Source organism: Thiomicrorhabdus heinhorstiae (genome assembly GCF_013391765.2).
In the GTDB taxonomy this organism is placed as follows: domain Bacteria; phylum Pseudomonadota; class Gammaproteobacteria; order Thiomicrospirales; family Thiomicrospiraceae; genus Thiomicrorhabdus; species Thiomicrorhabdus heinhorstiae.
In genome coordinates, this window is record NZ_JACBGI020000003.1 from 115,343 (window position 1) to 173,013 (window position 57,671).

The 57,671-nt window shown below is 48.3% G+C and carries 57 protein-coding genes (1 of these 57 cut by a window edge); 17 read left to right on the forward strand and 40 right to left on the reverse strand.

Translation table 11 applies throughout. The features are described from left to right. The 21 genes from H8792_RS03360 to H8792_RS03460 form a co-directional block, all read right to left on the reverse strand. Window positions 1-32 carry the start of a transglycosylase SLT domain-containing protein gene (locus tag H8792_RS03360; RefSeq protein ID WP_194947641.1) on the reverse strand. The gene continues 511 nt to the left of window position 1, outside the view, so 32 of the gene's 543 nt are visible here — the first part of the coding sequence; its start codon is at window positions 30-32; the stop codon falls past the left edge of the window. 82 nt (window positions 33-114) lie between these two features. Beyond that, window positions 115-903 carry a prepilin peptidase gene (locus H8792_RS03365; RefSeq protein ID WP_185977517.1) on the reverse strand — a complete coding sequence of 263 codons (789 nt, stop codon included), beginning with the start codon at window positions 901-903 and terminating at the stop codon, window positions 115-117. Then, entirely contained in the window at window positions 896-2,092 is a 1,197-nt protein-coding gene (locus H8792_RS03370) for an FTR1 family iron permease (protein WP_185977518.1), read from the reverse strand. Before H8792_RS03370 ends, H8792_RS03365 begins: the two co-directional genes overlap by 8 nt. A 106-nt stretch (window positions 2,093-2,198) precedes the next feature. After that, window positions 2,199-4,325: a transglutaminase family protein gene (locus tag H8792_RS03375; protein ID WP_185977519.1), complete on the reverse strand. Its 2,127-nt coding sequence runs from the start codon at window positions 4,323-4,325 to the stop codon at window positions 2,199-2,201. Further along, entirely contained in the window at window positions 4,322-5,308 is a 987-nt protein-coding gene (locus tag H8792_RS03380; RefSeq protein ID WP_185977520.1) for a DUF58 domain-containing protein, read from the reverse strand. Before H8792_RS03380 ends, H8792_RS03375 begins: the two co-directional genes overlap by 4 nt. Next, a complete protein-coding gene (locus H8792_RS12725) occupies window positions 5,308-6,222 on the reverse strand; it encodes an AAA family ATPase (RefSeq protein ID WP_185977521.1) in 915 nt (304 codons plus the stop codon). Before H8792_RS12725 ends, H8792_RS03380 begins: the two co-directional genes overlap by 1 nt. Window positions 6,223-6,268: 46 nt before the next feature. Beyond that, on the reverse strand, window positions 6,269-7,807 hold the full coding sequence (locus H8792_RS03390; RefSeq protein WP_185977522.1) for a di-heme oxidoreductase family protein: 1,539 nt from the start codon (window positions 7,805-7,807) through the stop codon (window positions 6,269-6,271). A gap of 54 nt (window positions 7,808-7,861) precedes the next feature. Continuing rightward, window positions 7,862-8,392 (reverse strand): hypothetical protein, encoded by a 531-nt coding sequence (locus H8792_RS03395; protein WP_185977523.1) that lies wholly within the window; start codon window positions 8,390-8,392, stop codon window positions 7,862-7,864. Between the two features lie 117 nt (window positions 8,393-8,509). Beyond that, on the reverse strand, window positions 8,510-8,716 hold the full coding sequence (locus tag H8792_RS03400) for a lipoprotein (protein ID WP_185977524.1): 207 nt from the start codon (window positions 8,714-8,716) through the stop codon (window positions 8,510-8,512). Beyond that, window positions 8,713-10,947 (reverse strand): type II secretion system protein GspD, encoded by a 2,235-nt coding sequence (locus tag H8792_RS03405; protein WP_185977525.1) that lies wholly within the window; start codon window positions 10,945-10,947, stop codon window positions 8,713-8,715. The genes H8792_RS03400 and H8792_RS03405 overlap by 4 nt, the downstream gene beginning before the upstream one ends. A gap of 7 nt (window positions 10,948-10,954) precedes the next feature. Continuing rightward, entirely contained in the window at window positions 10,955-11,611 is a 657-nt protein-coding gene (locus tag H8792_RS03410; protein ID WP_185977526.1) for a hypothetical protein, read from the reverse strand. Between the two features lie 119 nt (window positions 11,612-11,730). Next, window positions 11,731-12,957, reverse strand: coding sequence for a type II secretion system F family protein (locus tag H8792_RS03415; protein WP_185977527.1), 1,227 nt, complete (start codon window positions 12,955-12,957; stop codon window positions 11,731-11,733). Continuing rightward, window positions 12,950-14,566 (reverse strand): GspE/PulE family protein, encoded by a 1,617-nt coding sequence (locus tag H8792_RS03420; protein WP_228766915.1) that lies wholly within the window; start codon window positions 14,564-14,566, stop codon window positions 12,950-12,952. Before H8792_RS03420 ends, H8792_RS03415 begins: the two co-directional genes overlap by 8 nt. A 14-nt stretch (window positions 14,567-14,580) precedes the next feature. Beyond that, entirely contained in the window at window positions 14,581-15,663 is a 1,083-nt protein-coding gene (locus H8792_RS03425; protein ID WP_185977528.1) for a type IV pilus twitching motility protein PilT, read from the reverse strand. After that, window positions 15,660-16,307: a hypothetical protein gene (locus H8792_RS03430; RefSeq protein ID WP_185977529.1), complete on the reverse strand. Its 648-nt coding sequence runs from the start codon at window positions 16,305-16,307 to the stop codon at window positions 15,660-15,662. The genes H8792_RS03425 and H8792_RS03430 overlap by 4 nt, the downstream gene beginning before the upstream one ends. Before the next feature lie 14 nt (window positions 16,308-16,321). Continuing rightward, the gene (locus tag H8792_RS03435) at window positions 16,322-18,187 is read right to left on the reverse strand and encodes a hypothetical protein (protein WP_185977530.1); all 1,866 of its coding nucleotides are present in this window, start codon (window positions 18,185-18,187) and stop codon (window positions 16,322-16,324) included. Next, entirely contained in the window at window positions 18,187-19,392 is a 1,206-nt protein-coding gene (locus H8792_RS03440; RefSeq protein ID WP_185977531.1) for a type II secretion system protein, read from the reverse strand. Before H8792_RS03440 ends, H8792_RS03435 begins: the two co-directional genes overlap by 1 nt. A 115-nt stretch (window positions 19,393-19,507) precedes the next feature. Next, window positions 19,508-19,987, reverse strand: coding sequence for a hypothetical protein (locus H8792_RS03445; protein WP_185977532.1), 480 nt, complete (start codon window positions 19,985-19,987; stop codon window positions 19,508-19,510). A gap of 95 nt (window positions 19,988-20,082) precedes the next feature. Next, on the reverse strand, window positions 20,083-20,862 hold the full coding sequence (locus tag H8792_RS03450; RefSeq protein ID WP_185977533.1) for a type II secretion system protein: 780 nt from the start codon (window positions 20,860-20,862) through the stop codon (window positions 20,083-20,085). A 275-nt stretch (window positions 20,863-21,137) separates the two neighbouring features. Then, complete coding sequence (locus tag H8792_RS03455; RefSeq protein WP_194947642.1) at window positions 21,138-22,142, reverse strand: type II secretion system protein; 1,005 nt, start codon at window positions 22,140-22,142, stop codon at window positions 21,138-21,140. A gap of 597 nt (window positions 22,143-22,739) precedes the next feature. Next, the gene (locus tag H8792_RS03460) at window positions 22,740-23,021 is read right to left on the reverse strand and encodes a hypothetical protein (protein WP_185977583.1); all 282 of its coding nucleotides are present in this window, start codon (window positions 23,019-23,021) and stop codon (window positions 22,740-22,742) included. 877 nt (window positions 23,022-23,898) lie between these two features. On the opposite strand from H8792_RS03460, the gene H8792_RS03465 reads away from it, so the two are divergent. Next, window positions 23,899-24,096, forward strand: a complete 198-nt coding sequence (locus tag H8792_RS03465) for a DUF2798 domain-containing protein (RefSeq protein WP_267463305.1) — start codon at window positions 23,899-23,901, stop codon at window positions 24,094-24,096. A 1-nt stretch (window position 24,097) separates the two neighbouring features. Here H8792_RS03465 and H8792_RS03470 read toward each other — a convergent pair whose 3' ends face one another. From H8792_RS03470 to H8792_RS03485, 4 genes are all read right to left on the reverse strand, one after another. Then, on the reverse strand, window positions 24,098-24,451 hold the full coding sequence (locus tag H8792_RS03470; RefSeq protein WP_185977536.1) for a VOC family protein: 354 nt from the start codon (window positions 24,449-24,451) through the stop codon (window positions 24,098-24,100). Window positions 24,452-24,615: 164 nt separating this feature from the next. Further along, on the reverse strand, window positions 24,616-24,783 hold the full coding sequence (locus H8792_RS03475) for a hypothetical protein (protein WP_185977537.1): 168 nt from the start codon (window positions 24,781-24,783) through the stop codon (window positions 24,616-24,618). Between the two features lie 14 nt (window positions 24,784-24,797). Beyond that, window positions 24,798-26,135 carry an ammonium transporter gene (locus tag H8792_RS03480; protein WP_185977538.1) on the reverse strand — a complete coding sequence of 446 codons (1,338 nt, stop codon included), beginning with the start codon at window positions 26,133-26,135 and terminating at the stop codon, window positions 24,798-24,800. Between the two features lie 334 nt (window positions 26,136-26,469). Further along, window positions 26,470-28,740, reverse strand: coding sequence for a DUF1989 domain-containing protein (locus tag H8792_RS03485; protein ID WP_185977539.1), 2,271 nt, complete (start codon window positions 28,738-28,740; stop codon window positions 26,470-26,472). A 300-nt stretch (window positions 28,741-29,040) separates the two neighbouring features. On the opposite strand from H8792_RS03485, the gene H8792_RS12730 reads away from it, so the two are divergent. The 8 genes from H8792_RS12730 (at window position 29,041) to H8792_RS03525 (ending at window position 36,282) form a co-directional block, all read left to right on the forward strand. Beyond that, window positions 29,041-30,222 carry a sensor histidine kinase gene (locus tag H8792_RS12730; RefSeq protein WP_185977540.1) on the forward strand — a complete coding sequence of 394 codons (1,182 nt, stop codon included), beginning with the start codon at window positions 29,041-29,043 and terminating at the stop codon, window positions 30,220-30,222. Further along, entirely contained in the window at window positions 30,219-30,920 is a 702-nt protein-coding gene (locus tag H8792_RS03495) for a response regulator (protein ID WP_185977541.1), read from the forward strand. The genes H8792_RS12730 and H8792_RS03495 overlap by 4 nt, the downstream gene beginning before the upstream one ends. Next, on the forward strand, window positions 30,920-31,711 hold the full coding sequence (locus H8792_RS03500; RefSeq protein ID WP_185977542.1) for a PAS domain-containing protein: 792 nt from the start codon (window positions 30,920-30,922) through the stop codon (window positions 31,709-31,711). The genes H8792_RS03495 and H8792_RS03500 overlap by 1 nt, the downstream gene beginning before the upstream one ends. A gap of 183 nt (window positions 31,712-31,894) precedes the next feature. Next, window positions 31,895-33,271, forward strand: a complete 1,377-nt coding sequence (locus H8792_RS03505) for an NAD(P)-binding domain-containing protein (RefSeq protein ID WP_185977543.1) — start codon at window positions 31,895-31,897, stop codon at window positions 33,269-33,271. 30 nt (window positions 33,272-33,301) lie between these two features. After that, the gene (locus H8792_RS03510; protein WP_185977544.1) at window positions 33,302-33,868 is read left to right on the forward strand and encodes a dimethylamine monooxygenase subunit DmmA family protein; all 567 of its coding nucleotides are present in this window, start codon (window positions 33,302-33,304) and stop codon (window positions 33,866-33,868) included. Continuing rightward, window positions 33,868-34,818, forward strand: coding sequence for a PDR/VanB family oxidoreductase (locus tag H8792_RS03515; RefSeq protein ID WP_185977545.1), 951 nt, complete (start codon window positions 33,868-33,870; stop codon window positions 34,816-34,818). The genes H8792_RS03510 and H8792_RS03515 overlap by 1 nt, the downstream gene beginning before the upstream one ends. A 13-nt stretch (window positions 34,819-34,831) precedes the next feature. Next, the gene (locus H8792_RS03520) at window positions 34,832-35,851 is read left to right on the forward strand and encodes a heme-dependent oxidative N-demethylase family protein (protein ID WP_185977546.1); all 1,020 of its coding nucleotides are present in this window, start codon (window positions 34,832-34,834) and stop codon (window positions 35,849-35,851) included. Window positions 35,852-35,925: 74 nt separating this feature from the next. Further along, complete coding sequence (locus H8792_RS03525) at window positions 35,926-36,282, forward strand: cupin domain-containing protein (RefSeq protein ID WP_185977547.1); 357 nt, start codon at window positions 35,926-35,928, stop codon at window positions 36,280-36,282. A 108-nt stretch (window positions 36,283-36,390) separates the two neighbouring features. On the opposite strand, the gene H8792_RS03530 is transcribed toward H8792_RS03525, so the two are convergent. After that, window positions 36,391-36,858, reverse strand: a complete 468-nt coding sequence (locus tag H8792_RS03530) for a nuclear transport factor 2 family protein (RefSeq protein WP_185977548.1) — start codon at window positions 36,856-36,858, stop codon at window positions 36,391-36,393. A gap of 108 nt (window positions 36,859-36,966) precedes the next feature. On the opposite strand from H8792_RS03530, the gene H8792_RS03535 reads away from it, so the two are divergent. Together H8792_RS03535 and H8792_RS03540 are read left to right on the forward strand one after the other, a co-directional pair. Further along, the gene (locus H8792_RS03535) at window positions 36,967-37,548 is read left to right on the forward strand and encodes a TetR/AcrR family transcriptional regulator (protein ID WP_185977581.1); all 582 of its coding nucleotides are present in this window, start codon (window positions 36,967-36,969) and stop codon (window positions 37,546-37,548) included. 17 nt (window positions 37,549-37,565) lie between these two features. Then, window positions 37,566-38,429, forward strand: coding sequence for an amidohydrolase family protein (locus H8792_RS03540; protein WP_185977549.1), 864 nt, complete (start codon window positions 37,566-37,568; stop codon window positions 38,427-38,429). Window positions 38,430-38,449: 20 nt separating this feature from the next. Here H8792_RS03540 and H8792_RS03545 read toward each other — a convergent pair whose 3' ends face one another. The 3 genes from H8792_RS03545 to H8792_RS03555 form a co-directional block, all read right to left on the reverse strand. Continuing rightward, window positions 38,450-39,247 carry a transglutaminase domain-containing protein gene (locus H8792_RS03545; RefSeq protein ID WP_185977550.1) on the reverse strand — a complete coding sequence of 266 codons (798 nt, stop codon included), beginning with the start codon at window positions 39,245-39,247 and terminating at the stop codon, window positions 38,450-38,452. A gap of 231 nt (window positions 39,248-39,478) precedes the next feature. After that, entirely contained in the window at window positions 39,479-41,650 is a 2,172-nt protein-coding gene (gene katG / locus H8792_RS03550; RefSeq protein ID WP_185977551.1) for a catalase/peroxidase HPI, read from the reverse strand. 314 nt (window positions 41,651-41,964) lie between these two features. Further along, window positions 41,965-42,390, reverse strand: a complete 426-nt coding sequence (locus tag H8792_RS03555) for a gamma-glutamylcyclotransferase family protein (protein ID WP_185977552.1) — start codon at window positions 42,388-42,390, stop codon at window positions 41,965-41,967. A gap of 182 nt (window positions 42,391-42,572) precedes the next feature. Between H8792_RS03555 and H8792_RS03560 the strand changes: the two genes are divergently transcribed. After that, complete coding sequence (locus tag H8792_RS03560) at window positions 42,573-43,040, forward strand: nucleoside deaminase (RefSeq protein WP_185977553.1); 468 nt, start codon at window positions 42,573-42,575, stop codon at window positions 43,038-43,040. Between the two features lie 262 nt (window positions 43,041-43,302). Next, window positions 43,303-44,379 (forward strand): alkene reductase, encoded by a 1,077-nt coding sequence (locus H8792_RS03565; RefSeq protein WP_185977554.1) that lies wholly within the window; start codon window positions 43,303-43,305, stop codon window positions 44,377-44,379. A 120-nt stretch (window positions 44,380-44,499) separates the two neighbouring features. On the opposite strand, the gene H8792_RS03570 is transcribed toward H8792_RS03565, so the two are convergent. Beyond that, window positions 44,500-45,375: an FmdE family protein gene (locus tag H8792_RS03570; RefSeq protein WP_185977555.1), complete on the reverse strand. Its 876-nt coding sequence runs from the start codon at window positions 45,373-45,375 to the stop codon at window positions 44,500-44,502. Between the two features lie 343 nt (window positions 45,376-45,718). Between H8792_RS03570 and H8792_RS03575 the strand changes: the two genes are divergently transcribed. Beyond that, a complete protein-coding gene (locus H8792_RS03575; RefSeq protein ID WP_185977556.1) occupies window positions 45,719-46,789 on the forward strand; it encodes a sialidase family protein in 1,071 nt (356 codons plus the stop codon). A 151-nt stretch (window positions 46,790-46,940) separates the two neighbouring features. Here the strand turns inward: H8792_RS03575 and H8792_RS03580 are convergent, their stop codons facing one another. Then, window positions 46,941-47,150 (reverse strand): cold-shock protein, encoded by a 210-nt coding sequence (locus H8792_RS03580; RefSeq protein WP_185977557.1) that lies wholly within the window; start codon window positions 47,148-47,150, stop codon window positions 46,941-46,943. Between the two features lie 331 nt (window positions 47,151-47,481). On the opposite strand from H8792_RS03580, the gene H8792_RS03585 reads away from it, so the two are divergent. Next, a complete protein-coding gene (locus tag H8792_RS03585; RefSeq protein ID WP_185977558.1) occupies window positions 47,482-48,144 on the forward strand; it encodes a class I SAM-dependent methyltransferase in 663 nt (220 codons plus the stop codon). A gap of 29 nt (window positions 48,145-48,173) precedes the next feature. On the opposite strand, the gene H8792_RS03590 is transcribed toward H8792_RS03585, so the two are convergent. The 3 genes from H8792_RS03590 to H8792_RS03600 all read right to left on the reverse strand — a co-directional run bounded on the left by H8792_RS03590 (window position 48,174) and on the right by H8792_RS03600 (window position 51,417). After that, window positions 48,174-48,920 (reverse strand): DUF4395 family protein, encoded by a 747-nt coding sequence (locus H8792_RS03590; protein WP_185977559.1) that lies wholly within the window; start codon window positions 48,918-48,920, stop codon window positions 48,174-48,176. A 224-nt stretch (window positions 48,921-49,144) separates the two neighbouring features. Continuing rightward, window positions 49,145-50,092 carry an AEC family transporter gene (locus H8792_RS03595; RefSeq protein WP_185977560.1) on the reverse strand — a complete coding sequence of 316 codons (948 nt, stop codon included), beginning with the start codon at window positions 50,090-50,092 and terminating at the stop codon, window positions 49,145-49,147. 155 nt (window positions 50,093-50,247) lie between these two features. Continuing rightward, entirely contained in the window at window positions 50,248-51,417 is a 1,170-nt protein-coding gene (locus H8792_RS03600; RefSeq protein ID WP_185977561.1) for a helix-turn-helix domain-containing protein, read from the reverse strand. Between the two features lie 398 nt (window positions 51,418-51,815). On the opposite strand from H8792_RS03600, the gene exaC reads away from it, so the two are divergent. Then, window positions 51,816-53,336 carry an acetaldehyde dehydrogenase ExaC gene (exaC, locus tag H8792_RS03605; protein WP_185977562.1) on the forward strand — a complete coding sequence of 507 codons (1,521 nt, stop codon included), beginning with the start codon at window positions 51,816-51,818 and terminating at the stop codon, window positions 53,334-53,336. 60 nt (window positions 53,337-53,396) lie between these two features. After that, window positions 53,397-54,428: a protein adenylyltransferase SelO family protein gene (locus tag H8792_RS03610; protein ID WP_194947643.1), complete on the forward strand. Its 1,032-nt coding sequence runs from the start codon at window positions 53,397-53,399 to the stop codon at window positions 54,426-54,428. A gap of 55 nt (window positions 54,429-54,483) precedes the next feature. Here the strand turns inward: H8792_RS03610 and H8792_RS12540 are convergent, their stop codons facing one another. The 6 genes from H8792_RS12540 to H8792_RS03625 form a co-directional block, all read right to left on the reverse strand. Continuing rightward, the gene (locus H8792_RS12540; protein ID WP_228766917.1) at window positions 54,484-54,675 is read right to left on the reverse strand and encodes a hypothetical protein; all 192 of its coding nucleotides are present in this window, start codon (window positions 54,673-54,675) and stop codon (window positions 54,484-54,486) included. A 29-nt stretch (window positions 54,676-54,704) separates the two neighbouring features. Next, a complete protein-coding gene (locus H8792_RS12545; RefSeq protein ID WP_324187589.1) occupies window positions 54,705-55,151 on the reverse strand; it encodes an FAD-binding oxidoreductase in 447 nt (148 codons plus the stop codon). Window positions 55,152-55,158: 7 nt separating this feature from the next. After that, a complete protein-coding gene (locus H8792_RS12550; protein ID WP_228766918.1) occupies window positions 55,159-55,452 on the reverse strand; it encodes a hypothetical protein in 294 nt (97 codons plus the stop codon). Further along, window positions 55,430-55,804, reverse strand: a complete 375-nt coding sequence (locus H8792_RS12555) for a ferric reductase-like transmembrane domain-containing protein (protein WP_228766919.1) — start codon at window positions 55,802-55,804, stop codon at window positions 55,430-55,432. Before H8792_RS12555 ends, H8792_RS12550 begins: the two co-directional genes overlap by 23 nt. A gap of 151 nt (window positions 55,805-55,955) precedes the next feature. Continuing rightward, window positions 55,956-56,816 (reverse strand): DMT family transporter, encoded by an 861-nt coding sequence (locus H8792_RS03620; RefSeq protein WP_185977564.1) that lies wholly within the window; start codon window positions 56,814-56,816, stop codon window positions 55,956-55,958. After that, complete coding sequence (locus tag H8792_RS03625; protein ID WP_185977582.1) at window positions 56,817-57,533, reverse strand: DUF2238 domain-containing protein; 717 nt, start codon at window positions 57,531-57,533, stop codon at window positions 56,817-56,819. Window positions 57,534-57,671 lie beyond the last annotated feature (138 nt).

A 57,671-nucleotide genomic window follows, 5' to 3' on the forward strand; every position in this document is an offset into this window, starting at 1 on the left:
ATTACCGCATACCGATACGTCACCCAATCCATCAATAATCAACCTCTCTCAACACCCGCGTCAAAAAACAACAATAACAAACTATTTCAAACACTTATAAATAATTTAAAAAAGTTAATAATTTTGCAGGACCAATATCGCAAGAGCCCCTAAAATCAAAAAAGGCCCAAAAGCAAACTGCCTGCTCTGTGCGCCCTGTACTGCCATCTGCAAAATGCCCCAAAAAATACCGGTCAAAGCGGCAATCAATAAAATCGGCGATAGCGCCTGCCAGCCGAACCATGCACCCAAGGCGGCAAACAGCTTAAAGTCACCATAGCCCATCCCCTCCTTGCCGGTTGCCAGCTTAAAGCCCCAAAACACCAGCCATAGCGACAGATAACCCGCAGCGGCACCAATCGCAGCTGATTTAATATCCACAAATCCCCAAATAGCATTCACCGTCAGGCCTAACGCCAGCAATGGCAAACTCAGGCTGTCCAGAATCAATTGATGTTCGATATCGATAACAAAAATCAACACCAGAAACCACATCAGTAGTACATACAGCAGAGCCTTTTCGGTAAAACCAAACAACACAAACGGCAATAAGGTCATAAGACCGGTAAACAGCTCAATCCAAAAATAGCGGCTTGGTACGCGAGTGCCGCAATTGGCACAACGCCCACGATAAAACAGCCAACTAAATAGCGGGATTAACTGTTTTGGGGTCAAGTCGGTTTGGCAACTTGGGCATTGAGAACGCGACCAGCTCATGGCTTTAATCTGAGCCAAAAGTCCCATGCCGACCATACGCGGCATACGCCAGGTCACCATAGTGAAAAAGCTGCCGAACAGTAAACCGATAACTGCAATAAAGCTATAGAGTAACCAGTCAGGATAGATAGCTAACAGATTAGACACTTACCGCTTTCCTTCTACTCATTACGAAAAATACCAACACCGTCATCAGCAGTAACAGCTGTGCGATAAGCGTTTCCAGATTGGCATTAAGCCCAATCCAGCTAAGGCTGTAATCTACAGGCAGCAGCGTCTTGTCCAGTACCCCGCCCATCTGCAACTCCATAATGCCCTTGCCGATAAAGCTAAAACTCATGAACAACAGGAAGACCGCCGTAAACACAAAGAAGCCTTTCATCGGGAAATGGTAGCTAAGGTTTTTCATCACCCAGTAGATCACCAGCAAAGACAGCATAGCTGCCGCGATACCAGCTAAAACCGGTTCATAAGCACTGGCGGCATCCGCCAAAAGTGCTTGATAGAAAAAGATCGTCTCGACCCCTTCACGGAACACCGCCAGAAAACTCACTCCCGCCATTGCCAGCACCCCACCTGTTCCGAGTGCCTGTTCCGACTGTGAAAACAAAGACTGCTTCCAATCCATGTTGCGTTTTTGGTACAACCAGCCGGAAACATACAGCATCATTAAGGCGGCGAAGATCATGACACTGCCCTCAAAATTTTCACGATAGGCTCCTGAAACCGAAATCAGTTTCATCATGCCCCACGCCAGCAGCACACTTGCCACAACCGCTAAAACTGCTCCCAACCAAATCGACGGTACGCGGTCAGCATTGCCGGAACGTTTCAAATACATGACCAGAGCCGTAATCACCAATAGCGCCTCAACGCCTTCGCGCAACAAAATGACAAACGATTGCAAAAACTGACTGGTCCAGGTAAAACTACGGTTTTCATAAAGTTTCTCGGCCGTCGCCAGATTCTGTTTTAAGGATGCTAAGGGCGCTTGCAACTTGACTTTTGGCTCGCCCTTCATTGCCAAGCCGATTAAGTCTCCAAAATCCGATTCGATTTTGACCACCAGATTCTGATCCAACAGTCCAATATCCAACTCCATGCCGGAAGCTTCAAAAACATCAAAATACAGACGTGAATAGGCATTACCAGTTTGCACACCGTTTTGCGGGTCATAGGCGGCATATAACTTATCCGCCTCTACGGTAAGCAACTGCGTCACTTCATCCACAGAACCAAAATCCGCCGCCTGCGCAGGCGTAGCCATCAACAGCACACTGCTAAACAACACACCACTGACAATCTTCATCCAGTGCAACCAAAAACCCTGTTTCATTTAATTAAACCTCTTAAAATCTATCCTTGGACCTCTGTGCCAAATTCGCTATGGCATAACAAACTGTTTTGCAGCACGCCAGAGCAGACTTTGGTGGCATAAAGCCTTAACTGAGCATGCCCAATACTCTTGTAAACTGTTTTTTTAATGCCTGTTTTGCCGCCAAGTGTTCATTTGCGTCCTGCTGCGCGCCGTAGCGATAGTTCAGATACTGTTCAATCAGAGGCTCTACCAGTAGCGCCAGACTCTCATCCTTTTGTGCCAACCGTTGCAAGTAGTGCGACGGGCATTCACCGGCACGCGCCTGCACTTGCGTTTGCAGACGGCTCTGTAGCTTGTAATAGAGTTGCTGAATCGGATCTTGCGGCTTACGGCTACGCAGCATACTGATAAATAACCACGCCGGAATCAGCAGTAGCGGCACGAGCAAAAACAGCAGTCCCCAACGTAATATCGATGCACTATCCTTATCGCCGTCATTTGCAAACAGCGCCTGTTGTTTTTCGGCATCATAATCAACCAGCCAATCATCCAACCACTGCCACCAGCTCTCTTGCGAATGCCCCTGCACCTCGGAAGAGCCACGCTCACTTGGCGGCCTTTGAGCATAATTACCTTCTTTGCCTATGGCTGTTTTGCTCGAATCAACAGTTTTTTGTTTGTCAGTCTGTTGCCGCGGTGCTGACTTGAGTTCCGAAGCCAAGGCGCTCTTAACCTGTTTTTTAGCAGTGTTAATAAAATCCTGCACCTCAACACGAGTCCAGCCTTGCCCGGTAACCCAAGTCTCAACCCAGATATGTGCATGCGACTGCTTGACCATTACATAGTCGGTCAGCGCCACCAGATTACCGCCTCGAAAACCGGTCACCAAACGACTCGGCATACCGGATGCGCGCAAAATCAGAACCATTGCCGAAGCCATGTCCAGCACACTGCCGCCACGATCGTCAAACCACACTTTGTCGAGATAGTTATCCTGCAAAGCTTCACTGCGCTCACGCTTATAAAACGACTGTTTTAACTCACGATAGAGCGCCAGAATACGCTCACTTTCATCACCGTAATCCTGCGCCAGCTCTATGCCATACTGCTGTAAACGCGGGTGTTGCCCTTGCGGATAGTCCAGTGCATCAAACCAATCCTGGTCTTTAACCTGCGGTTTAAGCTGGAAATCCTGTATCCAGTAAGAGTCATAACCGAACTCCTGATGAAGATTACGAATACTCATCAACTGGAAATCACGACTTAAAAAGGTTTCCGGAGAACCCGGAGTAGAAGTGTCCAGCGCATACAGCCAACGCTGACCATGTGGCATCACCTTTACATGATATTTTTGCGGCGTCCCCTTGTAGCTGATGACCTTCTGCCACTGCTTTTTGGTGCGGTACCGATCGCGCATCAAACCATTACGGCTCATATCTTCGTCATCGATATACCACTCCTTGCCGTCAAAATGGCTAAACACCGGCCCGCGCCAGTACATATCACTTTTATAAGGCACCTTGCCCTTAAATTCGGCAATTAGAACCGTATTCGATTGACTCAGAAAATCGCTAAAACGGTCACTGCGCAGGCGATTACCCTCCAACATCGGCTCCGGTGGTGCAGATTGTGTCAGATTAATCGGCACCCCAAAAGCGATGCCTAAATCCCATAGCGGCCCTTCATAACGCGGCATTAAAAAGAACATCAAGACTGCCAGCGGCATTGCCAAAACAAATAATTTAAAGGAGACAAACAGGTCACGTTGCCACTGCAAACACCCGCTTTGGAAGAGCAATACCAGCGAAAACAGCATGCCAAAAAGCAATAACATCAGGAACGCAAATCCCTGAATAGAATTCCAATACAGAGTACCTATTCCCACCAGCACCAGCATGGCGGCAATAATCCACAAGACTTCGGACTTTTTCTGAATCTCAATCAGTTTCAGCAGTACCACCAGCACCAGAAAACCACTAATGACCTGTGCCGAAAGCCAGTTAAGCTGCGTTAGAAAAACAGCGGCAATATAACCGCTGACCGTCACCAGCATCACCAGAGGATTCCAGCGTCGCAGCGATTTCCAGCGACGTACCGCCACAAACCACAGTAGCAACGCTGTCAATCCCAACCATAACCAATCGGCAAGCAATGGTGATACCGAAACCAGACTTAGCATGAACAGCGCAAACACCAGCCACAGCAGGCGGCCTTCAAAACGCTCAACAAAAAATGCTAAATGCGCCTTCATGCCGACTTGCCTCGCCCCATATCGCGCGCCAGCAGGGTTTTAACACGGCTCATAAAATTCGCAGCTGGTGCTTGTTGCGTCTCTGGTACCGTTTGTTCGCTCTTTTCCATCTGATAGGCTGCCAGCATTTGTAAACACTGATGCTTATGAGCATGGCCTTTAGTAGCACTAAGCACCGAAGTATCCAGTTTCAAACCATACTCCAGCCCTAATCTTTCCGCTTCCAGCACCCATTTGGCCAATTGCGATAAACGAAGCTCCAGCGGTAAATGCTTAAGGCTATTGCCGTCAATCATTAACGAACTGGCATTCAAGCCACCGCTAAAATCACTACTCATCAGCTCTTCGCTGCGGGCATAAGCTTTCCAGTTAATATGGCTTGGATTATCGGAAGGTTGATAGTGACGCAGCGACTGCATTTCATCCGCTTCAATGCCGCTGTGATTCTGCTGTTGGTCTAACAGCTCTTTAAGACGCAATGCCCCTCTTGGCGCCGGATAAGCCCATTCACTCAACTCGGTTTGCACCTTGCGGTAGAACACAAACAGCCCGACCGGATAGATACTGGCGAGATTCAGTGGTGTCAATGCAAGCTGTCCACGACGCTCGGCATTCAGTTCTAACTCAACGCTTTGCGTACTTTTGCCGGTAATATTCTCCCAACCGCCGTTCTGCTGTCGACAATCAACAAACACCGCTTCCGCCAGCGTTCGCCCCGAATTACGGATAAACAGCTGTAACTGCAACTTTTCGCCAACAAAGCCCGGTGCGGTTTTAACGCCGACCAGTTGCAAATTCGCAAAACTGAGCCAACCAAGCAGTAGCGATATTAAAAGTAACGCTATCAGTACAAACACCAGCATAAACAGCAGGTTATTGTTGTAATTTACCGCCATTACCCAGCCAATCACCGCCATAAGCGCGAAAACCCATCCCAGAGAAGTCGGTTTAAAACGTAAAGCGCCCAGCTTCGCCTGCTGCATTAAGCAACTCCTACCTGATCAAGAATCGCCTGTAGTTTAGCGATTACCGCATGGCGCTCACCCGATAGACGATGCGCCGCCACCGGAATAAACACCTCCTGAATATCTGCCGGCAAAACTTTGTTATCACCGCGAATCAGGGCCCACGCCTGAGCGGCACGCAGTAAACTCTGGGCAGCACGGGTCGAAAGTCCACTTTCAAAACCGTCTGTAAAACGAGTCTGCTGTAGCAGGTCCAGCACATACTCAACCAGGTTTTCCGAGAGATTGACTTGCGCAACGGCTGAACGCAGTGCCATAAGTTCATCTACACTCATTACCGGTGCAATTTTATGCAGTAAATCGCGTTTGTTTTCACCTAACAGAATTGCCGCTTCCGACTGACGATCCGGGTAACCGAGCGATAGACTCATTAGGAAACGATCCAACTGCGCTTCCGGCAGCTCAAAGGTTCCCAACTGTCCATAAGGGTTTTGTGTTGCCACTACCCAAAAAGGCACCGGCAAACGTCTATGCTCGCCACCAACGGTCACACGGCGCTCTTCCATCGCTTCCAAAAGCGCACTTTGCGACTTTGGCGGCATACGATTAATCTCATCCATTAACAGCAGAGAGGTAAACACCGGCCCTTCAATAAAACGGAAAGTCTCATCCTGCTTGGAAAACACCTGAGTTCCGATTAAATCGCTCGGCAACAAATCATTCGTCCCCTGAACACGCTTCATCTCCAGTCCGGTAACATGCGACAGTGCCTGCGCCAACAGGGTTTTTCCTGTACCCGGCAGGTCTTCCAGCAGTACATGCCCATCCGCTAGAAAACAGCTGAAAATCAGTTTCAACTCATGTGGTTTACCGACAATAATCTGATTTAGGGTGTTTAAAACCGCATCCACTTTGGTTCTGTTATCTGTCACTTTTATTCCTTTAAAAATACGTCGTCATTTGGGTCTGTTGACAGCCCTAGAGTGAATTCAAAAATACCAGAAGCGCTTCGCGGTTAGCCTTTTCCAATTGCATATATCTCTGCTTGGCGGCTTCCGCTTCGCCGCCGTGCCAGAGAATCGCTTCCTGAAGCCCGCGAGCCCGACCGTCATGCAGGAAATAGTCATGTCCGTTTACGGTTTTCGTTAAACCAATGCCCCATAGCGGCGCAGTTCGCCATTCACGTTTTTCCGCCCTGAAATCAGGGCGCCCTGACAAGCCCTCCCCCATATCGTGCAAGAGCAGATCCGTATAAGGATGGATTGTCTGATTGTTTAGGCGCGACCATTTGTGTCCAGCGGTTTTCACCTCGGTTTTATGGCAGTTCGCACACCCGATCTGATGAAAAACAGCCTCGCCTTTTAAGGCCAGTGGATTCGTCACATCACGACGATAAGGCACCCCCAGAAATTGCAGATAGGTCGTCACATCGTTCATTTGCGCCTCAGACATTTCCAACTTGCCGCTATCGTAGGCCTGCAGACATTCTTTCTGCTCCGGGCGGCAATTCTGGTAAGCGAGGAAATCCGGATGGTATTCGCTGGTTAACTCTCTAAACATCAGGTTAGTCAAGCCAATATCGTTAAAGGCTGCATCCGCAGTCTGCATCCGCAAGGTGGAGTTATTCGCTTTCCAACCGAACCGCCCCAGCTCGTTTTCACCCTTCTCCGGGTTCCAGACATAATTCGGTTTGCCGGAAATACCATCGCCGTCGGCATCGCTTTCATCTGCCCAGTTTAAAATCGTCTCTTCCGGAATCGCTTCCAGCAATCCTAAACCAAATACCGGATTGGCAATCCGCGCTTCAATGATCGAATCCGAACGGATATCGACATTAGCCGACGTTAAAATATGAAATATCGGTTTACGCAGCGAAAACGATTCTCCATCCGCAAAACTTCCAGGCATTTCCAACCATGAAATCCGTGTATCCGCTTCCGCCGGAACGCCCTCAATTCCGCGATCGGCAATCTGATAACCAATCCCAGGATGGGGTGCCATTGGCTGACCGTGCAACCCTTTACCCGGAACGGAAATACGGAAAAACATTCCTGAAAGCGGTTCAAAACGGTTTTTCGGCGGCATCGCGCGACCGTCACTTACATGACACGCTTCGCAGGAAACATTATTAAAATGAGGCCCCAAACCATCCGCATCATATCGCCAGTTTGACGGAACTGACGGGGTCACGGTACGTTCAAACACTCCGTCACCGCGATCAAAGGCGGCTGATAATCCCCAGGAAAGGTTTGGCGCTTCCTGTTCGTACGCCAGTTTTCCAGAATGAAAATGCGTCAAATCGCCTCCACTTAAGCTTCTTGGATCTTCTTTTTCCAGATAATTCATCGACGCTTCGCCATACCCCTCAAACGGCACGACATAGGAACGATACGCTTGAACCAGCAACGCCAGTAGCGCCACCCCAAGGCCGAACAGGCTGATAATCAAAACCCGACTCAGCCCCCCTTTCCCGATCTCTTCAACCGGGGGGGCGTTAGAAACCTCTCCCGAATGCATAGCTCTCTCCTTACTTTCAACTATTTGCCCACGTTTCCCGGTGCCCTTAGGAAATCAAGCTTCATTCAAACGTTGCGCGCGTGTCAGATACAGACGCAAAGCAGATAGAAAAATACCCAACAACAACAGCCACAGCAGGTAACCGGACAGCAAGGTAACATAATTGAAACCGAGTTCGACCCAGCGAATATCAACAAAGACGCTAAAGAAGAAAAATGCATACCATGACCCTCCTGCAATAACCGGACCGATCCACATGCTGATTAAGCGCTTGTGCATTAAAAGCGCATTAATCACAATGACGGTGAACAATGTCAGCCGCATCAGAACCTCGGGGTTCGCCATCCAATAGAGATAATTGTTGATATGGTAGCTGTAAAGAAAAATGGCAAACTCCGACAGCACAATCAACATCATCCCGATACGCAAGACAAAATAGACGATATGCATAAATTTACGCTGTTCCGGTAAAGTCTCTCCCGCCGCAACCACGTAATAATAGAAAACCAGTGCAAAGGTGGACGAGCCGACACTCAATCCCACTGCAAACTGGTGAAACAAATTTACCCAAAATAATTCAGACATGGTTTTTCTCCCCGAACCCGTTCAACTTAAACACCTCAAAGAACGCGATTTCTGCTTGCTTGAGGCATGCCGCAAGAGACATACGGTAATTCCGTTTCGGATACTCCCGCTGTTCACCTAATACGCAAAATCCATTCGCTTGTATTTGCGTTCGGTCGCATCGCTCTTTAGATACAACACCACCATCCCCGACTTGGGAAACACCGCTTTTTCCGCAACCGCTCGACGCTCGCCCTCAAGCTGAAAACGTTTCTGTACGGATTGCGACGAAGCACAGGCACTTAACACGACCGCCCCCAAAGCAATCAAGATGATTTTCTTCATTTTTTGACTCCGATCCCGGCCGCCGGTCCGTTCCCGGCAGCGTTCATGACATAACGCACTGGAACCTTCTGTGCAGCCAGAACCTGTTCCACCGGCTGACCGGAAATCAAGATCGCCGAACGGGTTGCATAACCATCGATCCGAACCTCTTTTTCTCCGTGGGGGAAAACCCACGCCAGCCCACTCCAATAATCTCCAAGACTGTTTTCATCCAACATCAACCTGGATCTCTGCTGATTGGTGACCACAACCCGGGTGAAAAACAAACCGTTTTTCTCAACGGTTCCCAGTGTATTCACCAACAGAGAATCATGGAACCAGTCAAGTCCGGTTCCGCTATCAAACTGTCCCGGATCGTTTAACAGTTCTTGCACCGTCTGCGCAACCGCTTCCATATTCTGCAGGTTCAGATCACCGTATTTACCGCGCTCTCGGGCAGATTTTCGCGCCTCGTCATCTAGAAGATCCTTTTGCTCATCCAGACTGAGTTCCTGCTGAACCCGTTTCAGGCCTTCTCCGGTCAGATCAACCGAGTCATAGATATAGGGTTTGATAAGAATCACCAGTTCACTACGACTGAAAGCTTTTTCCTTACTTGATAAAGCGTCTTTTAAAACCGGGATTTTATTCACACCCGGGATTCCTCTAACATCGTCGCTTTTGCTTTCCTCGATCAAACCGCCGATCGCAATGGTCTGGGCGTGTTTGGCAACGGCCGTCAAGGTCAGCTGAGTCGTAGTGTAGGTATCGATCGAATAATTTTCCAAAGTCGATCCACCGGTTGAAACCGGAATCGTGGCCGCCCCTTCCTTGATTTGGGAAATTTCCTGCTCGATGTCCAACGTTACCGTTGCATCGGAGTTAATCCGCGGCCAGATTTTCAATTTCGTTCCAATATCCTTTTTAGAGATTTCCGTTGTCACCACAATCGGCTGCACGACGCCATCGGATACGGTTCCCCCTGACGAGGAGACATTTTCAACCAGCGGACGTTCCTCGCCGATAAAGATCTCCGCCTCCTTGTTATTCGATGCCATAATCAAAGGGGTGGAAATCAGTTTGGTACGATTCTCCGTTTCCAGAAACGCCAGCTTGGCGAGCCAGTTACTGTTTGCCACCTGAAACAGCAGGCTGCCGGTAGTCAACTGATCCGGCTTCATCCCCAGACCGAACACCTGCTCGGGAATACTGCTGCCTGAACTCAGCGGATTCTGCGTCGACGATGAACTCGGCCCGGAAGTTGTTTTGCTATCGGTATATTGAAAATCAAAAACCGAATCTTCGTCCTCACCCAGAGCAACCCGCATAATTTTCATTTGCAGCAAAACCTGCTTCGCGGGCTGGTCGATCTCTTTGATCAACTGCTCGATGTCCTGCAAAGCCCTTTCGTCGCTGCTTCTTACCAATAACAAGTTATGCAGGCTGTTATAGGTCACGCGAATCGGCGCCGCCTGAATCATTCCGCTCACATCTGATTCCGTCAGCCGGGTTCTCGCCCCGATCTGTTCCAGCTTTGCGGTAGTTAGAGATTCCAGCGTTTCCGCATCACCAGCCAATTCATTAGCTTGTGCATTTGAGCCGAGATTCTGGTAATTGTTATTTCTTGAACGGTTGTTTCTCGAATTTCGGTTGCTGCTCACGCTGCTGCCGGAACTGCTATTCCCCGAATCCATGTCTCCGTCGAATTCGTAACTTTCATCGGTTTCCGGTTCCTGCAGAATCACCCGCGTGCCAAACAAAGCGCGGATGGAATTTGCCGCACTGACGACGTTCTGATGTTTCAAAGTAAAGACTTTGGTCGATTCATTACGGTATACCAGTACATCTTCTTTAAACTGATCACGGGTCATTACCACGAAAACGTTCGAATCCTGACCTTTGCGATACCATAAACCGGTCACTCGGCACATACTGTCAACCGCTTCTTCCAGTGAAGCCTTGCGAATAAACAGAGAAAAACGCACCTTGGAAGCATCTTTGGTTACGATGACATTCTGTCCCGAAAGTTCGGACAAAATTCTCACTGCATCCTGAGTGGTCAATTCTTTAAACTCGATATCGCCAATATAATCTGCCCTTTTTTGTTTGGGCGTTTGCACTTCTTCGGCTGCAAAGAGTGTTTTCGCCGACGTTTCTTCCTGATCCGCATTTTTTGAATCTTCTGCATAGAGCGCTCCCGGCAGGGTTGCCAGAAATAAGGTCAGTAGCGCCGCCTTCATGGACTTTTTCATTTTCAAATTACCTAACAACAATCACTTCACCCAGCTTTCCGACTTCAATCAACAAACTCAGACGATCAATCCGAGTCACCTTGATCACATTGTTAAAACCACCGTCGGGAATACTCACCGTATCACCTTCTCTGACAATATAAGTTCCCAAACTTCCCACTTCGAGAACCGCTGCCTTATCGTTTTCCGATTTGATAATCAAACCTCTTAGAGACAGTTTGGGTAGTTTGATATCAGTTGTCAGACGGGTAAAACTGTATTCCGTCTGGGCGGGTTTTCGCCCCGCTGCACTGCGTTTGCTGCGCATCAATCGTGGCGTCAAGGCAAATGGATCCCGGCTGGCCTCCGGAGAATATGACCATTGCCGATCCTGCAGAGCGGATGACGCTACGTCCGCATCGTCGAGCCCCTCTCTTTCAAGACCGCTCCTCTGCGGCGAGAGGTTCTGTTGTCGGCCAGTCGTTTCCCGTTCTGAAACGGTCTCACTCGATAACCGTGAGTTCTCATTCAAGTTGCCGTAATAATCGAATAGTTGTTGCACCTGCTGATGCGCTTTGCCGCTGACGCCATCCGGCAGCTGCTTTAACATCTGCAGCGCATTTTTTTGCAATTGTTCGACATTGATGTCCTCAGGTTCGGCATAGGCGTGCAGCGAATAACTCATCACCAACCCCAGGCAAAGAAGGCGTAAAACGCTCAAGAACACTTTTTCCTTTTTCGGTACAGAGCCTACGCATTCGATTTTTTTCATCTTGTTAATAAATTGCATAGCAAAGCCCTTCATTACCTTCCACCCGTCGCGACGGCAAAAATCGCCTGGAAAAAAGACACATACACAAACCCAACCATTCCGCCGACGATCAACGTCAAAGCCGGTTCGATCATTGAGGTCATCGCCTTAATCCGCGAATCCAACTCTTTGTGGTAAAAAGCACCCAATTCATCGAACACTTCGCCCAATTCCCCGCTCACTTCACCCGAAGCGACCAGGTGTAAAACCATATCCGGAATTTCTTTCTGTCTTAAAGCGACCGCCAGTTTTTCACCCTGTACAATCCTCTCGGCCGCTTGATTAAAACTGTGTTTTAAAACGCTGTTTGCATTGATCGCCGAAGCAATCCTTACCGAATCCAGCACGGTCAAACCGCTCGCCAGCATCATCGACAGTGTCCAGCTGGTTTTCGCCATCCCGGCGGCAATAATCGAGCTACCGATCAGCGGCAGTTTCAAAATCATCCGGTCAATAAAAAACCGGCTTTTTTCCTGGGTATAGGCCGCTAAAATCAGAAAAACGGCGATTGCGACACCGATGCCCAGCATCGGACCGTAATCCTGCATCCACTCCGACATGTCCATCAACGCCTGGGTCGAAGCGGGCAGTTCAGCATTCCGCGCGCCCAAAAAAGTGGCAAACTTCGGTACAACCCCGATCACCAGAAACAGAATGACCGCAATAGAAGCCAAAACCACGATCAACGGATACGTCAAGCTGGAAATTAATTTGCGCTTGATTTCGATCGCTTTATCCAGATCCTCGGACAAACGCCCCATGATTTTGTCCGTTTCCCCGGTCACTTCTCCGGCAGTGAGCAAACTGACGGCAATATCCGGAAAAACCGACTTTTCCTCAGCCATTGCCGCCGAAAACGTCATGCCTTCCTGAATATTCACCACCATGCGTTTAACCGCTCTTTTCAAACGGTAGCGCTTGATGAGTGGTTCTACCGACTCCAACGCCTGCACAATCGTGTGTCCGGAACGCAACAGCAACGACATCTGCCGGAAAAACATCAGCAGATCCGCAGAAGCGACACGTTTATAACGCCGCGGATTCAAATGCCCCAGATAATCAATCAGTCGCTGTTTATGGCCTTGCAGCTTCTCGATTTCAACGATAAACAATCCCTGCAAACGCAACTCGGAGGCGGCCTCAGTTTCGCTTTCAACATCCAGCGTTCCGCGGACTTCCTTACCTTGTTTATCCAGCGCGACATAACGAAAATCAGCCATCTGTTTCGGCTCCGTAATCAATGTGGTAATGATGAACATCTTCCAGAGACACTTCTCCGTCCAGAATTCTCTGGCGGGCACTGTCCCACAAACTGAAAAAATTCTCCGACTCTCGCAATTGATGTTCGGCCACTTCGCCAACGATGGCATCACTGACACGGTGATCAACCCACAAGGCTTCATACAAACCGACACGCCCCTGACACCCGGTACCGTTACAAACCGGGCATCCCGTCGCTTTATAAAGCGTGACTGGCCCGTCTTCGGCATCCATACCCAGCAAAGCGCGCTCACTTTCATCCGCCTCATAGGGCTGTTTACAGTGATCGCACAAACGACACACCAGACGCTGCGCCATAATGCCGACCACCGTCGTTCCAACCAAATAACGGTCACAACCCAAATTCACCAGTCGCGAAACCGCACTGATGGCATTATTGGTATGTAAGGTGGAAAGTACCAGATGCCCGGTCATAGACGCTTTTAAAGCGGTTTCCGCCGTTTCGAGATCACGCACCTCGCCGACCAAAATAACATCCGGATCGTGACGCAGAAACGAACGCAGAGCGCTGCTGAAATTCACTTTCGACGTCATTTGCACCTGACTGATACCCGGCAGATTCTGTTCAACGGGGTCTTCCACCGTCAAAATATTTTTTTCATTGGCGTTCATGGCCCGGATACAGGCATAAAGTGTGGTCGATTTACCGCTCCCGGTCGGGCCAGTCACCAGTAGCATGCCGTGCGGCAACTGCAGCACCTCTTTCAGACGACCGACAACCTGTTGCGGCATGCCGAGCTGGTCCAGTTGCAAAGCATCTTCAATCGCTCCGAGAATACGCATCGTAATGCGTTCCCCCCAACGGGTCGGAATTGAGGCGACACGAATGTCCATTTCCGGCAAATCCCAGTCCTGAACCCGGTAAGTCAGACCACCGTCCTGAGGCAAACGCTGTTCGGAAATATCCATATCCGACAGCACTTTGATCCGGTTGACCAGTGCCTCGGTTTCCGCCAGGGTCAAACGCATCCCTAACGTTTGCATCATGCCGTCGACGCGCATTCGTACACGGGTAAAATCATGTCCCGGTTCGATATGAATGTCCGAAGCACGGCGGACATAGCTCTGCTTCATCAGGCCGTCCAACGCCAAAACCGCATCGAATTCATCTTCTTCGGCCGTTGCATGCATTGACGCCAACGCATATTTCAAAGCGTCGGGCTCCGCCACCGCCGGTAATACTTTCTCCCCCAGGGCACGTTGCACCAAGTCCAGAACCACCCGATCGTGAGGGTCCTGCATGGCCAGATACAACTGTCCGTCCAGATGCACCGGCAATACCTCTTTTCGCAACAACAGATTCACCGAGAGTCTGGCAAGCGGGGCGGCACTTGCATCCAGTTGATCCGCATGGATATACGGCAGTTCATACTGCTGTGCCAGAGCTTGATAAAAGGCGCTTTCCGGAAAACGGTAATGGCGCATCAATAACTCCAGCACGGAACGTCTTTCGCGGCGTGCCTGCGGACGTAAGTCGTTCAGCGTATCAACATCAATCAACCCCACCTGCAACGCGGCGGTAGTCAAAATAGATTCGTTTTTAATCAAAATTCACCCTTGTGCTACGCAAACAGGCGCAACAACTTATCCACCGCCTGCGGATTACTCGCCATCTCTCTGGCTCGGTACGGACTGATTGCACCACGTTTGACCAGCTCGACAAACGCCTGATCCATTGTCTGCATACCTTCCGCCCGGCTGGTTTCAATCACCGAATACAACTGCTTACTCCGATCCATCGCAATCAGATTGCTGACCGCCTTATTGACATGCATAATTTCCAGTGCCGCCGCACGACCATTTCGGTGATCCAGACGAATCAGTTTTTGTGAAATCACACTACGCAGACACATTGCAAAACGGCTGCGTGCAATTCCCTGCTCCTCGCCGGGGAAAAAGCCAACCACCCGATCCACTGTGCCGACGGCATCATTCGTATGCAAAGTCGAAAACACCAGGTGTCCGGTTTCGGCGGCACTGATCGCTGCCTGAACCGTCTCACGGTCGCGCAACTCTCCAACCAGGATGACGTCAGGATCCTCTCGCAGAGACGCACGCACCGCACTGGCAAAGCTGCTCACATCGGTCACCAACTCACGTTGATGGATAATCGACTTCTGTGCCTGATAGACAAATTCCACCGGGTCTTCAATCGTGATAATGTGGCGATTTTGTGTGCGGTTGATATGATTGATCAGTGCCGCCAGCGTGGTTGATTTTCCGCTTCCGGTCGCACCGGTTACCAAAACCAGGCCGTCTTTCAAATTTGCCAGTCCCTGAACATATTCAGGCAGCCCAAGTTCGGAAAAAGAGAGAAAATCATCACTTAGATAACGCAACGCCAGACATGGCTGATTCATCGACCGGTACAAATTGGCGCGAAAACGGTAGCCGAGTTCCGAGGTATAACCGAAATCCACCTGCCCGTCCTGTTCATACAGTTGCCACTGGCTGTCGGACAAAATATGTCTGGCAATGGCTTGCAGATCGTCTTTCGAAATACACACGCCATCAACGGTTTTCAGTTCACCGCTGATTCGAAACGCCACCGGGCGATCCACGGTCAGATGAAGATCGGAACCCCCATTTTGCACGCAGTCGGTTAATAAACGATCAAACACCTCTCCAACACTTTCACAGCTCATAAAGCCAACACCACCATGACATTCAAATATTGCTGTGCCGAACGATCACCACCAGCGTTTTCGTCAGCCAACTCCGCTTCAATTTGGATATTGACCGGCGACACCTGATAGGTCAGTGAATCCAGCTCTCGCAAAAACGCCATCAGATCGCCGTAACGAGTATTCATTTGATATTTCAGCAACGGTCGCCCCCACTGATTAGAAGTGTCGAAATACACTTTCTCCCGCTCTGCCTGCGCCTGTTTGATCGATGCCTTACCGATTTCACTAACCGATTGAATTCGAACCCGGTTTACCTCCGCCAGATCGGAGATCCCCAACTGCAGATTCTGATAAACCTGAATATCGTTCAACGGCATAAACACCGAACTCAGTTGCTGATACTCGACCTGTAACCCGGCCTTCACCTCTTCCATCTCCTTGTACTTTTTTTCCAGAGACAATGAAGACTCCGGCATTTTTGGCACTTCTTTGGTCTTTAATTGCAAGCGGTTTTCCGCGCGGCTCACCATACTTTCCGTATGGGTCAGCGCCTGATAATTCCCCCAATGCCACAGCAACAGGTACATTCCGACCACGCCAAAGGTCACCAGCATCAAAATCTGGTTTTGCTTCTTTCTTCCCAAGCGATTCCACGACTGCATGCTCTATTTAGTCCTTATATCCGAGCCATCCGGCTATCCACACCCTTTGCCACAGAAGTCTCGGCGCGTTTTTCCACCGCCCTTGCTTCGGCCTTGTTTTTCGGCAATAACCACAAACTCAAACCGTAACCGCGAATGCCGGAGCGACCGATCGAACGATTGATTTTGACTTGCAATACTTCATAACCCAGCTTTGCCACCCGCTTATTCAACTCGCGCGAGAACAGCTGCGCGGCATTATCGTTCAACGCCCAGCCCTGCAGCTCAAACCCCTTTTGCTTCGTGCGTTCGCTTTGATTACTTTCGACAAAGCGGTCAACAACCACAAAATCGTTAATGCTTTCCTGAAGAGATAACAGCAATTCCATCAACAGCGGGTTGCGCTCCGAAAGCGCTTTCATTTGCAACACCTGCTTCCGCATGGCTTCGACCTCTGTAGTGATCTCCTGCAGCTTCTCCTTTTCTTTATTGGTCTCGACCACCATCAGCCCAATCTGTTGCGCCAATCGAACCTGCTCTTCTTTCTTTGCTTCAATTTTGGCAAGACTGGCCGACTCTTCCGCCAGTCGGTACTGCATGTATCCTTCGTTCAGGCCCAGCGCCAGCACCGCCAGCACCGGCATCGAATAGCGCCAGACATTTTTGTTTTTCCACAGTGGCGGACGCGGATCCTGAGCTGCGATAAAGGGCAAATTATTGCGTTTATTCCCCGCCTCCAGCTGCGCCAGAGCGGCATAACGATACAACCAGGTCTGCGGAACCGATGATCCCGAATGCGTGACGCTCACCGCATCGCCGACATACTTCACATCCTTACCCAGCGTCCTTTCCAGAGCTTTACACAGCGCTTTGCCGTCGGCATGCACACTGTTCAACCAGATTTCATCGGTTTCCGGGCGCATCAGCTCGGTAATCGCTGCTGTCACCACATTCAGCTGGTCATCTTTGCAATCCAGCCGTAAATGACTCACCGATACCGTCACCCGGCCGACAAAACGTAAAACAACCACCCGCTCTTTAAAAATTTCAGCAACAATCTGTTCATGGTCTTCAAAAGCACTCTGTTCGATGAACAGGGAACTCAACCCATGCAGCGGCACAATGGATTTCAGCTTCAAACTATTGCGGGCAAAGGCTTCCACCCACAGATGCCGGTTATGTCGATAAATTCCGCTGCCGAACCACAGATCGCTTTCCGTCTGATTCTCCGCATCTTCATCCACTTTCGGTTCCTGCCAGGCGCAATCCAGCTGGCCCTCGATCGACAACAAGCGTTCCTGAACCTTCATCACCTCATTCAGCTGATCGCGGGAAATGTACTCCAGCTGAATGCATATCTCGCCAAAACGAATCATCGAAGCATTTTGGCTACGGCTCAATTCCAGCTCAACGCCGGCGTTTTGACGTTGCTCCGCAGTAATAAAACCAAAGCCCTCCAGAAGCGAACCAATCGACCACAGCTGTGCGATTTCCGCCACATTCGACTCCAATTCCCAGCTGATCAGATTTTGTAACTGCTGTCTGGACGTCCTTGCCGACACCGGCAGATCAAGGCTTGTAGCACCGACTTCCGCCGTTGCCAGAATGGCGCTTTTCGGCCAGCGTTTGATCTTTTGCACACGGAACTGCGCGAGAATTTCTTCAATCGCTTTCTGTTCGCGGGTCTGCACCGACATCGCCACACACAGTAGCTCCGCCTTTCCTCCATGTAAACGAACCAAAGCGCCGCTTACCGCATATCCGTCGTAACAGAACACCAGGTGTTCCCCCAAAGCCTTGGCAGACAAAAGCCCACCCAGTCCTTTTAAAACGGACAAATCAACTCTCTTTAAAAAAGAGGAGCCTGAACCGGTTTGATCCGAAGCGTTTGAATCACTCATTAATTAATTTCCCAGCAAATATCTGCACCACAGCTGCCATCCTTGATTCCAATCCCTGAATAAACGGTGAATTTATGGGTCAGACGATCAGTCGAGCCATTCTGCCGAGGATAATCATCATCAACTCTTCTAAGCCCACCCGAGTCTTTTGCTGCCAAAAATAAAAGGTGTTCACCTATTGCTAAACCTGAAGCAAGAGTTGCTGTCAGAACGATAGAATTTCCACTAACGACGACGGTGTTTGATGACAAGCTCGTATCCGCAGCAAGCTCCGTTTGTCGCCAGAAACCTCGGTCTTCACCATTTACAAACTCCAGCAGAACGAGGGCATATCCTGTTGAAGTATTAGAAACTTCAATATCGGAACCAGAGTTATTTGTGAGATTAACCAGAAAGGTTGCTGAAGAATCTCGTCTCCACTCACTAGGCTCAACAGATATCTCCATATCTTTATCTTGTTGAGGCTCTATCAAATCTTCATCATCAACCCCGTCACTATTCGCATCAGGGCTCACACCATCACCGTCGTAGTCAGCCTCATAATTCGTTAAACCATCTCTTCCTAATCCAATATAGGTGAGACGATTCGAATCTAACTTCCTACACCATCCATAGTTTCTTTCATCATCAAAATTTGAGTTCGCTATCCCCGGACAAGCATGACTGCTTGAAGAATCCAAGTCCCCTGTTCCCCTCCAAGAATCACGAAAATCGTCCGTGATAACACTATTTAGATAAACTGATCGAAACCCCTTCCAAAGCCTTTCATCACTTTCCAAAAATTCAGTTTCATCCCCGGAGTTATTATTAAATCGACTTGTAGCATCAGGTGTTGGATCAAACACTGGCGCTTGAAACCCATATGTCAACATTGACGATGTTCCACCGGTAGAAACATCACAATCAGTCGCGGTTAGCAGGCCAGCCACGCATGGTGGCAAGCGACCGTTATCAACGACATACCCTGTATCAACCGGAGATTGATTGATATAGACGGTTTTTACAGTGGCGTTTTTCAGCAGTTTCAGACGGTTTTCCGTATCGATAATACGGTGCTGGGAAGTTTGGGTTTCCATAGTCATCATGGCAAGCATGGCGGTGGAAGAGAGAATCGTCACCACCATCAACAGTTCAAGAAGCGTAAAACCATCTTCCCGAATCTGCCGACGGGCAAACGATGCCTGATTGCGCTGTTTAAAATCCATTTTCCGCAAATTCCTGAGAGGTCTCTACCCGCAAAACGCCGTTTTTAAAACGCTTGCAATTGCCCAGAGCCATCAGCAATAGCCAAGTCATCACCGCTGCTGCAACCAATCACCGTTATTTAACGGCGGCGATCGACTCGATCACCATTGCCGGGCCTTTCGAGTAGTTGTAAACATGAATACCAGCAAAGCGTAGATTTTTACCGCGGAAAGATTCAACTCCGTAGCGTTTTGCCAGTTGATTGAATTCATCTACCACCTCTTTAGCGGCATAAACCGGAATGACCATATCTTCTGCTACTTCAACAAACATCATGTGTTTAACCTGCGGCACCGGGTCCACTTTGGCAACCGCCAGCGCCGTTTGCAGATAACCGGTCTGCTGCACTTCCGGCGCGGTTTTAATCACGCCGTCAAACACCACCAGCTTATTGATCTGAATTTCTTTGGTTCCTTCTTTCATCGGTTTGTTCTGTTCTACAAACTCCGCCATATCTTCGATATATCGATAGTCGCCAAAATCACCATGTGCCTGTTTCGCCTTGGATAAAATGTCTTGCGCCATTGCCAGACTGCTTGCTGAAAGAGCACTCATTGCCAGTATTACTCCTAAAATAATCGAGTTAATTTGTTTGTGCCCAGCCCCAGTTTTTCTTATAAAAATCACTTTTATTCGCACCTTTTAAATTCTTAATCCGCGTAAATACAAATCACCTGATCGTCAACCTTCGGCTCGCAATCGACGGTGTAGCCGTCAAATTCGCCATTTGCCCCCATCGCAACCAACACCACACGCTCGGCAATCGAACGACTGTTTTTCTCCACAAACATCAAAACCGGCCGACCAGCCCATTCCAGATCACCCACTTCACCATTTAGGTAATCGACATGCTGTTGATGGATACGCCGACTGAGGAAATAAACGCCCTGCGGCCTTTTTTCACCGCCGATAAAGATTGCAGGGACATCATCAACCGAATCTCCGCTAACAGGGTTGTCGCTAACGGTGACAATATTGCCGATATCCACATAGCCTTCACCACTGCTATCCAGATAAGGGCCACGCCAACCCCGCGCCGCGGCTGAAGTCCACGGCATAAAAGTCTCCATATAAGACTGAATTCCCACGCCGGTCAGCTGGCTTAAATTGGCGGCATTATCAAACCAGACTTGCTTATCTGCGGTAGATAAAGGCGCATAAACAGGCAGCTGGGCTAAATCAAACTTAGCCGCCGGATGCACCTCATAATCAAACGGCCCTTCTTTGGGAAAATAGCCGGTATCGGCTCTGAACTGCCTGACAGCTTTTGCAACTTCCGCAAGCTCGACCCGCTCCAGTTGCGAATCAACTTCGCGATCCACACCCTGCAAGTTGGTTGCAGCAATAAAGGAGATTGAAGCCAGAATCGACACCACCACCAACAGCTCAAGCAGAGTAAATCCCGCCATTGTGGGCACGTCATCATTCATATCCCCCTCCTTTCCCCATCAAGAACACCAGAAAAATGCGAAATTTCCCGCCGTTGAAGACAGGACTTCACAAAACACAAAGGGCATCACCTGAATGAACATTCCTCAAACAGCGCTTTGCAAAAACAGCGATTCCTAAGATTACGCGCTCTTTGCAAAACTCTTTTCTACAGGAAAAAGGGCGGATTCAAGAGGGCTGAGAATCCGCCAACACATCCACCCGGAACCGGCTGACAGGAAAACGGTTCCGAGTGACACAACACTAAACGAAGCGCTTAGATGGTGTTACGAGTACCATCCCATTCACCAAGCTCTTCTTCTTTGGTATCGCCGGCGCCGTCGACGATCGTTACCAATACCACTTGATCAGCAGCATCAATAGCACCAGTACCATCAAAGGTACCGATATCAAACACTGCGATGAAACGGTTGTACTGTGTTTCAGAAACGTGACGGTAAACCGGAACCGAAGTCATACCACCAAGATCGTTGGCATTAAATAGTGTTGAAGCTGGCCCTAGACCTACAGCCATAAATGCCTTACCAGTAGCAGTAGCTGCGTTACTACCATCAAATTCAACCACACCTGTAGCCGCCGGCTGACCAGTTAGACGCTCTTGCCCACCAGTCCAGATTGCAACTTCATCTGTGTCTTCTAGAGTACGAGAGAAACCACAACCATTACCGTCTGGCGTCATAAAGATATTACCGGCAACAACAGCGTTACCACGGTCAGCAATTAGATCTTGCATATCAGCACACGTACCTTCACCCTCTGGATCGCCATCAAGTGCAACGTATTGAAGTGCCTCGATACCACCATCCGCTAGAATTCCTTTAACATCCGCATTGATTGCAACAACCGCAACGTCTTCAATTGCAAGAATATCTGAACCAGCAACAGATGTACCCAGCAAATCACCGTCTAGGGCCGTACCAGCAGTAGGATCAGTAGCAACCTCAATCAATGAATCGAAATTGCTTGGTAGAGAGTTTTTATTTAGTACACGGAAAGTACGGATACCTTTATTCAGCTCATCCATCATGGCAACGTGCGCCGCTGCTGAGGCCCGAGCATCGGTATCTTGAAGGGCAATGGTGGCCGTACCGGCAATCGCTGCCAAAATAGCAACCACTACCAGCAGTTCAAGCAGGGTAAAACCGGCTTGTTTTTTCTTGAGCTTAACCGCCTTGGCGCGCAAGGACTTATCTTTGATTTGGTTGACATTCACCTGGGCGAATTTAGACATTAGTTCTTGAATTTTAGTTTGACTTAACATATTTAACTCCTAGTGTTTCTTTGCTCTGCCGCAGCTTTGCAAAGGGTTTTACTTCAACTCTTAAAATAGTAAAACTCAGGCGGGTAACCGCTTGAGCTATAACAAAACGCGGCTATGCCGCAATAAGAACAACCTCCACCCACAGGAGCGATGTAAATCAAACCAAACGCGCAACACTGCTCAAAACCGGTCAGCAGGGATAAGACATAAGACCCTTTGATCAGGCGGCGATTGATTTCACCTTGCAGGCCGTCTCCGTCTATCAGGCCTGCAAAGCAATTTGAAGCATGCCTCCTCAACTTTCTCGTCTGGAAGCATGCATTCAAATTCACTTTTTTCGCCGACAATCCGCAGCGAAAAAATAAAAAGCTCAATTTTTAAAGAACCCGGCCGTTATAAGGAATAACGGTTATTACAAATAATTCGTTTTAGCAAAAATTTTCCACGAACTTTTCGCGATACAAAAACAAATTACCTGAACCTGTAGTACACCAATCTGTCTGATAACAAAGTATAAAAATTCATTACAAAAATTTATGATCAAACCTATGATTTCATTTTTACGCATCGATTCCATGCGTTATGCCATATTCAACTTTAACTCGTACGAGCCAAAGTAAAGGACTTGGCCTGTCCTTTTTTTAATCGATCCAGCTCTGTGCTGGAGACTAACTGATAGTCTTCAAACAGCTTACTTGACTGCTGTTCTTCCGGAAAATCCAAAACAAAACGATACTGCTTTCCGCTATGAACGATGACCTCTTTTTGTCCCCGTTTGAGAATTTTTATCTCAACCTTAAAGTCCGCAAAACCGTCATGCTTAAGTGAATCCGCATAAACCTGCAGCAAGCGATTCGCTACTTCAACCGCCTCACTCAAGACACTCTCCCTTGTCAACTTAAACGCCTGTCGATGCGGCCTTACAAAAAAGGGAAACCTCAGGAATTGCTCCCTTGTCATCACCGCGTCCACTCTCAGGCAAAAACAAATATTTCAGCTATTGCATATTGCTCACATTTGAAAAAACAACTACTTACAAATAGTAATAAGAAGAATTATCATTTGCTTTTCCAGTATTATATTTATAAAAATTATGTTTGCAACCCAAAATAAGAAAACTCTGATATTTTTTCAGAAAACCCTATTCCGATAAGCGCAGCCTATCAATCAAGTTAAACAGAACTAATGGGCAACTCTATGGCTTAGGATAATTTACGGATAAGGCAGATATCATCCGACAAGTTAAAAGGCATTTCGTGACGTCTAAACCAAGGAAATTTAGAGCAAGCTTCCATAAGCAACTATAAGCAATGAGACGCGTACGGGCTTTTCACCAAGTCCTTTTTTGATAATTCAGGAGTGGTTATTAGATGGGATCATTAGGCGAGAACTCAAGCACAAGCCCGCCAGAAGGTAAAACTTCCTAAAAAACAAAATGCCATATTGACAACGCCATTCTGAAAACAATCCCTCTCTCTTTCACAAGGGAAGCCACCGGGAAACGCTCAAGAATTTGACATTCAGAGAAAACTCGCGACAATAGCGAAAAAGTGTAATGATCATTATCATTTTGTGTAAAACCAAAATGTCAATGTCAAAAACATCAGACATGATCGGAAGTGATTTCTTAAAATTATTCAGGATGTTCAGAGGTTAACTCTGCTGAATAAAAATCTCTTTGACAATCGGCTTAATAAACAAAACAGGACGTTTTATGTTTCATCCAAGACACCAACACATTGTTTTCGCCTTTTTTATGGCGCTCCTGATGTCTTTTTTAATGTCGGGCGTCATCAGTGCCATGAACGTCGGCATCCCGGAAAATTTCTTAATCATCTGGTTCCACGCCTGGTGGACCGCATTTATTATCGCTTTTCCGTCGGTACTCTTTGTTTCGCCGATTGTCAGACGCATTACCAATAAATTGATACGCGCCGTAGAACATCACAAATAAACTAATGGTCACTCCAGACCGCTAGCTCATTGCCGCTCGGTTCGCGAAAATGAAAGCGCCGTCCGCCCGGAAAGGGAAAAATCGGTTTGCTGATTTCTCCGCCGGCGGCAACAATTTCAGCCAAAATATTTTCCAGCTCACTACTGTAAAAGATGATTAAAGCACTGCCGTTCTCTTGAGAGGCCACCAGATCGCTTTTATAAAATCCACCATCCAGACCTTGGTCGGAAAACGCCGTATACTCCGGCCCGTAATCGACAAATGCCCAACCAAAAACCGTACTAAAAAACGCTTTTGTCGCCGCTAAATCCCTGGCAGCAAACTCAACGTAATTCATCTTGCCATCGATATTCATAATCACCTCCCGGAATCGGATTCTTGCTTGGATTTTTCATTATGCATTGAGTAAAACGTAAAAGTGGCAAAAGATTTTCACTCTCGCCAATCACAGTTCATTTCCCGAAAATAAAAACGGCGGGACTAAGCCCGCCGTCGTTGTATCCTTACAGAATTGTTTGTTTACTTATAGTCGATGTAGCTATGAGCTTCATGGTAGAAGGTATAGGCGATCACTCCCAACGTCACGACAATAGACAAGATTAAAATAAAACCGATGATCGCCGGGCTATCAGCGAAAGTGAAATAGGCCGTTGCGCCTTCCCAGCTGGTAATTGGACTTGCACTCATACTATTCTCCTTGATTAAGCTTCTTTCATAACAGGTTTGATGTCAGCACCCTGTGCAGGTACAGATTCAGGATAAGCCGTCAAAGGTACTTCTACGATATCCAAACCAGCTTCTTCCGCTTTTGGTGGTACGCGAAGCACTCCTGCTTTTGCCAGAACAAAAGACAGAGCATAACCTGGGATAAAGCCGACCAATGCCATAACGATCGCACTCATGAATTGTCCCATGAAGCTGACATTCGGTGCACCTTCCAATACATTTGGATAACCGCTGAAAATACCTAGCATCAATAGGCCGACTACACCGCTGACGCCGTGTACCGCAAAAGCACCGACCGGATCGTCAATCTTAAATTTACGAGTCATAAACTTATCGGCCATTGGTGCAATGGCACCACCAATAATCGCGATCAGGAACGCTAGAGGCGGATAATAAAGATCCAGACCTGGAGCAGCAGAAATGATACCGGCAAGCGCACCAGACATCATCCAGAAAGGCTGACGAGTCATGATGTAAGAACCGATAATACCACCGGCCATCGCCATCAGAGTATTGAAACTGATTGCTGAAAGCGTAGTTTCGTTACCGAAGATCGAAGTCCACTGAGCACCTGGCATATAGATGATACAGCCGCCAAGGAATCCGAAGAAACCAACGACGATCATCATCAAACCGATGGTACTCATCGGTGCACTGTGACCGGCGATTTCATAGACTTCGCCGTTTTTGCCAAAACGCCCGATACGCGCACCCAGATTCATCACGACACCAAGAGCAAAGAATCCGGCAACCATGTGTACACAGCCTGCAGCACCAAAGTCGTGGAAGCCCCATTTTTGCGTCAACCAACCGGTCGGATGCCATCCCCAGGAAGCAGCAAGAATCCACACCACAGAACCGAGAATGATTGCCAGAACCAGGAAGGAACTCATACGGATCCGTTCAATAACCGCACCGGAAAAGATCGATGCCGTTGTTGCCGCGAAAAGCACAAACGCGCCCCAGAAAATACCTGACGCATTATCACTCAGGTTTGGACCCATTGATTCGGACCAAGGCAGACCGGCAGCACCGGCTTCGAAGTCCGGAACGAATCCGTTATACATGCTTAGATAAATCCACCATCCAAAAAAGAAGAAGGTCGGAACCATGAACGAGAAGGCCAGGATATTTTTAACTCCGGATGCCAAAGCGTTTTTCAGGCGGGATGCGCCCATTTCATATGCCAGAAAGCCAACATGAATAATGACCATCAATGCCGTACAAAACCAATAGAAAATTTCCATATTGATCGTGTCGGACATGGCTATCATCTGTTGAAGCGATTCTAATGTCGGTGCTGTTTGCTCCATAATTGAAACCTCTTAAAGTTGATTAAACTAACTTGATATCACTTGGAAAAACGACTTTATAAAAAGCCTCTAAGGTTAATTTTTCCAAGTAAAGCCCCAGATACTAAATGAGGTACGTCAGCAACCGCCCTAATCGGACCAATTACAACCATACCCGCCTAAACTACGCCCTCATACTCCTGCGTTTCGTTGCCGAATCGAAAAAGTACTCAAACGCAAACTACAAAATCAATGCCTTGCGACATTGCCATCAAATAACGCCGACGTTTTACCGTCGACAGAACCTGAATTCGTTATCCAAACCCGACTAAAGGCTTTATCAAAAATAAGAAAATCAACTCCGCACGCGGGTGCGCTCCGGATCGTAAAATGGCAAAGAGACCACTTTTGCCGGAATTCTTTTTTGCTGACCATCCAGTTGACCGATCTCGATTTCGGTATCGATGGCTGCAAAATCCGGTGCCAAACGGCATAGTGCGATCTGTTTTTTCAGCAGCGGCGAAAAAGTCGCGCTGGTCACGACGCCGACCGGGAAACGCCCATGGTAGATATTGTCGCCATGATGAATCGGTTCATTGGTCTCGGTAACCAAACCCATCAACTTATGCTGGCTTTCCGGTGCCTGACGTTCAATCGCTTTGCGTCCGACGAAATCTTCGTCATTGGTTTTTAACGGTGTGGTAAAACCGATCCCCGCTTCAAACGGATTGGTCAGAGGGCAAAATTCGTGCTCGGCAAAAATCAACCCTGCCTCGATACGCAGCTTATCCAACGCATCGAAGCCCATAGGCGCAATGCCGTATTTCTGACCGGTTTCCCAGATCAAATCCCACAGATCTTCGGCATTATCGGGGTGACACCACACCTCAAAACCAAGCTCGCCGGTGTAACCGGTTCTGGAGACCATTACCGGAAACCCTTTCGCGTTGCCGATCCGACCGACGGTGAAATGAAACCAGGCCAGATCCTGCACCGAAGTCTGCTGTTCCGACGTCCAGATAATTTCTGCCAACAGCTCGCGACTGCGTGGTCCCTGCACCGCCAGATTATGAATCTGATCGCTCGATTCCATCACTTTGACGTTGTGCCCGGTTTTCTCCGCCAGCTCTCTTAGCCACTTCCCGGTGTAAGGGTCGCCGCAGATCCAGCGGAATGTCTGATCGCTCATTTTAAAAAGCGTACCGTCGTCGATCATGCCTCCGGTCTCGTTACAGATTGCCGAATAGACAATTTCCCCCACCGACATCCGGCGCACATTGCGCGTCACGGCGTACTGCATAAACACCTCGGCATCGGTACCGACCACTTCAAACTTTCTCAAAGGAGTCAGATCGATCATCGCTACTTTTTCACGACAAGCCAGATATTCACTGTTGGCCCCCCAACCTTCATATTCCGTCGCCACCCAATAACCGCGATATTCGGCAAAGTGTTTAGTCAGCTTTGACGTTCGACTGTGAAAGCCGGTCAATTTGGTCATTCGAGATAACTCCTCTGGTACCGTTCGATAAGCGATTGAACGTGGAAATTCTTCTTGTTCGCTATAGATGCGCACATGGATATCGGTCGGCTGCCAGCCGTTTGCCGGATCTATATCATCCGGACAGGCCGACGAAGCGCACAGCAGATCGCGGTTTGCTCTCAACAAAACATAATCTCCCGGACGCGACCAGGGCTCTGCAAAGCCAATGGTTCCGCACGGCTCAGCGTAAGTATTGAAGAAAAAATTGATCGCCGGCCAACCGAATCGCGGCTGGATACCGTAGGATTTCAAGGCATTATTAAAATTTTCGGTACAGCTGATATGCCCGAAATAGCCCTGATCCTCATAATATTTCGGGCTGCAGGCAAACATAAAACTATCGTGACGGCCGACGGTATCCTGAACCACCTCCAGCATCGTCTGCTGCTCCTGATCCAAAAATTTGGAAAACAGACCGGGCTGGGGCAAGGACATCCCCATAACGGTTCGCGTCGCCGTTCCGTCGATGGTCATTTCCCGTCCTTGTTCCAATGCAGCCTTATCGAAGGCGATAAAATCCGAACTCTGCTTGCCCTGTACATCGATTATTTGAATCCATTGACCGGCTTTGACTTCATAAGTTCGCGCACTGCTATGCGGGATACGAATCTCTTTAACGGGAACAGCCAGAGGTTCCGGCAAATCGACGGGCTGCTTGGCGAAATGAACGACTTTCAGTTCGCTCGCCGGCCGATGCTCATCCACCGCCATCTTGTCACCGGCCGCAACCAGCACCATCGACAGATCCTGTCGAGCTTGAAAATCGGGAAGTCGATCCGCAGCAAACACATAGGCATTGGCCAACATGGCTTCATCCACCTGCCAGCGTTGAAGATCGGTCTGGAGCTTTTTCGCTGCAATTCCGCCTTCCTTAATCAAACTCAGGGTTCCAGCCGCCAGCCCCTTATCAACAGGCTCGGTCAGCATCCATCCCTGATCCTCAATTGCAAAAGGTAATAGCTCACACCCCTGACTACCGTCTTCAGACGTTACCTGAATACGTTCTCCGGCACGGACATTCAGGCATATCGCCCCCTGCCCGGGAATACGGTACTCAGTGGGGTATTCGCATGATTCGCTCATAATTCGGAATCTCTTTCCTTAAAAACTTAGATTGGTGCAAAAGCGATGTTTCGCCCCTATTCAGTGCGTTTTTTTGTTTATTAGCCAAGGAAGCACTGGAAGTTACAGCTTAAGAAGCGGCACCTCTCATGATTCCTGATAATAAAAAAAATTTACTGATATGATTTATGATTACAGGGCTTTGCGCAATACTTCGTTGGCAGTATCTCCAATGGAGTATTACGAATTAGCTTTTCATGGCATATTTACTGCTTATTTACAGCCATTGGGTAACTAATAGAGCAACCGACAGGTTGCAAGGTGAAGCCAAGAGTGGTGAATTTCGGTCAGTTCCTTTCTTTTAATCTTTCCACTTTGCGGAATAGGTATACCCCTGCCCGACGTAAATCCGTTTTTCCGTCGGTTGATTACTCGGATATCGCATTTCAAATCGCAACCACGGAACGATTAAGCGAGTTACTGCCCAATCTACTGGCACAGAGCGCTTTACAAGCCAGTTGCCACTCCCAGTTGGAAAACTACGACAGCTTGTATGTTCTAACACCCGCTCCAGGAATGAAATATCACGTTCATACTGCCGCCAACAATCAAACTGACCCGCAGTTACTCAACTACTTTGAAGCACTCACCGTTCAGAGTCGGGGAATCAGTAATTCGCAAAGCACCAAAAACCTCGGCCCCTTTCACTTTATATTTTTCCCTCTGCAAAACCGGGAAAGCGACTGGATGGCTTATCTCGTCGTCGCCTTTAAAGGAAAAACACCCCAAGACAATCAAACCGCCAACCTGTTGCGCCCGTTACGCGATGCAGTGCAAAGAGGTCTGCTGGCCCATCAGAATAAAGTGGAATCGGTCGCACGGGCGATTTCTCAGGAACGGCAGTCCCAGGCCGCTGATCTACACGACTCAGTCGCGCAGATTCTCGGCTACCTCAAGCTTCGATCCTCCAGTCTTAGCGCGCTTTGTCTGGAACAAAGCAATCCGACAATGCTAAAAATAGCTTGCGACATTGAAGAACAGATTGGCTTTGCTCACCGCCTGACACGGGAGCTGATCTCCTCCTCCCGCCTGAACGGCATAGAAAGTAATTTATCCTTCAGCATCCAAAACGCACTGGAAGAACTGGAACAGCATTCGGGAATCGTCTTCGAGCTCGACAACCGTGCCAAAGAAGATATCGAACAACTCCCCTATCCGAACGAAACTTTGTTTATCGTTCGCGAAGCCCTGTGCAATCTGGTTCGCCACTCTCACGCCTCCCACGCACGCATTATTATTAAGACCGAATCGAAGGCTTTAACAATCCTGATTGAAGACAACGGGATCGGCATCCAGACTCGAAGCAAGCGACGCGACAGCTTCGGACTGAGAATCATGGAAGAACGTGCCCGCAGAATGCGCGCCCAACTGACAGTGGAAGACCGCCAGCAAGGCGGTACACGCGTACGCTTGGATATTCCAAGAGATCATTTAACGATATGAACAGCGTAACACCGGCAAAAGCCATAGTTGTTGACGATCACCCTCTGTTCCGCCGAGGGGTGGTTGAACTTTTAAGCGAAAGTAAGGAGTTCGAAGTTGTAAGCTCCTTTGGTTCGGCCGTCGATCTGATCGCAGCCATGCCGATCACGGCCCCGGACTTACTGCTACTGGATTACCAAATGCCGGAAATGAGCGGCATTGAAGCTCTGAAAATCCTTCGTCCGCAACTTCCGCAGAGCAAGATCGTCATGCTGACGGTTTCCATGGATTCACACAGTCTGTTGGAGGCGATTACTTTAGGCGCCGACGGCTATCTATTGAAGGACACAGAATCCGAACAGATCCTCAAGCAATTGGCTTCCGTCATGCAAGGCAAAATTGCTATTAATGAATCAGGCATCACCTTATTGGCACAGAGCATCCGTTCGAACGGAATCTCACCGAACCCTCCCGAAGCCGACATGCAAAATGACGAGGCATTGGAAGCCTTAAAAGAATTGACCGAACGCGAACGGCAGACGTTAAAACTCATCTCCAAAGGCCTCAGTAACAAACTGATTGCGCGCGAACTTGGCATCAGTGACGGCACGGTCAAGGTTTACGTTAAAAATCTACTACGTAAACTGGGATTGCGTTCCCGCCTGGAACTAGCTGCATGGAGCCATAATCACTCTTTTGCCCATTCGGACGAAAACTAATGGCAGGCTCAGGCTGGCCGGCAAAAATCGCTGAGTGGCTGCAGGGGGTTTCGCCATTAAAACTCAACAACATTGTCGACAGCCTGAGCGATGCCGTCATAGTGATCGAGAAGCATAATAAGCTCCAGTACTGTAATCAACACTGGAGCAGATTAAGCGGCCACTCGCCGAAAAATAGCCAAAACCAAGTTTTCAGCCAATTTATTCACCCAGAAGATCGTGTCAGCTGGCAAGTCGCCTTGCAAAAATTCCATCAGTCGCGAGAATCGCAACTGCTATGGCTGCGCATCATCGATACCTCCGGTGAAGTCCATTGGTGCGAAATCCGCGTTCAACCGATTTACGAACATCGACCTTTTCCTGTCAGCGCGACTCTATGCGACATTACGCCACAAATCCGTTCCGATCAGATCAAAGAAGCCCGCTACCGCAGTTTAAACAGTCTGGTCAATCGAGTACCGGCCATGATCTACCGCTCGCGCAACAACGTCCACTGGACTATGGAATATGTCAGCGACGGCTGTCTGGAACTAACCGGCTACCAGCCGGAAAAAATGGTCAATAATTCAGAACTCTCCTACGGTTCCTTAATCCATGCCGACGATCGCGAAGGGGTATGGTGTAATGTTCAAAAAGCCATTCAGGCCAACCGCAGCTTTGAACTCTGCTACCGGCTACTGCACGCCAGCGGTGAGATTCGCCGCGTTCACGAAAAAGGTTGTGCTATCTATTCCGATTCCGGTTCGATTCTCGGCATCGAAGGCGTCATTTTCTCTCTGCAAACCAGCTGATTATTTAAACAACTACCCCATCCGGACAAGTGTCTACCCTTTTGGGGTTACTAACTCTTGGGAATATCCAATCCCCTGCCAATCAATTAACTTATCTCCTAACGAATTTTGAGAAACTTTTTTTCCCAAAAAGAAACTTTACTCAAACGATCTATTCGGTATTGAAAAGTATAGGAGAGAAGCATGACCCAGCGTGTTGCCATTATCGGAGCCGGCCCAAGCGGACTGGCACAATTAAGAGCATTTCAATCAGCCCAGGAAAAAGGGGCTGAAATTCCTGAAATGGTTTGCTTCGAGAAGCAGAGCGACTGGGGCGGTCTGTGGAACTACACCTGGCGCACCGGTACCGATGAAAACGGCGAACCGGTACATTGCAGCATGTATCGTTATCTATGGTCCAACGGCCCGAAAGAGTGCCTGGAATTTGCCGACTATACTTTCGAAGAACATTTCGGTAAACCGATCGCCTCCTACCCGCCGCGTGAAGTGCTGTGGGATTATATAAAAGGCCGCGTCGAAAAAGCCGGCGTACGCGACTATATCCGCTTCAGTACCGCAGTGAGAAACGTCTCTTACGACGAGGAGAGCGGCAAGTTCACCGTTAGCGTCCACGATCACACCCAGGACAAAATTTACTCCGAAGAGTTTGATTACGTCATTACCGCTTCCGGCCATTTCTCTACTCCGAAAGTACCGGAATTCGAAGGCTTCAAAACCTTCGGCGGACGCATTCTTCACGCCCACGATTTCCGCGACGCTCTGGAATTCAAAGGCAAGGATATCCTGGTGGTTGGTTCCAGCTACTCGGCTGAAGACATCGGTTCGCAATGTTATAAATATGGCGCAAAAAGCATTACCAGCTGCTACCGCAGCGCTCCGATGGGCTTTAAATGGCCTAAAAACTGGGAAGAAAAACCACTCTTACAGCATGTCGATACCGAGCGTGCCTATTTTGCCGACGGCACTTCGAAAAAAATCGATGCTATTATTCTTTGCACCGGTTATCTGCACCACTTCCCGTTTTTACCCGATTCGCTGCGCTTGGTCACCAACAACCGCCTGTGGCCGCTCGATCTCTATAAAGGTGTGGTCTGGGAAGACAATCCGAAGTTCTTCTATCTTGGCATGCAGGATCAGTGGTATACCTTCAATATGTTCGATGCTCAAGCCTGGTATGTGCGCGACATCATTCTCGGCCGCATTGCCCTGCCGGAAAGCAAAGAAGAGATGAGCGCCCATTCTATGCAGTGGCGAGAAAAAGAACTGACGCTGGAAACCGCAGAAGAGATGTACACCTTCCAGGGCGATTACATCCAGGAACTGATAGACGCAACAGACTACCCCTCTTTCGATATTCCGGCGGTCAATCAGACATTTCTTGAATGGAAGCATCATAAGAAAGAGAACATTATGACCTTCCGCGATCACGCCTACGCCTCTCTGATGACAGGAACCATGTCACCGACGCACCATACTCCGTGGTTGGACGCGCTCGACGATTCTCTGGAAGCTTATCTGGCCGAAGCGCCTCTTGACGAAAAAATCGCCTCCAACCAGTAAGTGTTTAAGAGGAAGAAAGAGGTAAAGTCTATGCAAACCGTTCCAACAATTAAAAGCCGACCGGTCTACTCCCCGGTCGAAATCGATCAGGCTGTTCAACAGCATCTGTTTATTGCCGAAGAAGGTGCTTTTCCGACACTCAGCGACCTGTATCAGGACTGCGAAGGTGAAAAGTCCTGCTGGATCGTCGGACAAGAAAGCGCAGACAAACTCCCTAAAGGCTGTCATTTCATCGATGCTCAATCTTTTGAAGAAGCTTTCGGTGAATTGTTCGCCAAACTACCGATTTCCAGCAATCTGTATATTGCCGGAATCCGTGAAGCTTTCGTATGGGATATCCATAAGTTGGCGATCCAAGCCGGACTCGCACCTGAACAGATCAAAAAATTACAACCCCTCAGCAACGAGAGACGCCTGTTCTGCACTCACTGTTACACCCTCACCGAGGGCGTGACCTACACGCCGTTCGAATGCCCCGGCTGCAAGCGGTTGCTGCTGGTTAGGGATCATTTTTCACGTCTGCATTCGGCATATGTCGGGGTGCAGATCAATGCGGAAGATCCCAACGACATCCCGCCAAAGGAGGAGTTAAGCTAATGAGTGATGCCGCAATCAAAGTAAAGGTCAGCGACATTCGAGAAGTCGCCCCCACCATTCGCGAATTCACCTTCACTCCGCTTAAAGGTGAATTTTTTCCCTTCTCTCCAGGATCACATATCGTGGTGGAGATGCTTGACGGTACCAAGAAAATCCGCAACGCCTACTCGCTGCTAAGCGATCCGCGCGATCCTTCCAGCTATCGCATAGCGGTTCGCCTGCAACCGGAGTCGCGAGGCGGTTCGATCTTTATGCATCAACAAGTCAAGCTTGGCGATGAACTGTCTGTCACTCCGCCATCCAACCTGTTTTCTCCGGACTGGCGTGCAAAAAAACACCTGTTTTTGGCCGGCGGAGTCGGTATTACCCCGTTTATGTCCTATATCCCGGAGATGTTGCGCCGTAATGCCGATTTCGAGTTGCACTACCTATACCGCAGCACGCAAACCGGTGCCTATGCCGATGAGTTGCAATCCATGCTCGGCGAAAAGCTGTTCACCTACGACTCGGCCACGTCTCCGCGCGCCGATGTCGGCACAATCATATCCGGCTGTCCGCAAGGAACCCATATCTATATTTGCGGGCCCGAGTCGTTGATCGAATCGGTTTTAGCACAAGCCGAACAAACCGGCTGGCCGAAATCACATATTCATTACGAAGCCTTTGCCGCACCAAAGCCAGGTAAACCGTTTGTTGTCGAACTGAAAAAATCCGGCAAAACCGTCTACGTCAGCGGTGACGATTCCATGCTGGAAGCTCTGGAAGCGAATGACGTCGAAATTCCAAATATGTGCCGTGGCGGCGTGTGCGGGCAATGCATTACGCCAGTCGCCGAAGGTGAAATCGAACACCGTGACGAATTCCTGTCAAAACAGGAAAAAGACAGCAACTGCTGCGTCATGCCATGCGTATCGCGCGCCAAATCCGGTCGCATTACCCTAGACATTTAACAAGGAAGGAATCATGAGAGTCGCACCCAAACCGATACAAACTTTCCGAGACGATTTTACCTATACCAACAGCGATGACGCGATTAAACGTTTTCCGTTTCCTTTTCCCGAAGACGAATACATGTATTCGGTCAATATCGAGCCGCATGCTCTGCCTGGCCCGGAAGGTACGGTTTACGAACACCTGTTTGACATCGATGAACACTATCTGTCGGAAATGGCCGAACGCAAAATTGTGCTGGAAGAAAACCCGCAGCGTTGTCTGGCAATGCCGCATATGGATCTGGCCTGCTGGGATTTTATCGACCGTGCCATGACCACGATGTCGCAAGATTATCCGGAATACTTTTCCTTGCAAAAAGACGGTGATCTCTGGACTTGGGAAAACCGACTGCTGGGGATTCACGATACCTTTACTTTCGGCGACAGCGACACCCTGCCGCAACCTGCGTTGGAATATATGGGCTGTCAGGTTCAGGGAGACATCGCCATTCTCGACCAGCGCGAAAACGATCTCTTCCTGGATGCCGGAATCGTGACCTGTCCGGCCGACTGGTCTCTGGCCTTTGATGCCGGCATGAGTTTTTCCGAGTGGCACGGCCCCGTGCCGCTGGCACACGAGGCCGGTATTTTCGAACGCGCTTTGAAATACCTGACCGCCATTCCGGTCGGCCGTCCGGTTCGCCGCCTGAACTGGACTTTGACGATCAATGCACGCATGGATACCTCTCCGGAAACCTATCCGAACTGGGGCACCGACCGCGATAGCATCACACCGGAAAACATCGGCGCAAAGGTCTATCTGCGCGTCGAATTGCAAGTTCTGGATCGTATGCCGCGCAGCAACGGCTTACTGTTCAGCATCCGCACCTACCTGATCAGCATGAACGACTTGGTCACCAACCCGGAATGGGCTAAGCGTATGCATCGGATAATGAAAACCCTGCCGCCGGAATTGGTGGAATACAAAGGTTTAAGCCGCTATCACCCGATGCTGATCAAATGGCTGAAACAATTTGACTTGGAAAACTAAAAATAACTGCCCGCTCGACAGGAAGTCGAACGGTTTTATCACGCTTTAATTACTTGTCACAAAGGAGACCTGTCATGGCGATGACGCATTACCAACAAGCAACCAAACGTACCGAACTTCCGAGCATGGGCGTCGAGGGCAGCAATGCTTTCCTTGCCGATCTGGCCATCTCCGAAGATCCGGATAAAACCATTGTCGGAGGCTTCTTCCGCATGGAAAAATCCGACAAACCGCTGGTGTATACCTACACTTATCACGAAATGAAAATCATCGTCGAAGGCGAAATGATTATTTCGGATGAAACCGGGCAGGAAGTCCACGCCAGAGCCGGCGACGTCTTCTATTTCCCGAAAGGCAGCGTGATCACTTTCCAGTCGCCGAGCGTCGGTCTAGGTTTCTTCTGCGGTCAAAGACGAGAAGGCGAAGCTTGACCCTCTAAGCCGATTCAATACTCGATAACCTAAAAACGACCGGGTTCGGTCGTTTTTAGTCGAAATGAATGTATAGCAAATTCAGCTACATCTTACCAGTTGCAACAACTATAATCCCAAATCGCTCAAACCGGGATGATCGTCCGGTCTTCTGCCCAAGGGCCAGAAAAATTTCCGCCCGCTTTCGGCAATCGCCAAATCGTTGATACTGGCAAACCGTCGCTGCATCAGTCCTTGCGGATTAAACTCCCAGGTTTCGATACCGTAAGATCGGAACCATTGCCCGGCATCATCATGCCATTCGTAAGCGAAACGTACCGCCATGCGATTCTTCCTGAAACCCCATAATTCTTTAATCAGGCGATACTCATTTTCCTTTGCCCATTTTCGCTGCAAAAACGCCTTGACCTCCTCTCGCCCCTGCAGGAACTCGGTTCGGTTACGCCATAGGGTATCTTCGGTGTAAACCAGCGCGACCTTTTCAGGATCGCGGCTGTTCCAGGCATCTTCCGCCATACGAACTTTCTGTAGCGCGGTTGCCATTTCAAACGGCGGAATCGGGGCTTTCATGTGCATATTTCTCTCCTGTAACCAACTTGGTTTAATCAAATCCAAAATAAGTAGACAGACCTGTCTACATAAAAAGTATATTCATAGTAGACAGACTTGTCTATAATGTTTTGCATGACTAAGAAAACCACCCATAACGAATCAAAACCGCTGCCGGCACGTGAACGGATTCTCGTTACCGCACATGACCTTTTCTATCGGGAAGGCATTCGTGCCACCGGAGTGGATCGTTTGATCAAGGAATCCGCTGTAACCAAAGTCACCTTCTATCGCCACTTTCCGAGCAAAAACGATCTGATTCTGGCATTCCTGCACTATCGCCACCAACGCTGGATGAACTGGTTTTCCGAAGCTTTACGTCAAGGGCAAAACCAACCGCAAGCGATTGTCGATGCCTTGTCGGAATGGTTTTCCGACGTCGATTACCGAGGTTGTGCTTTTATCAATAGTGTCAGCGAACTGGCTAAGGATTTACCGGAAGTGGTACAGATTTCCCGCGAACATAAACGCGATATGAGTGAACTGGTCATGCAACTGCTACCGCAAAACAATCGCAATCCATTGCTGGCCGACGCAATTTCGCTGGCGATTGACGGCGCGATTATCCGGGCACAGTACGGCGAACCGGTTACACAGGTTCTAGAATCATTCCGCTTTATACTCGATGCTCTATTAAAGAGCCACGGAAACCAGTGACGGAAAAAGGAGTCAAAATGTCAAAGCGCTACCGCTGTTCTCAAAGGATTTCACATTTGCTGCTTGGCTGCACTTTGTCGGTAATAACCTGCCAGGCACATGCGCAAGACTCCAAAACATTACCACTTATCGACGCCCATTCTCATTATGCCCAAGCCGACACGGAAGCTTTTAATCCGCAGGAAATCATCGGCATCCTTGATACCAATCGAGTAGAGAAAATCCTGATTACCAGCACGCCGAACCAAGGCACCATCAAACTCTACGATTATGCGCCAAACAGAGTGATCCCTTTTCTCAGTGTCTATCGCACCAAGGCCGACAAACCAGACTGGATGCATCGAGGGGCAGTCGTTGCCGAAGCGGAAGAGGCGTTGAAAACAGGTAAATTCAAGGGGATCGGCGAGTTGCATATCTTCGCCAAGGATCGCAAGAGCCCGGTTTTAAAAGGCTTGGTGGAGCTCGCAAAGGCCAACCGTTTACCGATGCTGATTCACGGCGATGCCGAAATTATCGACGAAATTTTTCAGATCGATCCATCCGCTCAAATTCTCTGGGCACACTTGGGAACCAAACCGGAAATTACGCTACTCAGCTCAATGTTGCAGCGTTATCCGCAAAATCTCTATATCGACACTTCGGTCAGGGACAAGCAGTTATTGGCGGAAGGCGTTCTCGCCAAAAAGTGGAAAGCGTTTTTAATCGATCATCAGGATCGGTTAATGGCGGCAATCGACACTTTTAGCGTCAATCGCTGGAAGACTTATGATCTGGTGGTAAAAGATATTCAGACCTGGCTGGCAGATCTTCCTCCGGAAGTCGCCAGGAAAATTGCCCGCGGAAATGCCGAACGTTTTTTCGGCCTAAAAGAAGATATATAAAAGGCGGGTAAAAGCGCAGATTAATTTTCCTCTGATTCGAGCAGTAATACCTGAACCCTTTGAATTTCAGGATAAATCGGGGGGCCGAACTGGTTATAAACGGCAACATCCGCCGCGTCACGCCCATAACCAATCGTCACATAGCCATTCTGCGGGGAACTTTGAGTCGCATCGAAGGTATACCAGCGACCGGCAATATAAGCCTCAAACCATGCATGCATATCCATAGGTTTAAGACCGTATAAATACCCGACTACCAGACGGGCGGGAATGCTTAAGCTGCGGCACAATGCAATGCCGAGATGAGACAGATCCCGGCAAACTCCCGATTGCCGCAAATTAACCCCAACGGCGGATTCTGGAGTGTCACTGCTTCCCGGTTCATAACGAATCGTCATGCGTAACCATTCTTCAATTGCCGCGACCTGATCATAGCCCAGTTGTCGCCCGGTCGTGATTTCCGTCGCCATTTGCCAGAACAGCTCCGACTCGCAATATCGGCTCGGCAATAAATAAATCAACACCGAATCGGGTAAATACTGAATTTCGACAAACGGCGCCCCCGGATCGCGGTCGATTTTCGGTGCAGTCATAACATCCGCCGCCGTATGAATTTCAAAAGATCCGGGAGGAGCAACCAGGCGCTGGCAAAGGTTACCGTAATAATCCGTGAATTCGAAGACGGGTACACTCGGTACAAGCCTGTACTCCTCGCGCGCAATCCATTGCTGGGCACCGCTTCGAGGCCGCAACATCAAAATAAAAGGCGTAGCAACCGTAATTTCGAAATGAAAGTCGCAACTGATACGTAACCACATAAAGAGAAGCCTCCAAAAAAAGAATAAAGAAAATACCCGCTATCATTTGCGGTTTTGGAGAATCGAGTTTTCTTCCATTAAAGCACATTTCCGAATATCGTTGAGAAGTTGTAAACATTCAGCTGCGATGTTCGCTATTTGGAAAAGCTGATCTGGCACCGCATAGTAGAAAACCAGCCACAAAAAAGCCGGCTTTATGCCGGCTTTTCACTTTATATAACAGCTTAAGAATCAAGCCAGATCAAAGCGATCCGCGTTCATCACTTTTACCCAGGCGTTAATGAAGTCCTTAACAAACTTCTCTTTGTTATCGTCCTGAGCATAGACTTCCGAATAGGCGCGCAGAATCGAATTGGAACCGAACACCAAATCGACCCGCGTGGCAGTCCACTTGGTCGCACCGGTTTTACGATCGCGAATCTCATACAGGTTCTCGCCGGTCGGATGCCAGCTATTCGCCATGTCGGTCAGGTTGACGAAGAAATCATTACTCAGTACCCCAACGGTATTGGTGAAAACGCCGTGCTGACTGTCGCCATAATTAGCTCCCAACACACGCATACCACCAACCAGAGCAGTCATTTCCGGAGCGGTCAACCCCATCAATTGAGTACGATCCAGCATCATTTCTTCAGGAGAAACGACATAATCCGCTTTCAACCAGTTACGATAACCGTCATGCAACGGCTCGAGGTATTCGAATGATTCTTCATCCGTCATCTCGGCTGTCGCGTCGCCTCGCCCCGGAGTAAACGGCACACTTACATCAACTCCGGCGGCTTTGGCGGCAACTTCTACCGCAGCGCTTCCGCCCAGTACAATCAAATCCGCTATGCTAATCTGCTTGCCGCAACAGAACTGAATACCTTCAAGCACATTCAAAACCTTGCGCAGACGTTCGGGCTCATTGCCCTCCCACGCTTTTTGCGGTGCGAGACGAATACGTGCACCGTTTGCGCCCCCTCGCATATCCGAACCGCGGAAAGTACGCGCACTATCCCAAGCGGTTGCCACCAACTCGCCAATGGTCAGACCACTATCAAGGATTTTAGCTTTTAATTTGCCTATTTCCTCATTGTTCAAGGTGTAATCCACAGCAGGAATCGGATCTTGCCAGATCAGATCTTCATCCGGTACATCCGCTCCCAGATAGCGAGCTTTAGGCCCCAGATCACGGTGTGTCAGCTTAAACCAGGCGCGCGCGAATACCTCTGCGAAATAATCCGGGTTTTCATAGAACTTCTTGGAAATTTCACGGTAGATAGGATCCTTAATCATCGCCATGTCGGCGTCGGTCATAATCGGGTTATAACGACGGGAAGGATCTTCGACATCCACCGGCTTATCTTCTTCCTTAATATTGATCGGTTCCCACTGATGCGCTCCGGCCGGAGATTTTTTCAGTTCCCAATCGTAGTTGAACAACAGGTAAAAATAACCGTTATCCCATTGCGTCGGATTCGTCGTCCAGGCACCTTCGATACCGCTGGAAACCGTATTGCGCCCGATACCGCGCGAAGTATGGTTATTCCAACCCAGTCCCTGCTCTTCAAGGCCGGCACCTTCCGGATCGGCTCCCAGCTCGGCAGCATCACCATTACCGTGACATTTACCCACCGTATGACCTCCGGCCGTCAAAGCAACGGTCTCTTCATCGTTCATCGCCATACGCTTAAAGGTAACGCGAACGTCCTGCGCGGTTTTCAAAGGATCCGGGTTGCCGTCAACCCCTTCCGGATTAACATAGATCAATCCCATCATGACTGCTGCCAACGGGTTTTCCAGATCGCGTTCCCCGGAATAACGACTACCTTCACCGCCGGACGGCGCCAGCCACTCTTTTTCCGATCCCCAGTAAATATCCTTCTCCGGATGCCAGATATCTTCACGACCGCCTGCAAAACCGAAGGTTTTCAGCCCCATCGACTCATACGCCATATTCCCGGCCAGGATCATTAAATCGGCCCAGGAAATTTTATTGCCGTATTTCTTTTTGATCGGCCACAACAGTCGGCGGGCTTTATCCAGATTAACGTTGTCCGGCCAGCTGTTCAGCGGCGCAAAACGCTGGTTACCGGTTCCGGCTCCACCGCGACCGTCGGCTACCCGATAAGAACCGGCCGAGTGCCACGCCATACGAATCATCAGACCACCGTAATGCCCCCAGTCTGCCGGCCACCATTCCTGGCTGTCGGTCATCAAGGCTTTCAGATCGTTTTTAAGCGCTTCCAGATCCAGTTTTTTAAACTCTTCCGCATAGTTGAATCCTTCACCCATCGGATTCGTTTTCTTGTCGTGCTGATGAAGAATGTCTAAATTAAGCGCATTCGGCCACCAATCCATTACAGAAGAACTGGTTTCGGTATTCGCGCCGTGCATAACAGGACATTTACCTTGTGACATCGTTAACTCCTTAAAGTATTTTTATATTGATGCTGTAAAGCGAGAGTTATCATCAATCTGAATACTTTAAAGTGTCTAATTAATTGAAATTACATTAATGATAGTTTTTTACTATATAAGAAAGAGCTTTAATAGTTTTTCCCCGGTATAAAGGGCTTTGAAGGCATAAAATAAGTGAACCCTTATTTGAAATGAGAATCAAACGCATGTGTTTAAATTTATTAATACCCATATTAAGTTTCTTTAACTCTCTTAAGCAAACACAAAAAAACCGTCAAAAACCGGCTTAAGAAATTACCGCGAAAGCTTCGTCGTCATTCATCAAGGTCAACCAGCTGCAAATTTAAGAAAGCCAAATAATCTCCATTTGTGATCGGCATTAACTCGGAAGTATCGCGGTTAAAAATATATACCCAGGAAAAAATCCGCTTGCCATCGGCTAAATCGATAGCAAGCTTTTTTCGAATGTACTCATGCGGCAGAGGAAAATTTTCCGAACACTCTTCATATTCATCCAATCCCGCTAACAATTTTTCCCTCTCTACAATCCGGTATACCTCACCCAAAACCCGATCATCAGGCTGACTGGATTCGATTGCCCCCGGATAACCGGCGACTTCAAACAGTTTTCCGTTCAAATAAGCCTCGGACACATATTCGCAGTATGCGGCAATTAAGTCATGTCTCGCCGCCCGTTTTCGCAGAGAGCCGTAAACAAATAAATACTGGTTTTTCTCCATAAATTACCCTTCGGAATTCCAATCAATACCGCATGACTAGCAGTGAAGACAAACTAAATATAATCATAAAAGAGAGCTCTTCGTTACGCGATAAATAAAATCCCCCAACGTCGAGATTGACACCCTTATCTTATGCGCCTTAGGATGGACATAGAATCGTAACAACAGTGAGAAATCAGGCCATGAATATTGAAGAAATGCTCAAAGTCGCTATATCCGAAGCGCGTACAGGATTAGAAGAAGGCGGAATTCCTATCGGCGCCGCACTTTTTTCCGATGACGGCACTCTACTCGGTAAAGGACATAACCGCCGAGTTCAGGACGATGATCCAGCGATCCACGCCGAAACCGATGCTTTCCGTAATGCCGGACGGCAAACCGACTATCGTAAGACCGTAATGGTCACCACCCTTTCCCCTTGCTGGTATTGCAGCGGGCTGGTACGTCAATTCGGTATCGGCACGGTAATTATCGGAGAAAACGAAACCTTCAAAGGTGGTGAAGACTGGCTAAAGGAAAACGGCGTCAAAGTCATCGTCGCCGACAACAGCGAATGCAAACAACTGCTGAATCAGTTTATCGAAAAACACCCGGAAATCTGGAACGAGGATATCGGAGTACCTTGCGAGTGTTCGAACGACGAAAACTAATTCGCTATTCAGAAAATAGATTATTGATCGCCGCACCTATTTTCGAGTGTCGTTTTTCTCTTCCCCTTGCCTAAGAGAGAATTCCTCCTTTTCTGAAACGAGCAGGAATTCTCAATATTTTCTACACTAATTCATTGAATTTTAAGAGTAAACTTCTTAGCATAAATTCAAAATATTTGCTGTGGTGCATAGTCGACGAAATAACAAATAAAACATACCGTCGTTACACTTCCTTTAAATTAGAGAATTCAGCGAGGCATACATGTCAGAAACCTATTCACACCTTTTCAGCCCGGTAACACTCGGCGAAATTCCATTACCGAACCGTATTTTAATGGCTCCCCTTACACGGGCCAGAACCGAACATGATCACCTTCCCAACGACCTGATTGTCGAACACTACGCTCAGCGTGCCAGTGGCGGTTTACTCATTACTGAAGCAACCATGGCCATGCCTGACACCTGCGCTTTTATGCGCGAACCGGGCATTTATTCGCCGGAGCAGATCGAAGCCTGGAAAAAAGTCACTAAAGCGGTACATGACAAAGGCGGTCGTATCGTAATGCAAATCTGGCATGGCGGTCGCGCCTGCCATCCTGAATTAAATGACGGTCGTCCTGCCGTCGCGCCAAGTCCGATTGCGATTGAAGACGAAGTCTACACTCCAAAAGGCAAACTTCCTTACACAACCCCAAGAGCACTGGAAATCGACGAAATCCCCAAGATTATTGCCGGTTTCAAGCAGGCGGCGATCAATGCAAAGGATGCCGGTTTTGACGGTGTCGAAGTACACGGCGCGAACGGTTATCTGCTTGATCAATTTCTGCGTAGCGGTTCAAACAAGCGTACCGACCAATATGGCGGCCCTGTAGAAAATCGGGCCCGATTGTTATTCGAAGTTCTGAACGCCGTTATCGACGTCTGGGGGAGCGGCCGCGTCGGCTTGCGAATCTCTCCGGTCAACAGCTATAACAGCATGCGAGACGACGATCCGGTCGGACTGACCACTTGGTTGTGCGAAAACTTAAACCCTCTGGACCTGGCTTATCTGCATGTCATGCGCAGCGATTTCTTCGGGCAGCAAAAGGAAGATGTCCTGACTGCCGCCATTGAACACTATAAAGGCAATCTAGTTGCCAATATGGGCTATACCGCCGACGAAGCGGAAGCGGCAATTGCCGGCGGTGATATTCAGGCGGTAGCGTTTGGCGTAAGCTATCTGGCTAACCCCGATTTGCCGGAAAGAATCAAAGCCGGGGCCGAATTGAATACGCCAGATCCGGATACCTTCTACACGCCGGGCGCAGAAGGATATAACGATTATCCATACATGAGTTAATCGGGTTCCATTACATCTAAAAGCATTCATAGAGGCTAAGTTCAACTAGTCCTCTATGAATTAATCAGACATAACCTTAGCCGATCCAACTGCTCATCGCTCCACTTACCGAAATAGCGACTATTCAACATCTGCTATGGGAGCATTACGATACGGGTAATTTTTTAATCTTGTGTCACTGCGTTCAAAAGGTTTAGTGAAAGCTTTATCCTTATCAACCCAATCATCCCATTTGAAGTTTTCGATGATCTTTGTCTGATAACTTTCATGCAGAGGATGACTCAATACATCATTCACATGCTTCCATTGATAATATCTTAAAAGGTCAACCTGGTACGGAGTTGGCTGCCCTTTTGAGTTTTTCACCTCTTTTTTCAGGTCAATCACCTTTTGCATACTGACTTTGGGAGTCCATTTGATTTTTCCCGGAAGCACAACCGGTTCACCGGGAATATTATTGACCCCTTCCTTCCAGGTTGCCAGAACCGCGACTTCGGTATCTTCCCGATATAACAGAACGGCATGACTATAATTTTTGTCTTTAAAAATGCCAAGGTTACCGTATTGGAAGCGAGCACCGGTCAAAAAAGCAACTGCATCCGACCAGCACGGCCCCGCTCCCGAAATTCCTCTGAGAACACTCCGGTCGATGATTCCATCCGGAAACAGGATCTCAAATGCGACTTTCATGCTATTGGCAGCGTGCGTCGTACCTTCACAATCATGGCCATGCCACTTAACCATATCTTTTAAAGTGACCGCGTAAGTCCGCTGATAATAGCGGCCTTGAGTCCCTTTCGTTGCCAGAATCTCAAACACCGGAGCATAGGGCATTGCTACCATAGGTGCATACCATGTCGGTACGCTATCCGGCTGGGTTACTCCCGTTTCTATAAAAATATTGACACCTTGTTTATAGGAAGGTCCTGCAGCGTGGAGGGACGAACCAATAGACAATAAAAACATCGCCGTCAAAGAAATCAGTTTCATACTCATTTTTAACTCTCCTTGCAAAGAATCAAACGATAAAGATTAACTAACTTTCTATTTGATCTTACTCTCTATTTCCATTAAGCAGGAGCTAAAAAAATCTATAGCTAGGTTTTTAAAAAAGATTAACCTCTAAATGATTGCATCATTCCAACAACCTTATCCCATGTGCTCGGAATCAGTACGAGGAAATTGCAGACTCATCAATAATTTGAACTTCATTTTCTATCATTCACGCAGAAACTCACGTGAAATCCCTCATACTGAACATCAGAGAATATAATGTTTTCTACTCTGAATTTCTTTCAACAGCCAAACCGCCGAGTATGTAAATTAAAAAATGAGAAATATGATCGAATCGCCAGAGATAAAGTTGAATTTCAGGCTTGCCCCCATAACCGATGCCCCGGTCTATCTGAATCACAGAGTTCAGCCACTCAAGATCGAGCATAACGGGCCTTTTATCCGCAACCGTGACGGCCAGTTAGTTTGCGTCCAAGATAAGGAGGCTTACCTTTCCGACGACGAGGGAAAGAGCTGGCAATCTTACACTTTGTTCTCTACCGAACAAGAGTTTAGCGCCTCGAACTCCCGTAGCCTGTTATGCACGTCTCAAGGCACGATTATTCTCTCATTCGTCAATACCGCAAATCGGCATTTCAAATGGCGAAAATCCGCCAATGCACCGACCAGAAACAGCTACCTGTACCATTACATTGTACGCAGCGAGGATGGAGGAAAAAGCTGGCAGGAACCGATCCTGCTGCAAAAAGGCTATGCGGCGGCGGCAACCACGTTAATCGAACTGACGTCCGGAAGCCTTATCGCTTCAGCCCAAAATCTGGATTACGAGCAAGCTCGACATTACAGCCTTAGTTTTCGCTCGCAAGACGACGGGAAAAGCTGGCAAGCCAGCAACAAACTGGATATAGGAGGCCGAGGCCATCACGCCGGCTGCTACGAAGGAACCTTGGTCGAACTCGAAGACCGAGTCTGGTTCTGCATCCGAACCAACCGGGATTATTTCTGGGACGCCTATTCTTACGACGATGGGAAAACTTGGACGCATACTCAACCGGGTTTCCAGGCCAGCAGTTCACCTTCAATGCTGAAACGCCTCGCCAGCGGCCGCTTGATTATGGTTTATAACACCCTTTACCCGCAAGGATCCGACCACTTCAAGCGCGTCTCCGGACAATTCTCCGAGGTCGAGGCATCCTGGCACAGAGAAGAACTCTCGATCATCCATTCCGATGACAACGGAAAAAACTGGAGTAACCCCGTGACCCTCGCCAGATGCAAAGATGCGTGGCTTTCCTACCCTTATGTTTTTGAAGCACAGCCAGGGGTACTGTGGATTACCACTATGCAATCCGAATTGCGAATTAAACAGGAAGAAAAGTTCCTGATTAGCAAGTAAAAAACCTGCCATCCAGACACAAAAAAAGCCGGAACTTTGTCATGTTCCGGCTTTTGCAGATACCAGCCAAGGACTTGGCTGGTATACGTAAAACCAATTAAAATAAAAAGCGAGTTAAAACATTCAACTCAAGCCTAATTATTAGACGATTTTAGATTACAACGATATTCTCAGCTTGAGGACCTTTTGCCCCTTGCGAAACGACGAATTCTACCGCCTGGCCTTCTTGCAAAGTTTTAAAGCCAGTGCTGACAATAGAACTAAAATGTGCGAAGACATCTGGCCCTGATTTTTGTTCGATAAATCCGAAACCTTTGGTTTCATTGAACCACTTAACGGTCCCTGTAACTGTATTAGACATAATAAACATCCTAAAATTTTAAATAGACACGAGCCTGCAATAGGCATGAATTGCTTAAAGATAAAAAACGATGGAACTTAAATACTTCAAGACGAGGTGTTACAAAAAATAAAACAGCGAAATGTAGGATGTAAAGCTTATAGAATTTCTCTAGCCCGCTTACTATACCGGGGTTTCAAATAAATAGCCAGCAATATATTGAAATTATTGCAAAAATACTAAACTTTGCTCCAAACAATATATTCGGCCTATATAATAAGAACCTCTCTGCGTAGCTACCGAGTCAAATTTGTTGCGTTTTCCACCCATCGAACGCAAGCAAAGGTATTCCATGACTGCCGTCCGTATCCGTTACCAAACCATTGAATTTGATGAATTTGATATTCACCTGCGAAGTTTAAAAGACAAACAGCAATTCAACGACCCCTTTTCCGAAGCGGAAAACTTAGGAATTTCTTCCGCACAATGGTCATTATTCGGCGTTTTGTGGCAGTCCAGTCAGGTACTAGCCGACAAGATGCAGCATTTTGAAATTAGCGGAAAACGAATCCTGGAAGTCGGTTGTGGTTTAGGCTTATCGAGCCTGCTTTTAAGTCTACGTGATGCCGATATCACCGCAACCGACTATCATCCTGAAGCAGGAAAATTTTTGGTCGAAAACATCAAGTTAAACCAGTGTAAAGAAATTCCTTTTCTAAGAACCAACTGGAAAGACGAACAACCTCAACTTGGTAGTTTTGACCTTATTATCGGGTCCGATTTGCTATATGAGCAAAATCATATCAACATGCTTTCAGACTTCATTGAGCGCCACACAAAACCGGGCGCCGAAGTGATACTCGTCGATCCTGGCCGTGGAAAGCATGCTAAATTCAGTAAGGCGATGATGGAAAACGGCTTTGAACACAGTCAATACAAACCGAATAACACACAGCTTCGTTCAGATAAAATGCCTTTCAAAGGACTTATCCTAAAATACAAACGTTCAATCTGAACAAAGCAACATCTATTTACAGCAAAGTTTTATTTCCCTTTCAACGCAGCTTCAAGCGACTTACGCTCTTCCATCCAGGCCCGCTGGTCAAAATCGACATTCATGCAATCGTAGCAAAAATCTTTGAATATGCCGAGCTTGGCCAGTACCCAATGCAATTTACAACCCAGGCAGAAACCGAACACGGCTTCCATCCACATTAACACGAAGCAAACACCAACCAACAGCGGTATGAAATTCGGCATCCAGTTGCTATCGGTCGGCAATAGCTCGGCCGAGAACAAGGCATTGATAAAGCGTGCTACCGTGTCGGGATTAAAAAAGGTCAAACAAGAAACGATCAAAGTTGCACCGATCAACCAGGCAAAGCGCTTTGGCTTCAAAGGTTCCCATTTAGGACGAATATTTCGGGTCAAGAACGTCGCTAAATGAATTGTCGGCGATAAATAGGCGGTTCTGACAAACATACCGGCAAGCATTTCAAACAGCCCATACAGCAGCACCAGGCTGGGAATCGTATAGTCGAATACGGTGCGATACGCTTGAACGTTAAAAATCGTGCGCCACTCTTCGGTCATATCGAAAGTCTCTTCAACAAAAGTATTCGGCAGGACCGTCCACGTCGGAGCCAGCACCGTCGTAAACAGAACTATGACCATATAAATCGGCAAGATCAACATCAAACCGGCACGCATCTGTACCGCATACTTATTGATGAAAATAACGTCTTCCGACTTATCCCGGAACCAGAGGTTTTTGAAGTGGTATCGCAACATTTTTTTATCCTTATATGAGAGGTATAACTGCAAACACATAGACTAGGATAAGAAGTGTAGCGATCATTATCAATTGTTACGTGCCCTAAAAATTCTTAAGGCACATAAGAAAATATTATTAAATACTTATAAATTAATTTAGTGTCCTGAAATTTTGAGGCATTTTTCTTTCCTCAAAAACGAACGAACAGACTCTAGAAAACCCGGCTTTTCACACTATGCATTTACAGCATAAAATGCAGCAGAACAGATAAAGTCATCAATGAGAATACCGTCGAAATCAAAATCGTCTGGGCGGTGATAAGTCCGTCCCTCCGATAATATTCCGCCAGCATATAAGGGCCTGTGCCGGTCGGTAATGCGGCTAGGACAATCGCCATCATCGCCAGATCGGTTTGCATTTCAAACACAAACAGAGCAAGACAGGCAACCAATAACGGCTGCAGTATCAATTTTGCAAAGCTTAAACCCAGCGCCGTATTACGCACCGCCGGAGTATTATTTTTCTCATTTTCCCTCGCATCGGCCAGAAACAACCCCAGGCTGACCAAAGCCGCCGGGCTCGCCGCACCGGCCAGAATCGTTAAAAAGCTATCGATGCTTTTGGGTAATGAATAAGGCGTGATGGCGAACAAGGCTCCCAAGACCGGGGCGATGACCAATGGATTCTTGAACACCGCCAGCAATACATTCAACAAACGCAGATGCCATGCAAGCTTGGCATGCAAAGCACTTTCAATTAAGACTATGGCTCCGCCGAACAGCAGCGAGACGACAATCACGCTGGCAATCGCGGTCGGCACCTCACTCACGGAACCAAAAATCAGCAACATCAGAGGAAAACCAATATAGCCGGTATTGGAATATGAGGCCGCTACACTGTCCACACTCGCATCTGCCAGCGTACAGCCCTGCCTAAGCCGCCACACCACCACCACGGCAAAAACCGCAAAAGAGCCGATAATATAAACCAGAATAAAATCCGGTTTGAACATCGTCTGCCAATCGCTTTTCGCCATAATATCAAACAGCAAGGCCGGTAATGCCAGCCAGACCACAAAGCGGCTCAATTCTCCCGCAGCAGCCGGCCCCATAATATTAACTCTGCGGCTGATAAAACCCGCGGCAATTAATGCAAAAACCGGAAACAAAATTGAAAACGTATTCAGCATGACGATGCTCTATCTTTATTTTGATAATCTCGAAATAGAAAACCCCAAGCCGAGTATTCGACTTGGGGTTCATTATTTTGAAGGGTTTTAGCTATTAAGCAAAAGTTTTTACGCCAAAATGGCGATAAAACTCTTCATAAAGGAATACCGCCAGTTCAAGTGCTGATTAATTCCACCAAACGTTCGCGTACCATCTCGTTCCCTGCACTTCCGGCGCAGAGTTTTTGCAAAAGTAATTTAGGATCTTCACAAGCGTCCAGAACTTTCCCCATTACCGCCTCAATGCAGTGTCGCCACTCCTCTAATTCGGGAGATTCCGACTGGGCCAGCAAAGGTCCTTGATAAAGGGTAAAGGCTTCGTTAATTCTTTGCTGATGCAAAGCTTGCCAAACTTGAATGAAGTCGGCCCATACTGGAACAAGCAAACGATAGGGCCTTGAACCGATATGTCCTCCCAGTACATGCCGCAGATGCGACAGTTCGGATTTTAATGTACTCGAAGAAATCGGCGCATCACCATATAAGGCAGCGTGAAATGACTCCAGATTCAAACCTTGGGGATTCAAGGCAAGCAGGCACAGTATTTCCATCTGACGCTTGCTAAGGTGCAAGGATTTTCCTCGGAAGGTTACTCGCATCTGTCCGAGAGCGTAAATTTCCAACTCTTCCTTTGGAAGAATTGCCGGCAAACTTCCGGCAATATTTCGAGCCAATTCCGTAACCGCAGCCTGTCCCAGAGAAGTATGCCGGTTCCATGTCGTCGACATATCCAATATCCCGACACACTCTCCTGATTGCGGATGAATAATAGGAGCCGCATAGCAGACCCAGTCATGCAAAAAAGATTGATAATGCTCGGATGAAAAGACCGTCACAGGACGACGCAGAGTTTTGGACAAGCCAATTGCATTCGTACCGATAGACTTTTCATCCCAGCGTCCACCCGCCTGGAAGTTGACCGATTCTGCTCGATCACGCATGTGCCGACTTGCAAAGCTCCATAACAAACAACCATGAGGATCGGAAATAGCCGCCACCAAATCCCCCTCACGGGTAAGTTGGACCATATTGTCCTGCTCCTTTTGAGCGGCAAAGAATAGCGGCGATTCATGCCACGCTTCTTGCACTCTCTCCTCTCTCGCGTAAGGAGCATGAGCCACCCGATGATGGACACTGTTTGCACTGCGCCGCCAAGACAACGAAATATCTGCCGACACCTCCGATTCTACGGGTGTAACATCGTATTCAGTAAAATGATTCCAGTTGTCTTCAAGAATACTGCGTCGTTGCGAGAGGCTATAACCGGCGAGTAAGTTGGAAGTCATAGGCTAATTTCCTTCTTCCTTTCTTCAGTTTTAGCAGAATTATATTATTGTTATTCTTACTGTAATTATTGTTATTTTTATAATCGCTGCATTTTTGCTTATGACCTCCGCAGCCCTTGTTCCTCAAACAGGTACACCCATTCCGATGCAAAGAGCCTCTTCATCAATACCCCTCACACAAGCAAATCAGGCCGATTTTTAAATAACCAACCTTTTCCCAACCTGCAACCAACTAGAGTTTCGAGGCGGGCAAAAATTCCTGCTCTACATAGCAGATCGAACGGAGCTTTGTCCTCATTATAAAAACAGACATAAAACCCGCTCGACGGATTCAAAACTGTTTGAGCTGTGCAATAAAACAACCCAAGAAATAATAAGAATCTAGGAGGTTCTGACTCATGCAATACGCAATTCCTAACACAGAAGGTGCGGTGATTAACTTCAAACAACGTTATGAAAACTTTATCGGCGGCAAGTGGGTTGCACCGGTTGACGGTGAATATTTTGACAATATCTCTCCTGTTAACGGAAAACCTTTCTGCCAGATTCCTCGTTCCAACGAGAAGGACATCGAACTGGCTCTGGACGCCGCCCATGCTGCAAAAGATGCCTGGGGTACGGCATCGGTAACGGAGCGCTCCAATATCCTGCTGAAAATAGCCGATCGCATTGAAGCGAATCTGGAACTGCTCGCCGTAGCGGAAACTTGGGATAACGGCAAAGCCGTGCGTGAAACCCTCAACGCCGACGTCCCTTTGACCGTTGACCACTTCCGTTATTTTGCCGGCTGCATTCGAGCTCAGGAAGGCGGCCTTGGAGAAATCGACCATAACACCGTAGCCTATCATTTCCACGAACCTTTAGGCGTAGTCGGACAAATTATTCCCTGGAACTTTCCCCTATTGATGGCCGCCTGGAAATTAGCGCCCGCTCTTGCCGCCGGTAACTGTGTCGTATTGAAACCGGCCGAACAAACACCGGCTTCTATCCTGGTAATGATGGAACTGATCGAAGATTTATTACCTCCAGGTGTTCTGAATATCGTCAACGGTTACGGTGTTGAAGCGGGTAAAGCACTGGCAACCAGCACCCGTATAGCCAAAATTGCCTTCACTGGCTCCACGCCTGTCGGTTCTTTGATCATGAAATATGCAGCGGAAAACATTATTCCGTCCACGGTTGAACTGGGCGGAAAATCTCCTAATGTCTATTTCTCCGACATTATGGATCATGAAGACGAATTCCTGAGCAAATGCGTCGAAGGTGCCGTATTGGCATTCTTCAACCAGGGCGAAGTCTGTACCTGCCCTTCGCGCCTGTTGATTCAAGAAGACATTTACGATAAGTTCATCGGCATGGTGATTGAACGTGCAGCGCAGATCAAACGCGGAAACCCTCTGGATACCGAAGTGATGGTCGGAGCTCAGGCTTCACAGGAACAATTCGATAAGATTCTTAGCTATCTGCAAATCGGTCGCGACGAAGGGGCCGAAGTCATTACCGGTGGTGGCGCCGAATCCTTGGACGGCGATTACGCCGAAGGTTATTACATCCAGCCGACCCTATTGAAGGGTACCAACGACATGCGCGTGTTTCAGGAAGAAATTTTTGGCCCGGTCGTTTCGGTCACAACCTTTAAAGACGAAGAAGAAGCGCTCGCCATCGCCAACGATACGGAATTTGGTCTGGGAGCCGGCGTCTGGACTCGAGACATGAATACCTCTTATCGGATGGGTCGTAAGATTCAGGCTGGCCGTGTGTGGACCAACTGTTATCACCTGTATCCTGCACATGCCGCATTCGGAGGCTACAAAAAATCCGGTGTCGGACGCGAAACCCATAAGATGATGCTAGAACATTACCAACAAACCAAAAACCTGCTGGTAAGCTACGACATCAATCCTCTCGGTTTCTTCTAGTATTTAAGCAACCGGCTGAATCCGGTGGATTTCGTAAAATCTGCCGGATCGCCTAGTGATATGGAACTCTTTCAACATTGGCACTTTCAAAATAGCTTTCATGCCTTGCAAGGCCCTTTCTACCACAGGGTTGAGCCGCAAACAGTGGAAGAAGCAAAACTCCTCCACGTCAACCCTCACACTCTGGAGTTACTTAAACTCCCTGTCGATAGTTACACGCATCCAGACTTTATTTCCGTTTTCAGCGGTAATCGAATGTTACTCGGTATGCTGCCTCTGGCCCATGATTATGCAGGACATCAATTCGGACGTTTTAACCCGCTGTTGGGAGACGGTCGAACGACTATTCTTGGAGAAATCGTTATTGATGGAACAAGCTGTTGGGAACTCAGCCTGAAAGGTACGGGACGCACCCCGTTCGCCTCGCACGCGCAGCATGCGGACGGTTTAGCGGGAGTCAGCGAATGCGAACATGAATTCCACATCAGCAGACGACTCGAAAGCTTAAATATCCCTACCGTCCACAGTGTAGCCGTGATACAAGGGAAGCAACGAGTCTATCGCAATCATGCTTTTGAACATACTGCTATCCTTAGCCGCATTACCCCAACGCATATCCGCTTCGGCACATTTGAACTCTACTACTTTCAACGTAACTACGAAGCGCTGCAACAACTTTGCGACTATGTCATTTCTCGCCACTACCCCGAATGTAACGACCCCGAAGCCCCCGCCGAAGAACGACATGCCTGTTTTTTCCGTCGGGTGGTGGCTCGCACGGCATCCTTAATCGCTCACTGGCAAGCCGCCGGTTTCACCCATGGAACAATGAATACCGACAATCAATCCATTATCGGCATTACTCTAGATCTCGGTTCCGCAAAATTTACCACCGAATTCGATTCTGAATTCGTCGCCAATCCTATCGATAAAAAAGGGCATTATGCCTTCGGCAACCAACCCTCCATAGGCTTATGGAACTGTAATGTCCTGGCCCGCACCCTATCCCCTCTGATAGGCGGGAAAGCACTGCGCGCAGCTCTGCAAACCTATGAACCAATCTTCCTGAAAGAGTATGAGCGACTGAAATAAATATCCGCTACTTCAAGCCAAAACGGATTGTCTTAAAGAAGAAGTCATTCCCGGCTTAACGCATTGCAAATAATTCTTGATGAAAGTCTTCGTTCGACAGACCGTGTTGCACAAACTCTTTACGCAACGCCCCTCCGAATGCACTAGGCCCGCAAAACCAAAAACTTGCCGCATCCCATTCAGGAACAAGTTCGCGGATCTTCTCAGCGGTCAGACGGCCGTCTTTCGGTGTTACCGTAACATGCAATCTGATATTGGCTGCCTTCGCATCGGCAGTCAGTTTTTCGATGGCTTTCGCATCATAATCCGTGGTGGTATGGAATAAATCAATTTCCTGCGCCCCGGGGCTTGAGCCAAATATTTCATACTTGCAATAAAGGGGGTAATTCCGATCCCCGCACCGATCCAGATTTGTCGAGGTTGACGACCCGAAAAATCAAAACATCCATAAGGTCCTTCCACAGATACCGACATGCCGACTTTCAACCATTGCTGCAACTGTCCGGTCCAATCGCCTAACTCCTTAATGACAAAGCTAAGACTGCGTTCATCCGGATTCCATGCCGAAGCGATCGTATAAGGATGAGCTCCCTCGATACTTTTTGAGGTAACAAAAGCAAACTGCCCGGGCGAATGCCCTTTCCAGCCACTGTCAACCTGAATACAGCCTTCAACGACTTTTACCCCCGGATAGGAATCGATCGACTTGATTACCCCTTTCACCCGGCGTTTACGGCCAACCCTGCCGAGCAACACCAGTACCAACCAACAGCATAAGCGCCATCACCCACCCTATTGGCTGAGCCCGGTATTCATACTTGATCAGTACCAGCGAATGATAAGCCAGAACCAAGTAAGCCACTGCCAGCAACTTATGGGTTTTCTTGAACAGATGGTATGGAAATAACTTTATCAACGCCAATGCAATCAGGATAACTGCAGCATAAAATGCCCATTCACCGATCGACTCGGCCAAACCGCGCTGATCCCGCAACCACTGTTCAAGTTGAGAGATATTCTCCACTCTTCCCCGTTGACGTTCCGGTCGGCTCAACCAGCCCCAGCCGACCATCCATTTGGTACCCTGTGCCCCACCACCAGTGAAGCACTGAAAACACCAAACCGCCTACGCCCAGCCATTTATGCAACCGATACATTTTGTCGAGCCCGTTCAAGCGTCGTTCCAGCCACATTGGTCGTACTGCAAGCAACAACGCCACACTCATCATGCTTATACCGATCACGCCGGAGTACTGGATAAAGACGGTTCGAAACGAAAAATAAGAGAACGGCGTTGGATACAAGGTATCCGCCAAAAACCATACCATGCTTACTAGCAGAAAGCCGCCCAAGAATGCCACTTTGATATTTTTCATAACTGAATTCCTCCGACTGTACGTTGAGCAACAGTCTATACGGAATAGATTAATATAGCTTCGAGGCTCAAACTAAGGAACAATCTTGCAAAGCACCTACCTATCGGATATCAACAGCCGTAACCGGTTTAACGATCATCCTTTTCAAACCTCAGGCATAACGCTTTCTGCTCAAAATGAACAGTGCTATACCGCCGAGAATGGCCAAAGACGCTAAACCGAGACGCAGAGAAATCGGCTCGTCCAAGAAGAACACGGCTCCGATCGCCGCTAAGGGCGGTACGCTTAATTGGATGATTGCCGCACTTGCCGCGCTTAACGCCGGCAGAACCGCATACCAAATTGCATAGCCGATACCCGATGCCAGAGCTCCCGAGGCGATTGCCAGCCCTGCACCTTCCATGTCAACATTAGTATGCCCCCACCAGAGAAGGCTAAGAATCAGAGCAAAAGGCAGAGAACGAACAAAATTTCCGGTCGTCTCGCGCGTGGCGTCATTCACGCCACGGCCGCGCAAAGAGTAAATTCCCCAGGCAATACCGGACGCGCACATCAGTGCGGTTCCCCAAAATGGTGGCGCGGACAGTCCAGGGAGAAACAGTACCACCATTCCGACAATCGCCAGCACAACTCCGACCATCTGTATTGCTCCGAGACGTTCACCTTTAACCAAGCCGTAGCCAATCATCGTCAATTGAACCGAACCAAACAGCAAAAGTGCACCGGTTGCGGCCGATAGCTCAATATAGGCAAAAGAAAAACCGGCGGCATAAGCAAATAGAGCCAAGGCGGATAGCGAATTCCCGCCCAGTTTGACCCTCGCAACCTGCTTGGCAGAATTCGTCAACGACAATAATACAAGCAAAGCCATGGCACCTGAGACCAGACGAATGGTCGTAAAAGAAGCGGCGTCAATCGCGGTTTCGGTCAATGCAACCCGGCATAGTAAAGAATTACCCGCAAACGCGATCATCGCCAGGGAGATAAGAACAAAAATACGAATTGTCGACATCTATCGCTCTTTATTCCAGCGCTTGCGCCACAGACGCATGAATTCGACTTCCCCTAAGGGATGATCCGTTTTATCGAGTATCAGACTTTCTCGCATCTCTCTTAAGAAATCCCGGTCCAAGGCCCAACGAATCAGCATGACGATCAACATCGCGACAACAGCGCCGATACCGGCCACCAGCATATCCTTCTGTGCATCCCAAATATCACCTTGAGCCCCGAGAAAAGCCAGTCCTGCGGAAGGATTGACATTCGCGGCTGTCAACCATTCAACAATTTCATATAACCCGGAAAACGCCAACACCAGTTCCACCGGCAGCCAATATCCCCAGAAACTGCGAGCATGCGCAATACGATAGAATATTTCGCGCATCGGATAGGCGATCAATAAACCGAAGCTGAAGTGCACTACCCGATCATACATATTGCGCTCGGCACCAAACCATTCCTGCAAGGTAAAACCGAACGGCACTTCGGCATAGGTGTAGTGCGAACCGATCACGTGCATACACATAAACAGGGTAATCAAAGTATAAGAGAGTTTAGACAGACGGAAATAACGACTGACCAGAATAATCACCGGCACAAAGAAAAACACCAGATAGTTTTCCAGCAACCAATCATGCGGGTAAACCGGATCAATCGCCGCCCACCCCCAAACCATCAAAAAAATGAGAAATAAGACTAAGTGGTAACGCGACAAACCCAACGAAAGCATCAATTCCACTCCCTTTATTGCAAATAAGATCACATTAGAATATACAACTTCAGACGAAACCCTACAGAGAAGAACATATCAAAAATTGATCAACAAACCGATTCATATTAAAAGGAGGTCGAAAGACCTCCTAAGAAC

Coding starts and splice junctions, on each gene's coding strand:
- H8792_RS03475 (WP_185977537.1), bottom strand. CDS start 24,783: ATGAGTGCAAGTCCAATTACCAGCTGGGAAGGCGCAACGGCCTATTTC.
- H8792_RS03505 (WP_185977543.1), top strand. CDS start 31,895: ATGACCCAGCGTGTTGCCATTATCGGAGCCGGCCCAAGCGGACTGGCA.
- H8792_RS03485 (WP_185977539.1), bottom strand. CDS start 28,740: ATGAGCGAATCATGCGAATACCCCACTGAGTACCGTATTCCCGGGCAG.
- H8792_RS03525 (WP_185977547.1), top strand. CDS start 35,926: ATGGCGATGACGCATTACCAACAAGCAACCAAACGTACCGAACTTCCG.
- H8792_RS03410 (WP_185977526.1), bottom strand. CDS start 11,611: ATGAGTTATTCGCTGCACGCCTATGCCGAACCTGAGGACATCAATGTC.
- H8792_RS03580 (WP_185977557.1), bottom strand. CDS start 47,150: ATGTCTAATACAGTTACAGGGACCGTTAAGTGGTTCAATGAAACCAAA.
- H8792_RS03415 (WP_185977527.1), bottom strand. CDS start 12,957: ATGGCTGATTTTCGTTATGTCGCGCTGGATAAACAAGGTAAGGAAGTC.
- H8792_RS03405 (WP_185977525.1), bottom strand. CDS start 10,947: ATGAAAAAGTCCATGAAGGCGGCGCTACTGACCTTATTTCTGGCAACC.
- H8792_RS03465 (WP_267463305.1), top strand. CDS start 23,899: ATGGCGCTCCTGATGTCTTTTTTAATGTCGGGCGTCATCAGTGCCATG.
- H8792_RS03570 (WP_185977555.1), bottom strand. CDS start 45,375: ATGAGTATGAAACTGATTTCTTTGACGGCGATGTTTTTATTGTCTATT.
- H8792_RS03620 (WP_185977564.1), bottom strand. CDS start 56,816: ATGTCGACAATTCGTATTTTTGTTCTTATCTCCCTGGCGATGATCGCG.
- H8792_RS03565 (WP_185977554.1), top strand. CDS start 43,303: ATGTCAGAAACCTATTCACACCTTTTCAGCCCGGTAACACTCGGCGAA.
- H8792_RS03435 (WP_185977530.1), bottom strand. CDS start 18,187: ATGAGTGATTCAAACGCTTCGGATCAAACCGGTTCAGGCTCCTCTTTT.
- H8792_RS03480 (WP_185977538.1), bottom strand. CDS start 26,135: ATGGAGCAAACAGCACCGACATTAGAATCGCTTCAACAGATGATAGCC.
- H8792_RS03515 (WP_185977545.1), top strand. CDS start 33,868: ATGAGTGATGCCGCAATCAAAGTAAAGGTCAGCGACATTCGAGAAGTC.
- H8792_RS03440 (WP_185977531.1), bottom strand. CDS start 19,392: ATGGATTTTAAACAGCGCAATCAGGCATCGTTTGCCCGTCGGCAGATT.
- H8792_RS03560 (WP_185977553.1), top strand. CDS start 42,573: ATGAATATTGAAGAAATGCTCAAAGTCGCTATATCCGAAGCGCGTACA.
- H8792_RS03535 (WP_185977581.1), top strand. CDS start 36,967: ATGACTAAGAAAACCACCCATAACGAATCAAAACCGCTGCCGGCACGT.
- H8792_RS03610 (WP_194947643.1), top strand. CDS start 53,397: ATGGAACTCTTTCAACATTGGCACTTTCAAAATAGCTTTCATGCCTTG.
- H8792_RS03590 (WP_185977559.1), bottom strand. CDS start 48,920: ATGTTGCGATACCACTTCAAAAACCTCTGGTTCCGGGATAAGTCGGAA.
- H8792_RS03370 (WP_185977518.1), bottom strand. CDS start 2,092: ATGAAACAGGGTTTTTGGTTGCACTGGATGAAGATTGTCAGTGGTGTG.
- katG (WP_185977551.1), bottom strand. CDS start 41,650: ATGTCACAAGGTAAATGTCCTGTTATGCACGGCGCGAATACCGAAACC.
- exaC (WP_185977562.1), top strand. CDS start 51,816: ATGCAATACGCAATTCCTAACACAGAAGGTGCGGTGATTAACTTCAAA.
- H8792_RS03510 (WP_185977544.1), top strand. CDS start 33,302: ATGCAAACCGTTCCAACAATTAAAAGCCGACCGGTCTACTCCCCGGTC.
- H8792_RS03445 (WP_185977532.1), bottom strand. CDS start 19,987: ATGAGTGCTCTTTCAGCAAGCAGTCTGGCAATGGCGCAAGACATTTTA.
- H8792_RS03530 (WP_185977548.1), bottom strand. CDS start 36,858: ATGCACATGAAAGCCCCGATTCCGCCGTTTGAAATGGCAACCGCGCTA.
- H8792_RS03495 (WP_185977541.1), top strand. CDS start 30,219: ATGAACAGCGTAACACCGGCAAAAGCCATAGTTGTTGACGATCACCCT.
- H8792_RS03575 (WP_185977556.1), top strand. CDS start 45,719: ATGATCGAATCGCCAGAGATAAAGTTGAATTTCAGGCTTGCCCCCATA.
- H8792_RS03375 (WP_185977519.1), bottom strand. CDS start 4,325: ATGAAGGCGCATTTAGCATTTTTTGTTGAGCGTTTTGAAGGCCGCCTG.
- H8792_RS03380 (WP_185977520.1), bottom strand. CDS start 5,308: ATGCAGCAGGCGAAGCTGGGCGCTTTACGTTTTAAACCGACTTCTCTG.
- H8792_RS03400 (WP_185977524.1), bottom strand. CDS start 8,716: ATGAAGAAAATCATCTTGATTGCTTTGGGGGCGGTCGTGTTAAGTGCC.
- H8792_RS03450 (WP_185977533.1), bottom strand. CDS start 20,862: ATGAATGATGACGTGCCCACAATGGCGGGATTTACTCTGCTTGAGCTG.
- H8792_RS03540 (WP_185977549.1), top strand. CDS start 37,566: ATGTCAAAGCGCTACCGCTGTTCTCAAAGGATTTCACATTTGCTGCTT.
- H8792_RS03555 (WP_185977552.1), bottom strand. CDS start 42,390: ATGGAGAAAAACCAGTATTTATTTGTTTACGGCTCTCTGCGAAAACGG.
- H8792_RS03470 (WP_185977536.1), bottom strand. CDS start 24,451: ATGAATATCGATGGCAAGATGAATTACGTTGAGTTTGCTGCCAGGGAT.
- H8792_RS03500 (WP_185977542.1), top strand. CDS start 30,920: ATGGCAGGCTCAGGCTGGCCGGCAAAAATCGCTGAGTGGCTGCAGGGG.
- H8792_RS03585 (WP_185977558.1), top strand. CDS start 47,482: ATGACTGCCGTCCGTATCCGTTACCAAACCATTGAATTTGATGAATTT.
- H8792_RS03390 (WP_185977522.1), bottom strand. CDS start 7,807: ATGCATTCGGGAGAGGTTTCTAACGCCCCCCCGGTTGAAGAGATCGGG.
- H8792_RS03430 (WP_185977529.1), bottom strand. CDS start 16,307: ATGCAGTCGTGGAATCGCTTGGGAAGAAAGAAGCAAAACCAGATTTTG.
- H8792_RS03545 (WP_185977550.1), bottom strand. CDS start 39,247: ATGTGGTTACGTATCAGTTGCGACTTTCATTTCGAAATTACGGTTGCT.
- H8792_RS03395 (WP_185977523.1), bottom strand. CDS start 8,392: ATGTCTGAATTATTTTGGGTAAATTTGTTTCACCAGTTTGCAGTGGGA.
- H8792_RS12555 (WP_228766919.1), bottom strand. CDS start 55,804: ATGAAAAATATCAAAGTGGCATTCTTGGGCGGCTTTCTGCTAGTAAGC.
- H8792_RS03425 (WP_185977528.1), bottom strand. CDS start 15,663: ATGAGCTGTGAAAGTGTTGGAGAGGTGTTTGATCGTTTATTAACCGAC.
- H8792_RS03625 (WP_185977582.1), bottom strand. CDS start 57,533: ATGCTTTCGTTGGGTTTGTCGCGTTACCACTTAGTCTTATTTCTCATT.
- H8792_RS03455 (WP_194947642.1), bottom strand. CDS start 22,142: ATGTTAAGTCAAACTAAAATTCAAGAACTAATGTCTAAATTCGCCCAG.
- H8792_RS03600 (WP_185977561.1), bottom strand. CDS start 51,417: ATGACTTCCAACTTACTCGCCGGTTATAGCCTCTCGCAACGACGCAGT.
- H8792_RS03520 (WP_185977546.1), top strand. CDS start 34,832: ATGAGAGTCGCACCCAAACCGATACAAACTTTCCGAGACGATTTTACC.
- H8792_RS03595 (WP_185977560.1), bottom strand. CDS start 50,092: ATGCTGAATACGTTTTCAATTTTGTTTCCGGTTTTTGCATTAATTGCC.